This is a genomic window from Pseudomonas rustica (assembly GCF_049959085.1).
Lineage (GTDB): Bacteria > Pseudomonadota > Gammaproteobacteria > Pseudomonadales > Pseudomonadaceae > Aquipseudomonas > Aquipseudomonas rustica.
Map to the genome: position 1 here is coordinate 3638424 of NZ_CP188200.1, position 56277 is coordinate 3694700.

Genomic DNA, 56277 nt, shown 5'->3' on the forward strand with positions numbered 1-56277 from the left:
TTCGACCCGAAAAGCGCAGTGGACGCCGGTTTCCTCGACAAGGTGGTTTCTGCCGAAGAGCTGCAAGGTGCCGCCCTTGCCGCCGCGCGTCAGTTGAAGAAGATCAACATGCTCGCGCACAAGAACACCAAGCTGAAGGTGCGCAAAGCGCTGCTGGAAACCCTGGACAACGCGATTGTTCAGGATCAGGAGCATCTGGGTTAACCCCCGTATCCTGCGTCGAAGAAAAGCCCGACCCGCGTGTCGGGCTTTTTCTTGCGCGCTCGGTTGAAAACGCCGTGGCTGCTCTAGGACGGGTCTGACAAGCAATTCGGAAACATGCGCTTAAACATCGCCTATCTCCCGACTCTATAGTGGCAATTGCCGAAAACAGTGCACATCCGTACACTGCGCCACCTTTTGCGCCGGTGGGGCCTGAAAATGCTGTTCGTGTTTCGTATGTTATTGATGAGCCTGCACTTTATTCTGGCTGGCGTGCTTGGGGTGATCCTCGGCATATGCCGTCCGTTCAATCCGGACAACAGCCGGCTGTGCGCGCGCCTCTATGCATTGCCGGCCATGTGCATTTTGCGTTTGCGGGTGAAAACCGACGTCAGCGGTTTGATGAACAAACCGGCCAGCTGCGTGATCATTGCCAACCATCAATCCAATTACGATTTGTTTGTGTTCGGTAACGTTGTGCCCTACCGCACGGTGTGCATTGGCAAGAAGAGCCTGAAGTGGGTGCCGTTGTTCGGGCAATTGTTCTGGCTCGCCGGCAACGTGTTGATCGACCGTGGCAATGCGCACAAGGCGCGCCAGTCGATGCTCACCACCACCAACACGCTGCAAAACGAAAACACCTCGATTTGGGTATTCCCGGAAGGCACGCGCAACCTCGGCGAAGAGTTGCTGCCGTTCAAGAAAGGCGCATTTCAGATGGCGATTGCCGCTGGTGTGCCGATCGTGCCGGTGTGTGTCAGCAGCTACATCAAGCACATGCGTCTGAACCGCTGGAACAGCGGGGAAATTCTCATACGCTCATTGCCGGCGATTCCTACAGCCGGATTGACCATGGACGACATGCCCATGCTCATCGAACAGTGCCGCGAGCAGATGCGCGAATGCATCGAATCAATGGATCGGCAGTTGCAAGTCGCCTGAAACCGAACCCGCCTTGTGCGGGTTTTCTTTTGCCGAATGAACGGTGCAGATTTCACTGACTCTCAAGTAGCGACACGGCTAAGCTGAAGCCTTGTATTCCTGCCACCTGCCAAGAAGAAGTGAATCACCACCATGGGTCGAGTTGTTGCTGCTGCGGTGTACAGCGCGGGTAAGAAAGTCACCAATATTTCCCTGGACGAAGGCGCCGCCTGGGCCGCGAAAACCGGCCACTTTGTCTGGATCGGTCTGGAAGAGCCGGACGCTCAGGAGCTGTCCAACCTGCAACGCCAGTTCAACCTGCACGAACTGGCGATTGAAGATGCGCTGGAAAAACACAGTCGGCCGAAGCTGGAAACCTTTGGCGACGCTTTGTTTATCGTCACCTACTCGCCGATCCGTGAAAACGGCGTGCTGCAATTCATCGAAACGCACATCTTCGCCGGCAAGGGCTACATCATCACCGCGCGTAACGGTCACTCGGCGTCCTACGCACATGTGCGCCAACGCTGTGAGGCGCGTCCGCTGTTGTTGGAGCATGGGGAAGATTTCGTACTCTATGCGCTCCTCGATTTCGTCATCGAGAACTACCAGCCGGTCGGTGAAGCGATCCATGCCGAGATCGATGAGCTGGAGCGCAACGTGCTGTGCAGCGCATTGAATGAGCGTGATATCCAGAAGCTGCATGGCTTGCGCCGCGATGTCGTGCGTCTGCGTCGCTATGCGGCGCCGATGGTGGAGATCGGCGAGGAACTGCAGAAGCTCAGCTTCCCGTTTATCGACAAGAACATGCGCCCGTACTTCCGTGATGTGCAGATTCACGTGACGCGGCAGATGGAAGACCTCAGCACGCTGGCCGATATTGCCAGCCAGACCATCGAGATCGGTGTGTTGCTGGAGGCGTCACGGCAGAGCGTGGTGCAGCGCAAGTTTGCTGCGTGGGCGGCGATTCTGGCGTTCCCGACGGCGGTGGCGGGGATTTACGGGATGAACTTCCAGAACATGCCGGAGCTGAGCTGGCATTACGGTTACTTCGGGGTGCTGGGGTTTATTGCGGTGGGGTGTGTGAGTTTGTGGGCGAGTTTCAAGAAGTCTGGGTGGTTGTAAAAAGCAAAAGATCGCAGCCTTCGGCAGCTCCTACAGGGTTTCAGTGTAGGAGCTGCCGAAGGCTGCGATCTTTTGATCTGCTGTTAAGCGACCTCAGGTTTGTGCGCCACAAACCGCATCATCCATTCCGCAACCGTAGCGCCATGGTGTTCTTGCTCCAGGCTCGCCACGCCTTTGCTGTAGATCTGCGAACCCAGTGCTTCCTGACGCAAATCCAGCAGCGCCCGCGAGTAATCGTGGATGAACTCTGGATGGCCCTGGAAGCACAGCACTTGATCGTTGATGTGGTACGCGGCAAACGGGCAGAAATCGCTGGAGGCGATGACGGTGGCGTTTTCCGGTAACGACGTCACTTGATCCTGGTGGCTGATCAGCAACGTCAGTTCTTCACGCACCGGGCTCATCCACGGCGCCTTGGCCGCGAGTTTGTAGTTGTGGGTGCCGACGCCCCAGCCCTGCGTAGCGCGCTCGCTCTTGCCGCCCAGCAGCAGCGCCAACAGTTGATGGCCGAAGCACACGCCGAGCAGTTTGTCGCCACGCTCGTAACGGCTCAGCAGGTATTCCCTCAGCGTTTCAATCCACGGGTCGGTACCGAAGGAATCGGCCTTGCTGCCGGTGACCAGGTACGCGTCAAAGGTCTGCTCGTCGCTGGGGTATTCGCCTTGCATCACGTTGTAGACGGTGAACTCGGCGGCAATCGGTTGCTGCGAGAACAGGCGCTGAAACATCTGCCCGTAACCCTGATATTGATCGACCAGTTCGGGACGCAGGATGTCGGTTTCCAGAATGCAGATGCGTAGCGACATAAAAAATACCTGACACGTGATGGGAATAATGAACACCCCAGAGCCTGCCTTGAAACACCCTGACAAGGCAAGCCCCGGAATGCTCGCCCCGTTAGAACATTTCACCTTTCGCCGCTTTATCCAGCAACAGCGCCGGCGGGGCGAAACGCTCGCCGTACTGCTCTGCCAGATACTGCGCGCGGGCGACGAAGTCCTTCACCCCATACTGATTGATGAACTGCAACGCACCGCCCGTCCACGCCGCAAAACCGATGCCGAAGATCGAGCCGACGTTGGCGTCCGCCGTCGAGGTCAGCACGCCCTCCTCCACGCAGCGCACGGTTTCGATGGCTTGCACGAACAACAAACGGTCACGCACGTCCTTGGGCGAAATCTGCCCGTCGGCCTTCTCAAAACGTGTTTTCAGTTCCGGCCACAAATGCTTCTGGCCACCGGCCGGGTATTCATAAAAACCGCCGCCAGCAGCCTTGCCCGGACGTTTGTATTCGTTGAGCAGCAAGTCAATCACGGCGAAGGCCGGGTGCTCAATCAGCGGTTTCCCTTCTGCCTGTAGGTCTTTGGCCGTTTGCTTGCGGATATGGCTCATCAGGCTGAGGGAAACTTCGTCGGAGATCGCCAGAGGCCCGACCGGCATCCCGGCCTTGCGTGCTTCGGTCTCGATCATCGGCGCACTGACGCCCTCGCCGAGCATGGCGATGCCTTCGTTGGTGAAGGTGCCGAAAACCCGCGAGGTGAAGAAACCGCGACTGTCGTTGACCACGATCGGGGTTTTCTTGATTTGCAGAACGAAATCGAAGCCGCGCGCGAGGGTTTCATCGCTGGTTTGCGCGCCTTTGATGATTTCCACCAAGGGCATTTTTTCCACCGGACTGAAGAAATGCAGGCCGATGAATTTGCTTTGATCCGGTACGGCACTGGCAAGGCCAGTAATCGGCAAGGTCGACGTGTTGGAGGCAATAACGGCGTCGGCGCCCACAACCTTTTGCGCAGCCACAGAAACCGTGGCCTTGAGCTCGCGATCCTCAAACACCGCTTCGATGATCAGGTCGCAACCGGCCAGATCGGCATCGCTTTCAGAGGGTTTGATCCGCGCCAGCACTTCATCGCGCTGGGCTGCATTCATCTGGCCACGGGCAACTTTTTTGTCGAGCAACGCGGCCGAGTGCGCTTTGCCTTTCTCGGCAGCTGCAAGGTTGATGTCCTTGAGCACCACCTCGATCCCCGCCGAAGCACTGACAAACGCGATCCCAGCGCCCATCATCCCGGCACCAAGCACGCCGACCTTCTGCGTCTTATAAGGTGCAAAACCCTGCGGCCGCGACCCGCCGGCATTGATCTCGTTGAGCTGAAACCAGAACGTGCCGATCAGGTTTTTCGAAATCTGCCCGGTGGTCAGCTCGGTGAAGTAGCGGGTTTCGATCAGGTGCGCGGTGTCGAAATCGACCTGAGCGCCTTCCACCGCCGCACACAGAATCTTCTCCGGCGCCGGCAGTGTGCCTTGAGTTTTCGTGCGCAGGATCGACGGTGCAATCGCCAGCATCTGCGCGACTTTCGGGTTCGATGGCGTACCGCCGGGAATCTGATAACCCTTCACATCCCAACGCTGCACTGCCGTTGGATTGGCAACAATCCAAGCGCGCGCCTTGGCCAACAGTTCATCGCGATCCGCCGCCAGCTCATCGATCAAACCGGCCTGCAACGCCTGTTGCGGACGCACTTTTTTGCCTTCGAGCAGATACGGCAGCGCCTTCTCGATCCCGAGCATGCGCACCATGCGCACCACCCCGCCGCCGCCCGGCAGCAGGCCCAGCGTCACTTCCGGCAGGCCGAGTTGCACCGAGGCATCGTCCAGCGCCACGCGGTGATGGCAGGCGAGACAGATTTCCCAGCCGCCGCCCAACGCCGCGCCGTTGATCGCTGCGACCACCGGTTTGCCGAGGGTTTCCAAGGTGCGCAATTGGCCTTTGAGGGTCAGCACCATGTCGTAGAAAGCTTTGGCTTCAGGCTTGCCGACTTTGATCAGCTCGTTGAGGTCGCCGCCGGCAAAGAAGGTTTTCTTCGCCGAGGTGATGATCACACCGGCAAGGCTGTCTTTTTCTGCCACCAGACGGGCCACGCAAGCGGCCATCGCCTCGCGGTACACGGCGTTCATGGTGTTGGCGCTCTGGCCCGGCATGTCGATGGTCAGCACGACGATGCCGTCCTGGCCTTTTTCGTAACGAATGGCTTCGCTCATAACAAGATTCCTTGAATTCGGGGGCTCAGAGACGTTCGATGATGGTGGCAATGCCCATGCCGCCGCCGACGCACAGCGTCGCCAGGCCATAGCGCAGGTGCCGCGCTTCCAGTTCATCGAGCAAGGTGCCGAGGATCGCGCAACCGGTGGCGCCCAGCGGATGGCCCATGGCGATGGAGCCACCGTTGACGTTGACCTTCTCCGGGTCGACGGCCATGTCCTTGATGAACTTCAGCACCACAGAGGCAAACGCTTCGTTGACCTCGAACAGGTCGATGTCTTCCACGCGCAGTCCGGCCTTGGCCAGAGCCTTGCGCGTGGCCGGCGCCGGGCCGGTGAGCATGATGGTCGGATCGGTGCTGGTGACCGCCGTGGCGACAATTCGCGCCCGAGGTTGCAGGCCCAACGCGCGGCCCTTGGCTTCGGAGCCGATCAGCATCAACGCCGCACCGTCGACGATCCCGGAACTGTTGCCGGGGGTGTGCACATGATTGATCCGCTCGACATGGCTATAGACCCGCAACGCCGTGGCGTCGAAACCCATCTGCCCCATCATTTCAAAACTCGGCTTGAGCTTGCCCAAGCCTTCCAGCGTCGATTCGGCACGGATGAATTCATCGTGATCGAGCAGGATGATGCCGTTCTGATCCTGCACCGGCACCAGCGACTTGTTGAGCGAACCATCGGCCCGGGCCCGCGCGGCTTTCTGTTGCGAGTGCAGCGCGTAGGCATCGACGTCGTGACGGCTGAAACCTTCGAGCGTGGCGATCAAATCGGCACCGACGCCTTGGGGGGTGAAGTGGCTGTGCAAGTTGGTCTGCGGATCCAGTGCCCACGCACCACCATCGCTGCCCATCGGCACGCGCGACATCGACTCGACGCCACCGACCACCACCAGGTCTTCAAAACCCGAGCGCACTTTCATCGCGCCGAGGTTCACCGCCTCAAGCCCGGACGCGCAGAAGCGGTTGATCTGCACCCCCGCCACGCTGACGTCCCAATCAGCCACTTGCACCGCGGTTTTGGCGATGTCCGAGCCTTGATCGCCAATCGGCGTGACACAACCGAGCACGACGTCATCGACCTGACTGGTGTCCAGCGCAGTGCGTTGTTGCAGCGCGGTCAGCAGCCCGGCGACCAGATTCACCGGTTTGACGCTGTGCAAAGCACCGTCGGCCTTGCCTTTGCCGCGTGGCGTGCGTAGCGCATCGAAAATCAAAGCTTGGGTCATGACGTCCTCGAACCTGTGCGGTGAGTGATTTCTTGTGCTTGCACTCTTGTCCCGCACGGCCACGGATTCAATGACCACAGCGCTCAATGCGGTTGACGGACACGCTCAGACGGACGGTCATTGGCCGTCGGGTGAACCGGTTCAGGTCACGGAGTTGTCTAGCAAGCGGGCGGCGCAGAAGCTGGCAATACGCCTCATGCCTTTTTAATCGCCGTTGGCAGCAACTCCATATGAAATGGATCTAAGCCAAGCGTGACGCGGGCCCTAAGGTAGTACATGTACGTCAGAGTCGTCGGGTTTTGCCGAGGTCGGCGTCCTTCAACAGGAAGTGCAGCGCTTGCCGTCATGGATATGCAGGCAGGCATCAGGAAATAACAATAAAGGCGGTCAAGCCATGTTCAAACAACCGAAAGTTCGTCAAGCAGGGCTCATTCTTTTCGCCACGACGCTGTTGTTGATTTTGCCGAATCTGACCAAGGTCATCGGCTGAATCGAGCGGCGGGTTTATCTATCGCCACTGAAAATGTGACTGGCCCGCTACCCGGGCCAGCGTGGCTGTGCCAACCTTTGCGCACTTCCACGACATGGACGGCGATCATTTGAAAACGCTCTTCGTACTCGGGGCCATGCTGCTGAGCATGCCTCTGTCAGCCGCACAGTTGGATTTGCAACTGGGCGAGCACAGCCGCACCTGGCAGACCGAGGAATTGCTCAAGCATCCTCAGGTGCAAAACATCACCATCAAAAACGATGTGTCCTATAAGAAGGACATGGTCTATCGCGCTGTGCCGGTGGCGGCGTTGTTGACGGGAATAAAGGCTGAAGATCATCTGCAAGCGGTGGCGCTGGACGGTTTTGCGGCAGAGCTGGCGGCGGCGCCGTTGCTCAACCGTGAAGGCGCGCGCGCGTGGCTGGCGATTGAAGACCCGGCCCATCCGTGGCCGCCGTTGTCGAAGGATAAACACAGCGCCGGGCCGTTCTATCTGGTGTGGACGAATCCGCAGGCGGGCAATATCAGCCCCGAGCAGTGGCCGTTTGAAGTGGCGAGCATCAAGCGCATGGCGCCGGTGGCCGAACGCTTCCCTGCCCTGCTACCGGATCCGGCGTTGAAGAAAGATGATCCGGTGAATCTGGGTTTTGCGTTGTTTCAGAAGAATTGCTTGGCGTGTCACCGATTGAACGGTGCCGGGGATGCGCAGTTCGGGCCGGATCTGAATATTCCGTACAGTCCGACGGAGTATTTCGGGGCAGATTTCTTGAAGCGCTACATTCGCGATCCGCAGAGTTTGCGCCAGTGGCCGCAGGCGAAGATGCCGGGGTTTTCGGCGGAGGTGTTGCCGGAGGGGGATCTGGAATTGCTGGTGGGGTATCTCAAACACATGGCGGGGCGCAAGGTTAAGCCCTGACGCTTGCGCCCCACTCTGTAGGAGCTGTCGAGTGCAACGAGGCTGCGATCTTTTGATCTGCGGAATCAAGATCAAAAGATCGCAGCGTGCCGCAGCTCCTACGAGGGATCGTGTTTATTGTTGTTGCACGGAGATGACCGGGGTCGGTGAGACGAACACTTTCGCGTGCATCTGCTCGCAGCCGCCGCCCCGGCGCATGCCGCGTACCGGGCAGGCGTCGAGGTAATCGAGGCCCACCGCCAGTTTCAGATGTCGCTCCGGCCGCGCCAGTTCGTTGGTCACGTCAAAGCTGTACCACGCGTCATCCAGCCACGCTTCTGCCCAGGCGTGGCTGGCCAGATGTTCGCAATCCTCGCTGTACAAATACCCCGACACATAACGCGACGGCACGCCCAGACTGCGCGCGCAGGCCAGAAAAGCGTGGGTGTGATCCTGACAAACCCCGGCGCGTCCGGCGAAGGCTTCGGCGGCGCTGGTGTCGACTTCGGTGGAGCCCGGCGTGTAGGTCATGTGCTGATTCAAACCGTGCATCAAATCGATCAGCGCGGTGCGATCGCGTCGCTGCTTGCAGGATCTTTCGGCGAACGCTCGCAGCGCTTCATCGGCCTCGGTCAACCGGGTAAAGCGCAGAAACGGCAGCGCCGACTGGCTCTCATGCTCAGCCTCGCGCAATTCATCAATATCGACCTGCCCGCGCGCGCCAATGATGATCGCCTCGTGCGGCTCGTCCATGGTCAGCACGTGCAGGATGTTGCCAAACGGATCGAGTTGCGCGCGCACCGGGCGCGGCAGATCAAGTTGCCAACTGAGCACGTGTTGGCGCTCGCTGTCGTGTGGGGTCAGCCGCAGGTACTGGATGCTCGCCCGCACCTTATCTTCGTAGTGATAGGTGGTCTCGTGGCTTATGGAAAGTCTCATGCAGCCTCCAGGTAGGAACTGTGAATGGCGTTGCCCAACTGGCGCACCAGCGGGATGAATTCGGTCAGCCAGGCATGTAGGCCTTCCTCGAGGATTTCGTTGATGCCGGTGTAGCGCAGGCGCGCGTCCATTTCGGCGGCCAAGCGTTGCGCCGGCCGACCGTTGGCGCCGGGCAGTTGCGCAAGAATCTGGTCGATCTCTTCGGTGCAGGCGCGCAGCGAACGCGGCACGTCGGCGCGCAACAGCAGCAACTCGGCGACATGCCGGGCGCCGGGCGCGTCGCGATAGATTTCGGTGTAGGCCTCGAACGACGACAGTGCACGCAGCAATGCACTCCACTGGTAGTAGGCGTGGGCCGTGCCGTCGCTGACCGCTTCGGCTTGATCGCCGGCCATTTCGTAGCGGGCATCAAGCAAGCGCAGGGTGTTGTCCGCGCGTTCGATAAAGGTGCCGAGACGAATAAAACGAAATGCATCGTTGCGCATGATCGTGCCGTAGGACGCGCCACGAAACAGGTGCGAACGCTCCTTGATCCACTCACAGAAACGGCTCATGCCGTAGCGGCTGAGGCCCTGTTCAGCGATCCCGCGAATCTCCAGCCACGTCGAGTTGATGTTCTCCCACATGTCCGCGGTGATGCGTCCGCGTACCGCATGGGCACTGGCCCGCGCCGCACCGAGGCAGCTGTAGATGCTCGCTGGGTTGGCCGCATCGAGGGCGAAAAAGTGCAGCAGACGTTCGGCATGCAATGCGCCGTGACGCTCCAGATAATCCTCAAGGGTGCCGGTGATCAACAGCGGCATCGCCAGTTCATGCAAACCATCACCGCGACCGTCCTGCGGCATCAGCGACAGCGAATAACTGATGTCGAGCATCCGCGCGAGGTTTTCCGCCCGCTCCAGGTAACGCGACATCCAATACAGATCCGAGGCAGTTCTACTTAACATGGCAAGCTTCCTTCAATCCTCGACCACCCAGGTGTCCTTGGTTCCGCCGCCCTGTGATGAATTCACCACCAGCGAGCCTTCGCGCAGCGCCACACGGGTCAAACCGCCGGGCACCACGCGGGTTTCACGACCGGACAAGACAAACGGGCGCAAATCGATATGGCGCGGCGCAATGCCGTTTTCGACAAAGGTCGGACAGGTCGACAGCGACAACGTCGGTTGCGCGATATAAGCGTGGGGTTTGGCCTTGATGCGTTCCCGGAAAGCATCGATTTCCGCTTTCGTTGACGCCGGCCCCACCAGCATTCCGTAACCGCCGGAGCCTTGGGTTTCCTTGACCACCAGATCTGGAAGATTGGCCAGCACGTGGGAAAGTTCAGACGGGTTGCGGCATTGCCAGGTCGGCACGTTTTTCAGGATCGGTTCTTCGTCGAGGTAGAAACGGATCATGTCGGTGACAAACGGGTACACCGATTTGTCGTCCGCCACGCCGGTGCCGATGGCGTTGGCCAACACGACGTTGCCGGAGCGATAGGACGACAGCAGCCCCGGCACGCCGAGCATTGAGTCCGGGTTGAACGCCAATGGATCGAGGAAGGCGTCGTCGAGGCGGCGGTAAATCACGTCCACTGCTTTCGGGCCGTCGGTGGTGCGCATGAAGACTTTGTCGTCACGCACGAACAGATCCGCGCCTTCGACCAGTTCCACGCCCATTTCCCGGGCAAGAAACGCGTGCTCAAAGAACGCACTGTTGAAGCGCCCCGGCGTCAGCACCACCACACTCGGGTCATCAATCGGACTGGAGCTTTTCAGCGTGTCGAGCAACAGGTTCGGGTAGTGATCGATCGGGGCGATGCGCTGCGCGGCGAACAACTCCGGGAACAATCGCATCATCATTTTGCGGTCTTCGAGCATGTAGCTGACGCCGCTCGGCGTGCGCAGGTTGTCTTCGAGCACGTAATACGTGCCGTCGCCATCGCGCACCAGATCGACGCCGGAAATGTGCGAATAGATATCGCGGTGCAGATCCAGACCTTGCATCGCCAACTGGTATTGCTCGTTGGCCAGCACCTGTTCGGCGGGAATGATCCCGGCCTTGATAATGCGTTGCTCGTGATAGAGGTCGGCGAGGAACATGTTCAACGCCTTGACCCGCTGGATGCAGCCGCGCTCGACGATCCGCCACTCGCTGGCGGGGATGCTGCGCGGAATGGTGTCGAAAGGAATCAGGCGCTCGGTGCCCTGCTCGTCGCCGTAGAGCGTGAAAGTAATGCCGGCACGATGGAACAGCAGATCGGCCTCACGTCGCCGTTGGGCCAGCAGCTCGTCAGGCGTGTCAGCCAGCCATCGGGCGAACTCCCGATAATGCGGGCGAACCTGGCCGCCGGCATCGTACATCTCATCAAAATAGGTGCGGATCATGCCGTACTCCTTGTCACCCGGACATACAGGCCTTCGCAAGGCCCGTGCCATCGGCATAAACGCTTTGATTTCAATCGGTTGGATATTCACGCCGCAAGCACCGCACCATTCCTGTGCGGCAAATGCTCCAACCTGATTGCCCCCGCTTCATTGCGACGCACTGCATCGCCTATTAGCAGCATAGTCAGAGTTGATTTCACTGCCCGGCATCGGCTGCGGATAATCCGCGCATTCGCTGCAAAACTTCCCCGCTCTCAGCGCCTCGAAGTCGCCAGCTCAACTGATTAGGACTGCCCCCGCAGCCCGTCCCGCCTTAACCCTGACCGGTTTCCTCTCCTTATCGGTCTTCCCTTTTAGCCACCCTCTCCGGTGGCTTTTTTTGCCCGTTTGAAATGTTTTGAAAGCAAAAGCAAAAGATCGCAGCCTCCGGCAGTTCCTACATGAATCTGTGTAGGAGCTGCCGAAGGCTGCGATCTTTTGATCTTCTATCTATAAATATTCAATTCAACCGGTGGCGGCTACGCACCTCCTGTTTCACGCCCCACCCTTCGATTATTCCGCCCAAAGGCTCGACCACCGCCGAAAAGCCCTGTTCAAAGTCGCCGATATCGTCATACGTCGCGTACATCACTTTGCTTAATTCCAGCGCCCACGCACCGTCATCACGCACGCTGACCTGGGCATTGATGGATTCACCGCGAAATTTGCCTGCTGCCCTGCGCGCCCGCTCCTCGTCCGGGAAAATCGCGTAGAACTCGATGGGATGGAATCGGGAAAAATCGAAACCGCCTTCTTTCATGCGGCGCAGAACATTGCTGCTGATGTCTTCTTGATAGGCTGTGCTCATGAATCGTCCCCCTCGCATAGATGGATAGACTTTCCGTATTCCCGCCCCGGGCCTTTGGCCAAAGTACTGCGACAACGTCGTTGAACGCGGGAAACAAGCATGTAGCTGACAAGACCAGACCTTAGCGATCCGTTCGCTGATCTCGCTTGCAGAGTAGCCCCAAGATAGAGCTGCTGCCAAGGCCTGGTGGTGAAGGTGACAAGAAGAATGTCAGATAGGGGTGATGCTGCGGATTTCGATGCTGTTCTGGGTTTTCAGACTTTTCACGCCAGCATCGGCGGTGCGCCCTTCCAGATCGTTGAGATCCAGCTCGGCGGCCACGGGCAGGAGCCGTGCCTTGATCAGTTGTGCGGCCTCATCGTCACTGGGGCATTCCGCACGTTCGAACACCTCATCGACAATTTCACCATGATCGTCCACGAAAGTGACTTTCCACTTTTGCATCGGTGCCTCCTCGATCAAACCCGCAAATGGGCTTACAACTATCTCGACTGTTTACGCAGAAAGTTGGTTCAAAAGGATTACAACGCACGAACATGAAAAAAACGACATGTATCACTGTAGGAGCTGCCGCAGGCTGCGATCTTTTGACCCTGATTTAAAAACAAGATCAAAAGATCGCAGCCTGCGGCAGCTCCTACAGGTTCAATATCAGTCGTTGCTTGGCTTGTTGATCGCCTGCAGCACGTACTGCGGCAAGGCGAATGCGCCGATGTGGATTTCCGGGTTGTAGTAGCGGGTGACGATGCCGCTGCCGATGAAGCGCTGTTGCAGGGTTTCACGGCTCAGTTTGCGGTAGGCCGGGTTGGTCGAGCCCCAAGCGAAGGTCATCGAACCGCCGATGTAGGTCGGTACGGCCGCTTGATAGAAGTGCCAGTCCGGGAACAGGCTCTTCAGGCGACCGGCGGTGGTTTTCACTTCGTCGATCTGCATGAACGGCGTGCCGTTCTGGGTCACGAGGATGCCGCCCTCGTTCAGGCAGCGGTGGCAGGCCTGGTAAAAGTTCTCCGAGAACAGCACTTCGCCCGGGCCGATCGGGTCGGTGGAGTCGGAAATGATCACGTCGAATTTTTCCGTGGTGGTGGCGACGAAACGCATGCCGTCGTCGATCACCAGGTTCAGACGTGGATCGTCGTAGGCGCCGCTGGAGTGGTTCGGCAGGAATTCTTTGCACATGTCGACCACGGTGCCGTCGATCTCGACCATGGTGATGTGTTCAACGCCAGCGTGTTTGGTCACTTCGCGCAACATGCCGCCGTCACCGCCGCCGATGATCAGCACGCGCTTGGCGCTGCCGTGGGCGAGGATCGGCACGTGGGTGAGCATTTCGTGGTAGATGAATTCGTCGGCTTCGGTGGTCTGGATCACGCCGTCCAGCGCCATCACGCGGCCCATGCGCGGGTTCTGGAAGATCACCAGGTGCTGGTGTTCGGTGCGCACTTCGTGCAGCAGTTTTTCCATGCGAAAACGCTGGCCGTAGCCTTCGTAGAGGGTTTCCAGGTACTCGCTGGTTTTGGTGACGGTCATGGTCAAGTGCTCCGATGAATGCGCGGGCGTCAATCGTGGGGACGATTGCCCGGGAAAGGCGCGCATTCTACGTTGCCGAAGATGACAGGTCGAACCTCACAACCACAATCCCTGTAGGAGCTGCCGCAGGCTGCGACCTTTTGATGTTGATTTTTAAAAGCAAGATCAAAAGATCGCAGCCTTCGGCAGCTCCTACAGGGGTATTGCGGTGTTAGCTGATTCAGATCCGGACGTTACCGCGTGGCCCGGCGATTGCCCAGATGATCAGGCCCAGTACCGGCAGGAGGATGATCAGCAGCACCCAGACGATTTTCATCCCGGTGGTCGCGCCGCTTTTCAGCACATTGATGATGGCCCAGATGTCGAGGGCGAGGATGATCAGGCCGATCAGACCGTTGAACGTGGAACCCATGGTGTCGCTCCAGAATAGTGGCATGCACTTTTAGGATAGACGGTCGCGCGCAGGGTTCCCTTTTATTGCACTCAGACGTGAACGGCGATCTTCAAGGCTTCCAGCGCGGGTGCAGCCGTGATGCCGACTTTGGCGCACAACTCCAGCACGCGCGGCACGTCGTTGCCGAAGACCAGCACCATTTGCAGCTCGTCGTCGAGCAACTGGCTAAAGTTCATCAGCGTGTAACCGCCGTTTTCCTTGTTCATGCTGCTCATCTGCACCTGAATGCGGTTGAGCGCGGTCAGGGCTTCGGTTTTCGCCAGTTGCTTGGGCTTGAGATTGAAATCCACGCCCGGGCCGAACGAGGCGACGATCTGCGCAAACAGGTCAACGTAGGTGTCGGCCTGGAACAACACGGTTTCCGGCAGACTGCCGACGACGACCCACTCGCCCAACGGGATCGGGAAGGTGTCGTCGTAGTTGATGTCTGGGTTGGCTGTCAGAAAAGTATCGGCATCGGCGTAGGCTTGCGCCGCTTCATCGGCCACTTTCAGGATCTCGTCCTCGGCCATGCAGCCGGAGCTGATTTTGCTGATGAGTTCGACGAGTGCGGCTTTCATGAGGGCGGATCCTGTGGAAGGTGAAATTTGAGGGCGCGGAGGATAGCGCACAACGCAAAAGATCGCAGCCTGCGGCAGTTCCTACAGAGGGATCAGTGTAGGAGCTGCCGCAGGCTGCGATCTTTTGACTTTATCAACCCAACAATTTTTCCAGCTGCGCCGTGGTATCGACTGCACCCATGGTGCGCGCCGCGTCCAGCGCCGTTGCACCGTTGGCGTCCTTGGCCTGCGCGTTGGCGCCTTTGCCGAGCAAGTAATCGACGATTTCAACGCGGTTAAACATCGCCGCCATCATCAACGCCGTGCGGCCATCAAACGACGAACCTTCGATCTCGGCACCCGCCTCGACCAACGCCTTGACCACCGCCAGATCACCTTTGAACGCCGCCCCGGCAATCGGGCTCTGGCCGTTGCCATTGCGCATTTCCGTATCGGCTTTGTGTTTAAGCAGCACATTCACCGCGTCGACATGGCCGTAGTAGCTGGCGAGCATCAGCAGCGTGTCGCCCTTGCTGTTCTTCAAGTTGACCGGCAAACCGGCGCTGACCAGGCGATCAAGCATCTCGGCATCACCGTCGCGCGCCTTGTTGAAAACCTGCTCGGTGAATTCGGCGGCTTCTTCAGGGGTCATCTGGCGGCTTTGTTCGGACATGGGCAACTCCACTTTCGGTCAATCGGAAAGCCGACAGTTTCCCGAGCGCGAGGAAAACTGTCACCCCCTTTTTCTCAAGTCGGCCTATAGCCAGATTCAATAACGATGCTTGCCCTGATAAATGCCCGCCAATATTTCATCGGTCACGCGAACGTAAGTCTGCGTACCGGGCAGCCATGCGTAAATCGGGTCATCGCCCGTCTGGCCGGGGTCGAAGCCTTCATTCTTCAGGCGGGTTTTCTGGTATTTGAACGTCCCCGTGGTTTCCATCTTCACCTTCACCCGCAGGAACAACGGCACCGCGTACGCCGGCATGCGCTCCCGAGCAAACGTCAGCAACTCGGCGAAATCCAGGGTCGCGAGGGATTCCGCCGGCGTAATCGCCGCCATGCCGGCACGGCCGTTGGTGTTGCGGATTTCCACGCCATAGGCCACTGCCTCGGAGATGTGCGGATGTTGCAGCAGCAGGTTTTCAACCTCGGTGGTCGAGACGTTTTCGCCCTTCCAGCGATAGGTGTCACCGAGTCGATCAACAAATTGCGCATGACCAAAACCAATGTTGCGCAGCAGATCGCCGGTATTGAAGAAACGGTCACCCTTGGCAAACACATCCTGCAGCACAACTTTTGCGGTTTTCTGTGGATCGGTGTAACCGTCCAGCGGCGCTTTCTCGTCGATGCGTGCCAGCAACAGGCCCTGCTCGCCTTTTTCGACCTTGCGCATAAAGCCGTCGTCGCTGCGCAGAGGCTCGCCGCTGTCGTGGTCGTAAGCCACCAACTCCCAGGCCATCAGCGAGAAACCGATGGTGTTGTCGAAGTTGAGAATATTGGTGAAGCCGATGTTGCCGTCGCTGGCCGCGTACAGCTCACAGATGTGATCCACCGCAAAGCGCGTTTTGAACTCGGCCCAGGCGCCGGGGCGCAAACCGTTGCCGATCATCTTGCGCACCTCGTGGCGGTTGTCGTCGGCGCTGGCCGGTTGATCGACCAGATAGCGGCACAACTCGCCGACGTAACCAATGGTGGTGGCGCGATAGCGGCGCACGTCGTTCCAGAACTGACTGGCGCTGAATTTACGCCGAATCGCGAAGCCTGAAGCGCCGTTGACCGCCGAGCCCCAGCACACGCAGAGGCCGGTGGCGTGGTACAGCGGCAAGGTGCAATAGACGACGTCGTCGGGGCCCATGTTGAGGGCGATCATGCCGAAGCTGGCGGAGCTGCGCATCCAGCGCCCGTGCTTGAACACCCCGGCCTTCGGCAGCCCGGTGGTGCCGGAGGTGTAGATGTAGAAACACGGGTCGTCGAAGAAGATCTGCTGGCTGCTCGGCGGATTTTCGCTGCAGGCGTCGGCACTGGCGCTGATCAGATTGACGAAGCCGTCGGGCGCAATGCCCGGATGGCTGTAAGTGTCCTGATCGGCGACAAACCAGGTGCGTGGCGAGGTGATTGCCACTTGCTCGCGCACCGCTGAATAAGCCGCAACCAGCTCTTCGCCAACGACAATCGCTACCGGCGCTACCAGATTAATGCTGTGGATCAGCGTGTCGCGGGTCTGCGACGTGTTCAGCAGCGCACTGACGGCGCCGACCTTGGCCAACGCCAAAATCGTCACCAGCAACTCCGGACGGTTTTCGATAAACACCGCGACCACGTCGCCCTTGCCGATGCCCTGCCCGCTCAGATAGTGAGCGATGCGGTTCGCCCACTGGTTGACCTGTGCATACGTCAGCGCCACGTCGCCGTGCAGTAACGCCGGGCCGTCGGGGTTGCGCAGGGTTGCTTGTTCGAACGTCCAGCCAAGGCCACAGCTTTGGGTCGGATCCGTGACATTGGCCACCTTCATGCCTTTGACCACCCGCGGGATGGCTTTGGCAATCATCGGCAGTTTGCGGAGCATCATGCTCCAGGTAATCGTGTCGCTTGGCGCGTGACGCATGGAAGCTCCCCGTTCGACCTTGGCGTGCAGGTCGATGTTTTTATTTTTCGGGCTGTGCCTTGAAGCAACCGGCGCATTCGAGCGCCGGTCGAGATCGAAAATACGTCAGCGCTTCTCAGGCTGTACACGCGGTTTTTGCAATGTTTTGTATCCGCTGACGTGGCGGGCGCGGAGCTGATCTCCGGGTCAGCGTTTGGTTCCGTAGAAATGATCATGATCCCGCAAAATGCAGGATGCACGATAGCCACTCATGCAGATTGCACGACGACCTGAAAAAATACAATTTTCAAGTCATTGATTTATAACGATATTTTTTTAATCAAATACTGGCACAAACTCTGCAACCTCCTCTGCATGCTTGCCATTCAAGTGCATACGGAGCTGAAAGACATGAGCCTGATCCAAGAGAAATTTACCTCCCTGTTCTCCAACTTCGACGTCACCACTGCGCCACGTCCTGATGGCGGGATCCTGCTGACCCTGCGCAGCAGCGACGGCAAAGTGTTCAAACGCGCACTGACTTATCAACAACTGCATGCCGGCGACCAACTGTCGTGGGCGATCAGCGCGATCCGTCGTGACCTGGCTGAACAAGCCAGTGAGCTGCCGCAAATCGGCATGCTGCAAAGCCAACAGCGTTTTGCCTTGCCGACGTATCACTCGCTGTAATTGGTAGAACGCTTTAAACAAAACAGGCCGTGGAGCTCTCGCTTCACGGCCTGTTTTTTTGTGCGCGATCCCTACTGCCATCGCGAACTCTTTGTAGGAGCTGCGGAACGCTGCGATCTTTTGATCCTGATTCTAAAAACAAGATCAAAAGATCGCAGCGTTCCGCAGCTCCTACAGGGGTTTTGTGTGGTTAGAAGGCTTCGGGTTCTATTCCGGTGAAGGTGTCGACGGTGATGTGGTTGCCCAGCTCGCCGCCTTCGCGGGCGAGGCCGCAGGTTTGCAGGCCGGCGGCTTGTGCGGCGTCGAGTTCTTCGACGATGTCCGAGAGGAATAAAATTTCCTCGGGCGCGACGCCGATGGCTTGCTGAATGTTGGTGTAAGACTGCGCCTCACGCTTGGGCCCCGACGTGGTGTCGAAATACCCGCTGAACAGCGGCGTCAAATCCCCCGCCTCGGAACAACCGAAAATCAGCTTCTGCGCCTGAATCGACCCCGACGAATACACAAACAGTTGATAACCCGCCGCGTGCCAGCGTTGCAGCGCTTCAACCGCGTCCGGGTAAACGTGCCCTTTCAACTGCCCGGCGTGATAACCCTGGGCCCAGACCATGCCTTGCAAAGCCTTGAGCGGCGTGGCCTTGCGGTCTTCCTCGATCCAGCTCAGCAGAATTTCAACAACCCGCTCAACATCGGCCTGCGGCGCATTGCTGTCACGGCGCACGGCGTCGAGTTGCTCGGCGACATCGGCACGTTCGGCGTTCTGCCGCACAAAGTCCGGCAGGTGTTTGGCCGCATACGGAAACAGTACGTCAAACACGAAACTCACCGCGCTGGTGGTGCCTTCGATGTCAGTGACAATGGCTTTGATCGACATCGAATCAGTCCTCCAGACGCGGGAAACGGCCGGCGATGTCTTCGCCGGTGAAGTTGGCAACCCAGCCTTCAGGGTTGTTGAACAGGCGGATCGCGACAAAGTGCGGATGCTCGCCCATGTCGAACCAGTGTTTGGTGCCGGCCGGTACCGAGATCAGATCATTCTTCTCGCAGAGTACGGCGTAGACGTAATCGTCGATGTGCAGGGTAAACAGCCCACGGCCGGCGACGAAAAATCGTACCTCGTCTTCGCCATGGCGATGTTCTTCGAGAAACTTGGCGCGCAGTTCGGCTTTTTGCGGATGATCACTGTTCAGGCTGATGACGTCGACGGTGATGTAACCGCGTTCGGTCATCAGCTTGTCGATCTGCTCTTTATAAGCGCTGATCACTTCTTCCTGGGTAGCGCCGGGCTGGATCTTGGCGGCGGCTTGCCAGCGGTCGAAGCGCACGCCCTGCTCGGCCAGGGTCGAGGCGATGTCTTCAAAGTGGGTCAGCACTTTGTTGGGAATGTCGGGGCTGGAGACGTGATAGACGGACAGGCTGCTCATTGGGGCAATTCCTCGGTATCGGCCTTGCCGTCCGGTTCTTGCAGACCGGTCGGGCACAGCATTTCATCAGGCAAATGGGCTACTTCTGGTGAAGTCAGCCTTGGCGGTTCATGACGCTGCGGGTTTTCAACTCGCATTCAAACAGAAATTCAAAGGCCTCGATCTGCCGCAGCGCGTCGTTCATCTGTGCGCCCCAGGTGTAGAGGCCGTGACCGCGAATCAGATAGCCGACGCAATCAGGGTGGGCGTCGAGCCAAGGCTGCACCTTGGCGGCGAGGCGCGCAATGTCCTGATCGTTGTCGAAAATCGGCACACGCACCCGCGATTCATGGGTCGAAACACCGCTGAAGGCTTTTTGCAGTTCGTAATCTTCGAACTCGATAAAGTCTTCCGGCGTCAGGCGCGACAACACCGTGGCGTTGACCGAATGGGTGTGCAACACCGCGCCGATCTCCGGCCGCCAGCTATACAGCTGAGTGTGCAGCAGGGTTTCGGCGGACGGTTTTTTGCCCGGCTCCAGGCTATTGCCGGAAAGGTCGGTGGCGAGCACATCGTCCAGACCCAATTGGCCCTTGTGCTTGCCGGACACAGTCAGCAACGCTTCGCTCGGCGACAGACGCGTCGAGTAATTGCTGCTGGTGGCCGGCGACCAGCCGCGACCATAAAGAAAACGCCCGGCGTCGACGATTTGCTGGGCGAGCTGTTCACGCGTAAGGCTCATGGCCTGTCCTCTTGCATACGTGTGGCAATGATAACGGCAGCAGCGAGCGCCGCGAGACTGGCAATACTAAAGGTCAATGTTGCGCCGAGGGCATTCCAGCTGTAACCGGAATACAACGCGCCCATCGCGCCGCCGGTGCCGGCCAGCGCGGCGTACAGCGCTTGGCCCTGCCCTTGCTGGCGCGCGCCGAAGCTACGTTGCACGAAGGCGATGGCAGCGGCGTGAAAACTGCCGAAGGTCGCCGCGTGCAGAACCTGCGCGAACAACAGCACCCAGAGAAACTCGGCGAACGAACCTAGCAGCAACCAGCGCAGCGCCGCCAGCAGAAAACTCGCCAGCAATACGCGGCGCAGGGAAAACCGCGCAAGAATCCGGCTCATCGCCATAAACATCAGCACTTCGGCGACCACGCCCACGGCCCAGAGCATGCCGATGGTGCCGCGCGTGTAACCAAGTCGTTCGAGGTGCAAGGTCAGAAAGGTGTAATACGGGCCGTGGCTCATCTGCATCAGCGCGACGCAGCCATAAAACGCCAGCACGCCGGGATTGCGCAGTTGTTTGAGGAACCCTTCGCCGCTCGGCCGATTGCCTTGCGGCGGTTGCGCGTTCGGCACCCACAGACTGCTGAGGACGATGCCGGCCATGATCAGCACCAGCGCCGCCGGGTAGATGTCGAGGCTCAGCCATTCGAACAGACGACCGAGCACCACCACGGTGATGATGAAACCGATCGAGCCCCACAAACGAATCTGGCTGTAACGCGAGGTTTGCCCCTGCAAATGCGCGAGGGTGATGACTTCGAATTGCGGCAGCACCGCGTGCCAGAAGAATGCGTGCAGCGCCATGACCATCGCCAGCCAGGCGTAGGTCTTGCTGACGAAAATCAACGAGAAGGTCAGCAGCGTACACACGGCGCCGAAGCGCACGATCGCCAGACGTTTGCCGGTGTAGTCGCCGAGCCAGCCCCAGATGTTCGGCGCCACGCAGCGCATCAGCATCGGGATGGCCACCAGTTCACCGATCCGCGCCGGACTGAAGCCGAGGTGATCGAAGTACAGCGCCAGAAACGGCGCTGTCGAACCAAGCAAGGCGAAATAGAACAGATAGAAACTGGACAGCCGCCAGTAAGGGAGCGCCGCCACGGTTATGCCGCGACGGCTTCAGGGCCTGCCATCAAAGCTGACCCAGCACCGGCGTGCTCACGCGCACATCGGCGTTCTGGCCACGGTGACGCAGCAGATGATCCATCAACACGATGGCCATCATCGCTTCGGCAATCGGCGTGGCGCGGATGCCGACGCACGGGTCGTGACGGCCCTTGGTGATGACGTCGACCGGGTTGCCGTGGATATCGATCGAACGGCCCGGGGTGGTGATGCTCGACGTCGGTTTCAAGGCCAGATGGGCAACGATCGGCTGACCGGAAGAAATACCACCGAGAATGCCGCCGGCATTGTTGCTGAGGAAACCTTGCGGGGTCATTTCATCGCGATGCTCAGTGCCGCGTTGGGCGACCGAGGCGAAACCGGCGCCAATTTCCACGCCTTTGACGGCGTTGATGCTCATCAGCGCGTGGGCCAGTTCAGCGTCGAGACGGTCGAAAATCGGCTCGCCGAGACCTGGCATCACGCCTTCGGCGACGACGGTGATCTTCGCCCCGACCGAGTCCTGATCGCGGCGCAACTGATCCATGTAGGCTTCCAGCTCCGGGACTTTGTCCGGATCGGGGCTGAAGAAGGCGTTCTCTTCCACCGAATCCCAGGTCTTGAACGGGATTTCGATCGGGCCGAGCTGGCTCATGTAGCCACGGATGACGATGCCTTGGCTGGCCAGGTATTTCTTCGCGATTGCACCCGCTGCCACGCGCATCGCGGTTTCGCGCGCCGAGCTGCGGCCACCGCCACGGTAATCACGTTCACCGTATTTGTGGTGGTAGGTGTAGTCGGCGTGGGCCGGGCGGAACAGATCCTTGATCGCCGAGTAGTCCTTGGACTTCTGGTCGGTGTTGCGGATCAGCAGGCCGATCGAGCAACCGGTGGTGCGCCCTTCGAACACGCCGGAAAGGATTTCGACTTCGTCGGCTTCCTGGCGCTGGGTGGTGTGGCGGCTGGTGCCGGGCTTGCGGCGATCGAGGTCGCGCTGCAGGTCTTCGAGGGAGATCTCCAGGCCCGGCGGGCAGCCGTCGACAATGGCGACCAACGCCGGACCATGGCTTTCGCCAGCGGTGGTGACAGTGAACAACTTGCCGTAGGTATTGCCGGACATGCAGGACGCTCCGTGAAATCAAACCCAAATTCGTGATGCGCGCCAGTATACGCAGGCTAACCGAGTAGTTCATCCTCGAACCTTAGCGGTGTTGGCGAGTCCAACCGGCACCTTGACCAATGATGGCGTGATGATGCTGCGAGTTTTGCTCTTGAGTCTTACCTTGTTTACGGGCTTTGCCCAAGCGACGGTCTTACAACGCCCGGTCACTCTGGATACCGGCAGCGGCGAACTTTTCGGCTCGCTGTTGCTGCCAAAGTCCGACAAGCCTGTGCCGGTTGTCCTGATCATTTCCGGCTCCGGCCCTACAGACCGCGACGGAAACAACCCCGACGGCGGGCGCAACGACAGCCTTAAACGGCTGGCGTGGGTGCTGGCCAAACACAACATCGCCAGCGTGCGTTACGACAAACGTGGAGTGGCCGCGAGCCTGCCGGCGACGCCCGACGAGCGCAATTTGTCGATCGAATCTTATGCCGCCGATGCCGTGGCGTGGGGACAGAAGCTCAAGGCTGATCCGCGCTTCGGCTCGTTGATTCTGCTCGGTCACAGTGAAGGCGCGTTGATCGCCAGTCTCGCCGCGCCGAAAGTCGATGCGGCGGCGGTGATATCTCTGTCGGGGAGTGCCCGACCGGTCGATCAAGTGATTCGTGAACAACTGGCACGCAGCCTGCCGCCGGCGTTGATGCTGCGCAGTAACGAACTGCTCGACAGCCTCAAGGCCGGTCGCACCGATGACAACGTGCCGCAGCCGTTGCAGGTGATCTTCCGCCCGAGCGTGCAGCCGTATCTGATTTCGCTTTTCCGTCAAGATCCAGCGCAAGACTTCGCGCAATTGAAAATGCCGGCGCTGATCATTCAGGGCACGAACGATATTCAGGTCAGCGTTGACGATGCCAAGCGGCTCAAGGCTGCCAAACCGGATGCCGAACTGGTGGTGATCGAGGGCATGAACCACGTGTTGCGCATTGTGCATAACGACATGAAGCGGCAATTGGCCTCCTACAAGGATCCAAACTTGCCACTCGCGGCCGAGTTAGGCGCGACAATCCTCAGTTTTATTGACGGACTTCGCACCCGTTAAACGCTTTTGCCCTCCAGTACCGCAAAAAACGGCCGATAAGCCTTTGTCGCCAGCGCAACGGCTGGCGACAAGCAGGGCTTGGACAGGATCTCGCCGTTATGACTGATACCCAGACTTCACCCGACACCGCCGCTGAAAAAGACGCACCGCCAGCGGCCGAGCTGCCGTGGGCGGACGTCCACGTCGAGCACCACAAGATGCTCCGCCTGGCCCCGCTGCAGACCGACCGCAACACCGGCGGGCGGCCACTGCGCTTTGTCGAATTCGGTTACGCCGAGCGCAACAGCAAAGAAATCAGCCTGATGCGCATGGCGATCAAACTGCCGGGCCAGCGGGTGCGCAAAGAGCAGAACCAACTGGATGTGTGGGTTGATCACGCGACCAAGCGTGTGCATTTCGGCCCGGACAGCGGTTTGCAGATCGAACCGTTGAACCGTGGCATCGGCCGTTACATGGCCGCGCAAGGCATCAATTGGGCGAAGAAGCGCTGGCCGACCTACACCGTCGACGGCATGGATTTGAACAACAAGGACGCGTTGAACGAAGACACGCGCCTGCGTCGCGATCATTTCCTGCGCGTGCACGGCTTTGATGTGGTCTACGCCGATGCCCAGCATTTGAAGGGCAGCGTCAAGGAAGTGCAGGTCGGTGACTTGCTTGGCGACTGGAACAGCGAAAAGCTGCAAATCGTCGAGATTCTTGAAGCGGCGCAGATGCTCCAGCAGGCTGAGCAGAATCTGGCTGAGCAGGAAGTGAAGCTGAAGAAGCAGGAAGAGAAAGTCGGCAAGTTCAAGCGTGAAGACGCCGGGTTGCGCTTTACGATTACTTGTCTGGTGGCGTTTGCGGTGTTTCAGGCGGGGTTGTTGATCTGGATTGCGACGCACCGGTAGATCAAAAGATCGCAGCCTGCGGCAGCTCCTACACTGGGATCGGTGTACACCCTGTTTGATCGTTCCCACGCTCCGCGTGGGAATGCAGCCCGGGACGCTCCGCGTTCCAAAAGCGGACGCAGAGCGTCCATTGAGACGTTCCCACGCAGAGCGTGGGAACGATCGGTCTCGATTAGACGCGGGAAGCGAACAGGGCCTGGTGGTTGCGGCATTGTTCTGCGGTCAGCATGAACACGCCATGCCCGCCGCGCTGGAAGTCCAGCCAGGCGAAATCGACTTCCGGGTACAACGCGTCCACGTGCACCTGGCTGTTGCCTACTTCAACGATCAGCAAGCCCTTCTCGGTCAGGTGATCCGCCGCTTCAGCCAGCATCCGCCGAACCAGATTCAAACCATCATCGCCGCACGCCAGACCCAGTTCAGGCTCATGCTGATATTCATCCGGCATGTCGGCGAAATCTTCCGCATCGACATAAGGCGGGTTCGACACGATCAGGTCGAAACGCTGACCCGGCAAACCATCAAAACCATCGCCCTGCACCGTGTACACGCGCTCGTCCACGCCGTGGCGCTCGATGTTCTGATTGGCCACTTCCAGCGCTTCGAACGACAGATCCGCCAACACCACTTCGGCGTTCTGGAACTCGTAGGCGCAGGCAATGCCGATGCAACCGGAGCCAGTGCACAGGTCGAGAATGCGCGCAGGCTCGGTGCCGATCCACGGCGCGAAGCGGTTTTCGATCAGCTCGCCAATCGGCGAACGCGGAATCAACACACGCTCGTCGACAATGAACGACATGCCGCAGAACCACGCTTCGCCCAACAGGTACGCGGTCGGAATGCGTTCTTCGATGCGGCGCTTGAGCAGGCGTTGCAGGTTGACCAGTTCGTCGTCTTCCAGCGCGCAATCAAGGTAGCTGTCGGCGATTTCCCACGGCAGGTGCAAGGCACCGAGCACTAACTGGCGGGCTTCGTCCCACGCATTGTCGGTGCCATGGCCGAAAAACAGATCCTCCCCATGGAAGCGGCTGACGGCCCAACGGATGTGGTCGCGCAGGGTACGAAGTCGGGAAGTGATCACGGGGCAGAACTCCAGAAAAAACGACTGGCGATTCTACCAGCCAAAACGCGTAACGACGACGCAGGAAAAACTTCGAGCGACGGTAGGAGTTTTCTTTTTTTTGCATCAGCCATTGAACAGAACGTGTAACGTGACGGGGCTGCAGGCCACAATCGACGGTGCCTACGATGGTAGCGATTCACAGAATCGCTCAGCCAGAGGACAATGCCGCAAAAGCCCCACCCCAAGGAGCCCCAGAATGTCCGTTCCAAAAACGATGTTTCAACTCAGCGGCCGCGGTTACGCAGCGGCCACTCTGAGCCATGCCACCGTGGTCATCATCGATGCCCAGAAGGAATACCTCAGTGGCCCGCTGGCCCTGAGCGGCATGGACGCGGCCGTCGCGAACATCAAACAAGTGGTTGCCGCAGCCCGTGCAGCCGGTCGGCCGATCGTGCACGTGCGTCACCTCGGCACCGTTGGTGGTCTGTTCGACCCGCAAGGCGAGCGCGGTGAGTTCATCCCGGGCCTCGAACCGCAGGGCGACGAAACCATCATCGGCAAACTGCTGCCGAGCGCGTTCCACGGCACCGAGTTGCTCGATCGTCTGCAAAACCTTGGTTCGCTGGATCTGATCGTTTGCGGTTTCATGAGCCACTCCAGCGTAAGCACCACGGTGCGCGCCGCGAAGAACCTGGGTTTCCGCTGCACTTTGGTTGAAGATGCCTGCGCCACCCGTGACCTGCCGTTCAAGGGCCGTGTGCTCAGCGCTGAACTTGTACAAGAAGCCGAAATGGCGATCATGGCCGACAACTTCGCCACCCTCGCCTTGACTCAGGATCTGATCTGATTCGAGCTCAGATGAGCGGCGCGCATGGCCGCTCATCCGCAAAACCCTCTCATTTGCCGCAATTGCCTTAGCCTCAGGAACAACATCGTCAACTCCCGGTCGAAGGGCCGATACCATTGAGGAAGGTCGGAATGAAGTTATCCGATGGATTTGACGCTCGCCGCTTGCGGCCCAAAGGCCAAAGTAACTGGCGTTTTCGATTCGGCGCTGCGATCGCTGCCATTCTGGCGACGTTCGGGGTGCTGCTGGCGATGGCCGGTGCCGCCAGCCTGCTGGGGCGCCCGCCGGCGCTCGGTGATTTGAATGCCACGCCGATGGGTTCGGCAATCATTCTGGCGGTCGGTTTGCTGTTTCTGTATTTCGGTGTCGCCCTGTGGCGCCGCTGCCGCCGTCGCGCACGGCAATCGCGGGAACTGAACATGTCCCCGCACCTGATGAAAAAACACGATTGAACAATGGCCTGGCTTTTTGCCGGGCCGTTTTGTTTCGACTTGGGTAAACTGGCCGCCCTTCGCGGAGGCTGACATGCAAGACGACGATTTTTCCCTGTTCAAAAACGAGCTGCGCGGCGTCAAGCCGATCAAGCACGACCGCGCCGACACCGGCAAGCCCAAGACTGATCGCGCGCAAATCGCCAAGCTGCGCCAGTCCGCCACCGTGCGCACCGACGCCACCACCGTTGATGGTCTGTCCGACCAGTTCGTGATCGATGTCGGCCCGGAAGACGAGCTGATGTGGTCGCGCGACGGCGTGCAGGAAAGCCAGATGCGCAAGCTCAAGGTCGGTCAGATTCCGTTCGAAGGCAGCCTCGATCTGCATGGCATGAGCGTCGAAAAGGCTCGCGAAACCCTTTGGGCTTTTCTTGCCGAAGCGACCAAATTTGAAATCCGCTGCGTGCGTGTCACCCATGGCAAAGCCGTGCGACTGGACGGCAAGCGACCGATGATCAAAAGCCACGTCAACACCTGGCTGCGTCAGCATGCACAGGTGCTCGGGTTCTGCTCGTGTCAGGCCAAGCATGGCGGCGCCGGTGCGGTGTACGTGATGCTCAAACGCACGATGATGGAAGGTCGCGACGAGTAACGCGAACCGCGCATCACGCCGTTCATTGATAGGCAATGTTGACCAGCACCGAAGCCTCGACCGTTCCCGAGGTGATCGGCGCAGCGCTTTGTACATACTCGACGGCCAAAGGCAGGTTAATGACCTGGCTCGCGCCGGGCTCGGAATCGAGGGTCAAATGCGTTCCGCCGACCGAGAACAATTCATTCGGCGTCATTTCGATGGGTACGCCATCGGATAGTAACTGCACGCCAATGCCCTTCGCTGTTGAACCGGTGTTCAGCGTAACGACAGACCCGGTGGTACCCGGTGTGGAACCATCCGTGAGTGCCACAACCGCATGGGCATTTGGATCGCATTGGAAGCCCAGGTTGAAGGCCGTACGTCGCGCAACACTGCCTACACCATTGAAACTGGTGCGCGAAACGGCAGGCAATATGACGGATGTATTAGAAACCACTGGAACGCAGGTACTGGTCACTCGCGTGATATTGGCACCGTAGGAAATATAACTACTGGTCTCATTGTTGTTTGCCCACTCCGCATGCTGACAACCCACGGAGAAGTTTGGCGTCATTGTAGTGCCTTCAGCTACTACAGGCTTTATTTTGATCAAACGGTAACGAAGCGTTACTGCTTGTAAGCCGTCGACAGGTGTATCCGGACTGATGATAAATACTGCAGTGGCGCCTTGATAGAGTATGGGCACTGGTGTGCCATCGCTTCCTAAAAATTGGAAGCCGATTCCATCGTTCAAACCGGCATAGGTATAGGTATTGGCGAACTGAGTAGCGGTTAGCGAAAAGCCTCTGCCCGCCAACGACCAGCCACCACCACCTTCACAGCCAGTGTCGGCATCTGATTTACTGCTGCATTGAATATGCAACGAAGTAGAGTTATCAGACCCGGGAATGACTGATCCGATGGGCAGAGCGCTCCAGCTTTTTGCCTGAAACCCCAGTCTTGTTGGAAGCTCCGCCGTAGAACAGTTGTCATGTGGCTGATCCCATGCATTGGCAGAAACCGAAAATAGCGACATCAAACAAGAAAAAATCCATGCGATTAAATGTTGATTATTTTTTCTATCCAGCATGATTAAGGGCTCTCTGATAATTCGAATGGAAGAGCAACTTCAGCCAACGACTCAGCCATGAACACACGTGGCGTCGACCTGCTGATACAACTGATCCTCTGCCCCGGTTGCCGGGTCAAAACGCAACAGGCATGACTGCCCTGAATCCTCTCCCCAGACCGCTTTCAAACCTTGGTGCTCACCGCGCACGAAGATCAAACCGCCCTGCCCGACCAACGCAATCTGTTTACCGTCCGCGTCCACTACCTGCGCCCCGAAAGGCACGTCCGCGTTATTGTCCAGTTGCAGCAACAGCGGTTTGCCGATGATCGTCGGGTAATCCAGCCGCACGATCGCACCCCGGCGCGGCGCGACTTGTTGCTGGGTGTTCTCCAGTTCAACGTCAACGGGCAAGCCTTTCGGGTTGATTCCGACATTGTTGTTGCGATACGGCACCAGCCCTGCTGTCAGTGCCTGGCCATCGTCATCGAGCGCGTTGCCCTGACCGTTGGCCACACTCGCCCCGCCGGCGCCTCTGGCTTCAATCAATGCCATGGTCTCGCCCTGTTCGGGACTGAAAACGATGCCGCCGGAGTGGGCAACAACGGTACCGCTGGCCGAACCGGTGTATTGGGTAAAGTCTTCGCCGCGACTGACGCTCGCCCCGACCTGCGCTATCGAGGAGCGGTACTGCACGTTGCCGCCGTAACTGTGCGTGGCATCGTCATCGCTGCTGGAGCGACTGGCGTACACGCCATAGTTGGCTTGATTGCGCTCGCCGGCCGTGCCAGTGACGTTGGTACGCACCGTGCTGTTGTTGTCGCCGTCATAAGAGGCGGTTGTGCTCAAGGTCGGACGTCGTGAGCCGGAACCCAGCGGAACACTCAAGCTGAGCAGATAGGTGTCGTTGCTTTCGTCGTCCTGGAACTCGCGACCGGCCGACACACTCAGGCTGCCCCAGTTGAAACTCTTGCTGTAGCCCACCTGATACGTGGTGGAGTCGGCGCGGCCATCCCAATAACTGCTCGACACACCGTTCACATAGAAGTCACCCACTTCGCCCATCGGCTGGCTGACGCTGACCTGGAAACGGTTGCGCTCGAGATAGGCCTGGGTTGGATCGCCTTCGTGCAAGTGAGCAAACGTGCTGAGCCCCAGATACCCCTCACTGGAAAATCGGTAGGCAGCCAAGGCGAAATTGGTGCGGGTTTCATCGATCAGTTTGCTGTAACTGATGCGGTAACTGCGCCCGCTCGAATCACCGGAGCCTTCATCGGTGGTAATTTGCGGCAAACCTGAGGCCCTCGAGAACGAGGCATCAAACGCGATCGCACCAATCGGCGTACCGACTGCGGCACCGGTGATCAGCGAGCCGTAGTCTTCGGCCAGAATTCCGCCGCCGTACAAGGTCAGCAGGTTGGATATGCCTCGGCGGTAGGTGCCTTGGGTGAAACGCAACTGGTCGTCGAGGTTGTCATCGCGATAACGCCCGACGGTCAGGCTGAAACGCGATGCGCCGGGACGCAGCATTTGCACCACAGAGGCAAACGCAACCGTGAAGGATTTCTGCCGGCCATCGGCCTCGGTGACGGTTACGTCGAGATCACCGGCATACCCGGTGGCGTACAAATCGTCAATGACGAAGGCGCCGGGAGCCACGGTGACTTCGTGGATGATCCGCCCGGCCTGGCGAATGGTGACTTTGGCGTTGGTGTCGGCGATACCACGGACAATGGGTGCGAACCCGCGTTCGCTTTCCGGCAGCATGCTGTCGTCGCTGGCCAGTTGCACACCGGTGAAAGGCACACTGTCGAAGCTGTCGCCGGGGGTGAAATATTCGCCCAAAGTGAACTGCGCTTTCATCGACGAGACATCGTGCTGTGCATAGCTGTTGGTGGCGCTGTACGTGCTGCCGGCATCGTCGTCGTAGTTGAAATTGCCGTTATGGCGCAATCGCCAGTCGGCAATGTTGAAACCGCTGTTCACACCGAGACTGAAACTGCTGCTGTCGTCGCCGACGCTGTTCTGGTTTTCGAAGGCGTTGGCGTTGTAAGTGACAAAACCGGCGGTGACGCCCGAATCCCATTCCGAAGGATCGACGTAACCGCGCCTCACTCGCCCGGCGTAGGCCTGCGGGATACTCAGATCGCCTTGCAGACTGGCCATGTCCATACGAAAGGAAGCACCGGGAATCAGCGCCTGTACTTCTACGCAATCGCTGGCGAGGGTCTTGGCGACCTGCTCCTGATCCGGCAGTTTGTTCACTCTCACGCCCCAACGCTCGACGTCAGCAGCGCGAAAGCAAAAGCGTGATGCATTCTTCCCGGCGGCGACCACGCGCACGGTCTGACTCATTTGATCTTTGCCATTGACCGTCACCTGCAGTCGATATTCACCGGCGGGCACCATGCCGGCCCGGGCGTAGCGCGACAGATCGAGGTTCTGGCCAAAGCCTTGCAAAAACGTACTGTCAAAGGTGACGTCAGCCGGCTCGGTGCCTGCGAAAACCGCGCCACTTGCGCCGCCTATCAACAACGTCAACGCTTGTAGAACAGCCGTCTGCAAACGCTTCTTGCGCACAGCAAAATGCTTCCCGACTGCCGAATGCAGTCGATACAAATCAGTCATGGCGAACTCAATGCTTTTCGATCAAGTCAGCGTTCAGGCAGATCCGTTTTGCCGGCGCTCACGTGATGTAGAAAATTTTCCTCGATAACCGCGCACAGCGGTCACTGGCCGAGGCTGTACCGTTGGGCGTTGGCATTGCCGTAGTCACTGATCCATCGACTGTCGACTTCGCCACTCGCCACGTTTGAGCTCAGGCCCTTCAAGGGGAAATCAAAGGTGCCACTCGGTCCGACCATGCCGCCGTCGGTATTGGCGTAACGCTGGCCGCCGGCGTTGAGCGCCACTTCACTGAAGCTGATGTTGTAACGAGCCTTGTTGTGCGCGCGCAGCACGTAACCTTGCGCCGCGTGCACCACTTCCCAAGTCACTTGCTCGGCGGCTTTTTCCGGACTGCCCGGTAAGTCCGAAGGTCGCAGGAATAATTTCAGGCGTGAGCGAAAGGCGATCTGCATGACGTTTTGCCCTGGCGCACTCGCCGATTTTGGCGGCACTTCGAGCACATTGAGCCAATACACCGACTCACGATCCGTGGGTACATCACCGCCGATGTAAGCAATGCGCAATGTCTGGCCCTTGCCCGGCTCAATACGCATGAGCGGCGGCACGATCACAAAGGGCAGCTTTTGCGCGCCCGGAGTCGACGCGGGATCGCCCTTATCCAGCCAGGTTTGCACCAGCGCTGGCTGGCTGCCGCTGTTGGTCAGGCCAACAGTGATTTCACGCTCTGCCGTCGGGTAGACAAAACGGGTGCCGGCGACCTGTACACTTGCCAGCGCGACATTCGATCCCAGTAGCGCACTGAGCAAAAGGCCTTTGAGCAGGTGTGTCAGAGTGGTCTTCATGGTTTTTTCCACAGGCACCGGGCAGGCAGTTGCGCGGATAACCGCGGCTGGCTGCCCACGTGTCTTTACTGGTAGTCCAGGGTGTAAACCAACTGGGTATCGACCTGGCCCGCTGTCGCAATGCCCGTTGCCACGTAACGCGCGGCATAGTTGAGATCAGCCACACCGGCACCGCCCTGATCCACGAACGGCACGTAGCTGTTGCCGGTGTTATCGCGCAGGTCGATGGGGGTTGCCGCGCCATCAAGCACTTGCACCTGGACGTTTGTGGCAGCACTCACCGAGGCGGTGTTTTGCAGATAGCCAGTGGCCGGATCCACGTTCAGTGGCGCAAATGCGGCGCGAACGCTGCCAGTGGTAGGGCAACCACTGAGTTGCATGGTGAAACCTTTGGCACCGGCGGTGTCGCCCGGAGTCGCGAGAGCGCTTTTGGAAACCGCCGGCAAGGTGATTCTGGAGTCGCCGGTGCCACCGTCCACGGCGATCAAGCAGGAAGCATCCGTTACCTGACCTTGAATGGTGATGGTGCCGTCCGCCGCAGAGGCGCCCGACGCGGCTAAAAGACCAGCACCAGCCAGCAAACCGACCATGTAGATTTTCGCGCTCATTGCAGTGTTTTTCATTGGGTTGAATTCCTGTCAGTCAGTCCCCTCTGCCGTCAAAACTTGCTAGCGGCAGACATCTCGATGTTTTCGAGGGGAGAAACTTTGCCGAGGAACGCCCAAGAACACTGTAGGAAATTTCCTATTCCCAGAAAGAAAATGTGGAATTGATAAAACTTCCAGCATGCGCATACGCGGCCAGAATTGGCCCTTCGCGCCCACCGGCCATACAACTGCCGACACACTTACGCTACCATGTGCGCCATGGCGGGTATGAACCCTGCGTTTATTGTCATTCAGCCTGAAACAGCTGCTTGGCACACAATTGGTACAGACACAAAACAGTACCCCTCTGAAACCCTTATGGAATCAGCCTCTGTGACACTGGAACAGAACTACACCGCGATTCTCGGCCAACTGGGCGAGGACGTCTCCCGCGAGGGCCTGCTCGACACGCCGAAGCGTGCCGCCAAAGCCATGCAGTACCTCTGCCGCGGTTATGAACAAACGCTTGAAGAGGTCACCAATGGTGCCCTGTTCAGCTCCGACAACAGCGAAATGGTGCTGGTCAAGGACATCGAGCTGTACTCGTTGTGCGAACACCACATGCTGCCGTTCATCGGCAAGGCGCACGTTGCGTACATCCCGAGCGGCAAAGTGCTGGGCCTGTCGAAGGTCGCGCGCATCGTCGACATGTACGCGCGTCGTCTGCAGATTCAGGAAAACCTCAGCCGCCAGATCGCCGACGCCATCATGCAAGTGACCGGCGCACTGGGCGTTGCCGTAGTGATCGAGGCCAAGCACATGTGCATGATGATGCGCGGTGTCGAGAAGCAGAATTCGTCGATGATCACTTCGGTGATGCTCGGTGAGTTCCGTGAGAACGCTGCCACCCGCAGCGAGTTTCTCAGCCTGATCAAGTAATTCGCAGCACGAAAAAAACCGGCATTCATCGCCGGTTTTTTTTCGCCCGTGAAAAATCGGGTAAGCTGCGCGCCTTTCTCAATCTGCACCGTGAGGCTTTCAACGTGTTCGTCAAAGCGCTTCGTGTCGGCCTCGGCCAACTGGTTATCTTCATCGACTTCCTCACCCGTCCGGGCAAGAAAAAGCGCCCCGCCGCTGCTCAGGCTCAAGTGGACGCTGCGGCGAAAGATCTGACCCTGTATCAGTTTCACGCCTGCCCGTTCTGCGTGAAAACCCGCCGTACGTTGCGTCGCCTGAATGTGCCGGTGGCGTTGAAGGATGCGAAGAACAATGAGCAGGATCGCCAGGCGCTGTTGGAACAGGGCGGCCGGATCAAGGTGCCTTGCCTGCGCATTGAAGAGAATGGGCAGACGACGTGGATGTATGAGTCGAAGGTGATTATTGATTATCTGGATAAGCGATTTGCTGCGGTCTGATATTTCTATGTTGGGCTGATGACCCTATCGCGAGCAGGCTCACTCCTACAGGGGAACGCATTCCAATTGTAGGAGTGAGCCTGCTCGCGAAGAGGCCCTCTCAGCCACCACAAACCCCAGACAAAAATAAACCGGCCCTTGAGCCGGTTTATTTGTTTTTATCACGCCGCTTTATTTATCTGGGCCTGCCGAACCACCGCAGCCAGCCGCTTCAACCCTTCATCCAGCCGCGCCGGATCAATATGGCTGAAATTCAAACGCAAGTGCCCATGATGATTATCCGGCTCCGGGAAGAACGGCTCGCCCGGCATAAACGCCACATCATTGGCCAACGCCTCATTCAATAGCGTTCGCGTATCCAGCGGTTGCTTCAACGTCAGCCAGAAAAACAGCCCGCCCTGTGGCATGTTCCAATCTGCCAAATCGGCAAAGTGCGTTTCCAGTGCCGATTGGAACGCATCGCGTCGCTGGCGATAGAACCCACGCAACTCACTCAAATGCTGCTGATATTTCTCTGTGCCGATCCATTGCAGCGCCTGCCATTGGCCGATGCGGTTGGTGTGCAGATCCGCCGATTGCTTGAGTTTAAGCAGGTGCGGAAACAGATCCGGGCTGGCGATCAAGTAGCCAACGCGCAAACCCGGCAGCAGGGTTTTCGACACGGTGCCGGTGTAGATCCAGCTGGATTTCTGCAAGCGTCCGGCAATCGGTTTGGCGCTGCCGCCGTCGAAGGTCAGTTCGCGGTAGGGCTCGTCTTCGATCAAGGTCACGCCGAATTCATCAAGCAATGCGGCGACTGCTGCGCGTTTGGCTTCGCTGTAGCGCACGGCTGATGGATTCTGAAAAGTCGGGATCAGGTAGATGAACGCCGGACGATGCTGCTCCAGTCGATTGCGCAATTGCACCAGGTTCGGGCCGTCGGACTCTTGCGGCACGGTCAGGCAATCGGCGCCGAACAACTGGAAGATTTGCAGTGCGGCCAGATAGGTCGGCGCTTCGAGCAGAATTTCCGTGCCTTTGTCGATGTACAGCTTGGCCGCCAGATCGAGGGTTTGCTGGGAGCCGCTGACCACCAATACCTGACTCGCCTCGCATTCTAGACCGAGCGCCCTCGCCTCGGCTGCCAGTGCTTCGCGTAATGCCGGTTCGCCTTCGCTCATGCCGTATTGGCCGAGCGCCAGCGGCATGTCCGCCCATTCGACTTTCGGCAGCATGGCTTCGGCGGGCAAACCTCCAGCAAACGACATCACTTCCGGGCGCTGGGCGGCGGCGAGAATTTCACGGATCAAAGAACTTTTAAGGCGCGAGACACGTTCGGAAAAAGCCATGGAGGTCACCGGTAGCGAGGGTGGTTTAAAATGAGTCAAACTGGTTGACTGAAATTACGACAGCTTGAGCGAGTACGTCAACATGCTTGACCTTAAAAACCCAACGAGCCAGCAGCAGGCGATGGAAGCGTTTTTCTTCGGCTATCAGGCGTTCACTGCCAAGGCTGACGAAATGCTCGAGCGCCGCGGGTTGTCGCGGGTGCATCAGCGCATCGTGTTTTTCATCGCGCGTTATCCGAATCTGAGCGTGAAGGAATTGCTTGGCTTGCTCGGCGTGAGCAAGCAGGCGCTGAACATGCCGTTGCGGCAGTTGCAGGAAATGCACCTGGTCGACAGCGTGGCGTCGGAGGCGGACAAGCGTAAACGGCTGCTGGAATTGACGACGGAAGGCGCGAAGTTTGAGCAGGCGTTGCGGCGTGAGCAGGTGAAGTTGCTGGAGCGGGTGTTTGCCGAGGCTGGGGAGGCGGCGGTGAATGGGTGGTTGGCGGTGAATCTGGCGCTGGGGAACAGTCAGACAGTTCTCGATTGAATGGGCCGGCCTCTTCGCGGGCAAGCTTTGCTCCTACGGTTTGAGTTGCCTTGTAGGAGCAAAGCTTGCTCGCGAAGGGGCCCTCAAAGGCGATATATCCCTATCAATGGAACTTTCGTAAACAAAACCAAAAACAATATTTGCTTTATTTGTACACAAAAGCATAATCCACAGCGTGCGAGTTCCTGACCGCATGGTCAACAAATTCGCAAGTGCCTCAAAGGGCCGCTGCCACCCCTCATGGGTCCGGCCCTGGAAATAACAATAAAACTCTTGAGGAGTACTCGCTGTGGAAAGCCGCAAATCCGAAGCATCGACGCTGGATCTCTCGCCGCCATTACGCACTGGCCTGCTGGAGCGCTTGTTCAAACTCAGCTTGCATGGCACCACGGTGAAGACCGAGCTGATTGCCGGTCTGACAACCTTCATCACCATGGCCTACATCATCTTCGTCAACCCGAACATCATGGCCGATGCCGGGATTGACCACGGTGCGGCGTTCGTCGCCACCTGTATCGCCGCCGCGCTGGGCTGCCTGTTGATGGGCCTGTACGCCAACTGGCCAGTCGGCCTGGCGCCGGGCATGGGCCTCAACGCGTTCTTCACGTACACCGTGGTCGGCACCATGGGCTACAACTGGGAAACCGCGCTGGGTGCGGTGTTTGTTTCCGGCGTGTTGTTCATGATCCTGACCTTCTCGCGGATCCGTGAGTGGCTGCTCAACAGTATTCCGGTCAGCCTGCGCTTTGCGATGGGTGCCGGTGTCGGTCTGTTCCTCGGTCTGATCGGCCTGAAAACCGCTGGCATTGTCGTCGACAGCCCGGCGACCCTGATCAAGCTCGGTTCCCTGCGTGAACCTGGCCCGCTGCTCGCCGCCATCTGCTTCCTGATGATTGCGATCCTCAGCTACCACAAAATCTTCGGCGCGATCCTCATCAGCATCATCACCGTGACCCTCGCCGGTTGGGGTCTGGGCATCGTGCATTACGAAGGGATCATGTCGACGCCGCCAAGCCTGGCGCCGACCTTTATGGCGATGAACGTGGCCGGCGTGTTTAACGTCAGCATGATCAGCGTGGTGTTGGCCTTCCTCTTTGTACACATGTTCGACACCGCCGGTACGCTGATGGGCGTTGCTCAGCGCGCCAATCTGGTCGGCGCTGACGGTCGCATCGAAAACCTCTCCCGCGCGATGAAAGCCGACAGTGCTTCCAGCGTATTCGGTGCGGTGGTCGGTGTTCCTCCAGTAACAAGCTACGTAGAAAGTGCTGCCGGTGTGGCCGCTGGTGGTCGGACTGGTCTTACCGCAGTGACCGTAGGTGTGCTATTTATAGCGGCAATGTTTTTCGCACCGCTGGCCGGCATGATTCCCGCTTACGCCACCGCCGGTGCATTGATCTACGTAGCAATGCTGATGATGGGCGGCATGGCCCACATCGAGTGGGACGAAGCCACCGATGCCATCCCGGCAATCGTCACCGCCATCATGATGCCGCTAACCTTCTCGGTCGCCGACGGTATCGCACTGGGCTTCATCACCTACGTGGCGCTGAAGGCCGGTACCGGCAAGTACAAGGAAATCTCCGTGAGCCTGTGGGTGCTCTGCGCGATCTTCATCGCCAAGTTCATCTTCCTGTAAGCGCTACGCGGTTCAGGCTTCAAAACGGCCTCACCCTCACGGGTGGGGCTTTTGTGCATTTTTCAGTACAACAAAAAAGGAGGAAAGTGATGAGTCTGGAAACCTGGCTGCTGTTCAGCGGCGCTGCGTTGGTGGTGATCCTGATTCCGGGGCCACTGTCATTGCTGATGATCAGCAACAGTCTGAATTACGGTTTGCGCCGTTCTTACCCGGCGTTTTTGGGTGGCGTGATTGCGTCGATCTGTTTGCTCAGTGCTTCGGCTTTGGGGTTGGGCGCCCTGCTGTTGGCGTCGGAGCAATTGTTCAGTGCGCTGAAAATCGTCGGTGCGCTGTATCTGTTCTACCTCGCCTGGCAGAGCTGGCAGCAATCGCGTCAGCCCTCGGTAGGCGCAGAAGTACCTCAGGCTGCACCGACTCCGCGCTTTCGCACCTTGTTCGGGCGCGCGTTTGTGCTGGGCGCGAGCAATCCGAAGGACATCCTGTTCTTCGCCGCGTTTCTGCCGCAGTTCCTCAGCGCGCAGCAACCGTTCCTGCCGCAGTTGCTGATCATGATTGCCACCTGGGTGGTGCTTGATCTGTGCTGCAAACTGGCTTACGGGCTGGGTGCGCATGGGGCGGCGCGGTATTTGCGTAGCGGTAAGGGGCAGAGCTGGTTTAACCGGATCAGTGCCGGGTTGTTCAGTGGTGCTGGCGCAGCATCCCTGTTGAGCCGCTAACAGCAAAAAAGCATCGCGAGCAAGCTTTGCTCCTACAGCTATTGTGTGCGTCAGATCGGTTTTGATGACGCACACGATTGCCAACGCGGACGCAAAACCTGTAGATACTCTGTTTACGGTCAAGCTTTTGCGAGGTCTTTTGCGCTAAAAAGCTTGGCCGTATCGAAATCTTCTCCGGCTTGCATGCAAGCCCACAGACCGGTCAGGTATTTGCGCATGACGGCGACGATCGCCTGCATCTTTCTCTTTCCTCGCCCGATCAGCGCTTCGTAAAAGGCTTTCACGTTGCTGTCGCAACGAATGGCGGTCAGCGCTGGCATATACATCGCTGAGCGTAGGTAGGCGTTTCCGCCCTTACTTATCCGCCCAGGTTTATCGATGCTGGTACCTGATTGCGTAAGCCGCACATCGAGTCCTGCATGTCGGCTGACCTGCGCGGATTTAAGCGTCACCGGCAAGGTCGTCAATTCAGCCAGTGCCGCAAATACTGAAATTTCGCCCATCCCCGGCGCTGCGATCATGTGCCCGAACTGGGCGCTTAACGTCGGGCAATTGTCGATCAGTGCCCGGCCTGCGAGCCTGAAACGCTCGATTCGCTTGTCGAAGGCCTCAATGGCTTCTTCTTCGTCTTCAATCAACATCGTCAGGGTTGTTTGAGTAGCCTTCAGCGCATGCAGCTCGTTCTTGGCTCGGGTGCGATGACATGTCAGACGATTGATATGCCTTCCGATAGCCCGCAACTCCAGCTGTATGGCTGTAGGTGGAGTCCACAATCTTGGGCTCATGCGCTCGCCGTATTCAGCTAGCAATTGGGCATCGATTGCATCGGTTTTGCTGTTTTTCAGCATCAGCTTGGCGAAGTTATGAAAGCTCTTCGGATTGATAACCGAAACGGGCAAACCCGCCGCAGCGAGCTCCATGGCCAAATCCAGGTAATAGATGCCGGTGGCTTCCATCACCACGGATAAAGGCTTGAGTTCGAGCAACTTGTTGATCGCCGCCTTACGCCCTGCGGGTGTTTGGTCGATGTTGCAGGCGCCTGCAAAACGACCGTCGTTACGCCAACCCATGGCGGTCGTGCGAGACCCCACATCCAAACCGACATGCATGCTCATGCTTTCAACTCCGAGTGAACTGGGTTAAAAATGCTTCCTGGTTCCCCTGACCTCGAACTTCATGCCACTGCAACCTTGTAATGCGAAGTCCGACTCGTCGGCTTCTCGATACTCTTCGTGGTGGGCAATGAGGCGGGGGGACCTCTCTACAGACAAGGTCAGGAGCAAGTCCTGCCTTTAGGAGCGATCGGTCTCCCCCAGAAAAACATCTTCGTATGTCCGCACCAGTGAGCCTAGATCTCAATTGACTGGTGTGAGGGCAACATACAAGGAGCAAAGCTTGCTCGCGAAGGCGTCAGACCAGACACCACTTTCTCAAGGACGAAAAAAAGCCCGCAGTGTGGGCGGGCGAAAGACCAAAGAAGCTATATGCGCAGTCGCTTCCCGGTGGGGGCAGCTGCTTGGGGGTCAGCTGCCCCGGTACGTGGAATAGCTGTACGGCGAAATCAGCAACGGAACATGGTAGTGATCCTGTTCGGCAGAGATGCCGAAGCGCAGCACAACCACGTCCAGAAAGGCCGGTTCCGGCAACTGAACACCACGGGCGCGGTAGTAATCGCCCGCGTGGAACTGAACCTGATAAACGCCGGTACGATAATCATCGCCTTGCAGCAGCGGTGCATCGACCCGGCCATCGCTGTTGGTAATCGCACTGGCGACCAATTCCAGTTGCGAACCTTCAACGCGGTACAGCTCGACCTTGATCGAACTGCCCGGGCAACCGTGTGCAGCGTCCAAAACGTGTGTAGTCAAACGTCCCATTGATTCTGCGCGCCTGCCTGCGTGGAAGCAGTCAGACTTCGCGCCTCCCGAAGTCAGTTAAAAAGGAGACCGCACCGATTCGGAGCACGAAAAGCTGCGGCGAGCGATTGATTAAGACACTTTTCAAAAAAATTGTACACAATAAAAACGACATTTTTCACATCACCCCCGCCATTCGGGCGTTTCCCCTTGATCTGCCAGCAACGCGCCTATTCATTGAACCTCCTATCCATAAGCTGACGGGTCAGGCAGGTTTCTTGCAGGCTCACGCCAATAGCAGTAAAAGATGACAGTCGGTGAAAAATGCGAAAATTCAGGCTTACAAATTGCGATTAAAGTTGTATACAATCAGCCCATCGCTGTGACGCCAGCCTGTTCACTCACCGCCAGGCCGCCACAAAATCCCGACTTTGAACAAGTCATGAATAAGAAGGAAGACTGCAGTGAGCGCTGACTACCCACGCGACCTGATCGGTTACGGCAGTAACCCTCCTCACCCACACTGGCCGGGCAATGCCCGCATCGCCCTGTCCTTCGTGCTCAATTACGAAGAAGGCGGCGAGCGCAACATTCTGCACGGCGACAAAGAATCCGAAGCCTTCCTGTCCGAAATGGTTGCTGCTCAGCCGCTGCAAGGCGCGCGCAACATGAGCATGGAATCGCTTTACGAGTATGGCAGCCGTGCCGGCGTCTGGCGGATCCTGAAACTGTTCAAGGAATTCGACATTCCGTTGACCATCTTCGCCGTGGCCATGGCCGCTCAGCGCCACCCGGATGTGATCCGCGCGATGGTCGATGCCGGCCACGAGATCTGCAGCCACGGCTATCGCTGGATCGACTATCAGTACATGGACGAAGCGCAGGAACGCGAGCACATGCTCGAAGCGATCCGCATCCTCACCGAAATCACCGGCGAGCGCCCACTGGGCTGGTACACCGGCCGCACTGGCCCGAACACCCGTCGTCTGGTGATGGAAGAAGGCGGTTTCCTCTACGACTGCGACACCTACGACGATGACCTGCCCTACTGGGAACCGAACAACCCGACCGGCAAGCCGCATCTGGTGATCCCGTACACCCTCGACACCAACGACATGCGCTTCACGCAAGTGCAGGGTTTCAACAAGGGTGACGACTTCTTCGAATACCTTAAAGACGCGTTCGACGTGCTCTACGCCGAAGGCGCTGAAGCACCGAAAATGCTCTCGATCGGTCTGCACTGCCGCCTCATCGGCCGTCCGGGTCGCATCGCTTCGCTCAAACGCTTTATCGAATACGCCAAAAGTCATGAACAGGTGTGGTTCAGCCGTCGCGTCGACATCGCGCGTCACTGGCACGAAACCCAGCCGTACCAAGGGGCCGCCAAATGAGCCGCTTTCAAACCCTGCAACCGTCGACCCTGAGCCGCGACGCTTTCGTCAAAGCTTTCGCCGACATCTACGAACATTCGCCATGGGTGGCCGAGAAGGCCTACGACCTGGGCGCGGACGCTTCGATCGACGAGATCGAAACCCTGCACCAGCGCATGAGCGACATCCTGTTGAGCGCCGATCACGCCAGTCAGCTGGCACTGATCAACGCTCACCCGGACCTGGCCGGCAAAGCGGCCGTCCAGGGCCAACTGACCGAAGCCAGCACCAATGAACAAGCTGGCGCCGGTATTCACCAATGCACGGCCGAAGAGTTCCAGCGCTTCACCGAGCTGAACGACGCCTACAAAGCCAAGTTCAAGTTTCCCTTCATCATGGCGGTAAAAGGCAGCAACCGGCATCAGATCCTCGCGGCGTTCGAAACGCGCATTCACAACTCGCAAGACACCGAGTTCAAATGTGCGCTGGCGGAGATCAACAAGATTGCCCTGTTCCGTTTACTGACCCTATAGCGAGCCTGGCCCGAGAAACCTCTAGAACGCTTGTGTTTCCCAGGGCCCTGCAAGCATCCCCAGCCACTTATTTAAAGGCAGACAAGAAGAATGAAAGCTTACGCCGTACCTTTCGAGAAGTTCGTCAACCTGGCCGATGCCCGTCTGGGCACCAAAATCATCTCGGTCACCGATGACTGGTTCGCAGACGCCAATCGTCTGTTCCAACCGACCCCGGCCGTATGGAAGGAGGGCGTGTTCGATGACAACGGCAAGTGGATGGACGGCTGGGAATCGCGCCGCAAGCGCTTCGAAGGCTTCGACAGCGCAGTGATCCGTCTGGGCGTACCGGGCTCGATCAAAGGCGTGGACATCGACACTTCATTCTTCACCGGCAACTTCCCGCCATCGGCCTCGCTGGAAGCGTGCTTCCTGGCCTCGGGCGAGCCTGATGACAACACTCAGTGGACTGAAGTGCTGTCGGCTGTCGAGCTGCAGGGCAACAGCCACCACTACCACGAAATCAGCAACGACCAAGCGTTCAGCCACCTGCGCTTCAACATCTACCCGGACGGCGGTGTTGCCCGTCTGCGCGTGTACGGTGTGCCGCATCGCGACTGGTCGGCCGTTGGCGACAACGAGCAAGTCGATCTGGCAGCAGCCCTCAACGGTGGCCGCGCCCTCGCCTGCTCCGACGAACACTTCGGCCGCATGAGCAACATCCTCAACCCGGGCCGTGGCATCAACATGGGCGACGGCTGGGAAACTGCACGTCGTCGTACGCCGGGCAATGACTGGGTCATCGTCGCGCTGGGTCACCCGGGCGAGATCGAGAAAATCGTCGTCGACACCCTGCACTTCAAAGGCAACTACCCGGACACTTGCTCGATCCAGGGCGCGTTCGTGAAAGGTGGTACTGACAGCCAGATCGAAACCCAGTCGCTGTTCTGGCGCGATCTGCTGCCAAGCCAGAAGCTGGAAATGCACGCCGAGCACACCTTCGTCGAGCAGATCAAAGCACTGGGCCCGATCACCCACATCCGCCTGAACGTGTTCCCGGACGGTGGTGTGAGCCGCCTGCGCGTTCTCGGCAAGGTCGCGAAGTAATGCTGAGCCTGTAGGAGCAAAGCTTGCTCGCGAAGGCGTTCGTAAGATCGCCTTCGCTGGCAAGCCAAGCTCCTACAAAAGCAAAAGCAACACCTGTAGGAGCTGCCGCAGGCTGCGATCTTTTGATCTTAAAAACAAAGTCAAAAGATCGCAGGCTTCGCCAGCTCCTACAGGGAAATGCAGTGAATCGATAACGAATTCGGATAAGAAGAACAGCATGCGCACACTAACGATTGAACCGCTGACCAAAGAAGCCTTCGCCCCTTTCGGTGACGTGATCGAAACCGACGGCAGCGATCACTTCATGATCAACAACGGTTCGACCATGCGCTTCCATAAACTGGCGACGGTCGAAACCGCTCAGCCTGAGGACAACGCGATCATCAGCATCTTCCGCGCCGACGCGCAGGACATGCCGCTGACCGTTTGCATGCTGGAACGCCATCCGCTGGGCAGCCAGGCTTTCATACCGCTGCTCGGCAACCCCTTTCTGATCGTGGTCGCGCCAGTTGGCGATGAACCTGTATCAGGCTTGGTCCGCGCCTTCGTCACCAACGGCAGGCAGGGCATTAATTACCATCGCGGCGTTTGGCACCATCCGGTGCTGACGATCGAAAAGCGGGATGACTTCCTGGTGGTTGATCGCAGTGGCACAGGCAATAACTGCGATGAGCATTTTTTCAAAGAGGAAGAGCGTCTGTTCCTCGCCCCCCACCAATAAGAGAAGGTCTGATCACTCGACAACAAGAGTGACAGGCGAGAGGTAAAGACTGTGGAAGCACATCTGTTGGAATGGCTGAACCTGAGCGTGCGCTGGGTTCACATGATTACTGGCGTGGCCTGGATCGGCGCGTCGTTCTACTTCGTCTGGCTGGAGAACAACCTCAACCGCGTCAACCCGAAAACCGGTCTGGCCGGTGACCTGTGGGCGATCCACGGTGGTGGTATCTATCACCTCGAAAAATACAAACTGGCCCCGCCGTCGATGCCGGAGAACCTGCACTGGTTCAAATGGGAAGCCTACTTCACCTGGATGTCGGGTATCGCGCTGCTGTGCGTGGTGTTCTACTCCAATCCGACGCTCTACCTGCTGGCTCCGGGCAGCACACTGAGCGGCCCTGAAGGCGTGGCCATCGGTATCGGCTCGCTGTTCCTCGGCTGGTTCATCTACTCCTTCCTGTGCGACTCGGCCTTGGGCAAACGCCCTGCTCTGCTCGGCTTCATTCTGTTCGTGCTGATCATCGGCGCGGCGTATGGCTTCAGCAAAGTGTTCAGCGGTCGTGGTGCGTACCTGCACGTTGGCGCGATCATCGGCACCATCATGGTCGGTAACGTGTTCCGCATCATCATGCCGGCGCAACGCGCACTGGTGGCGGCGATTGCCGAGAACCGCACGCCGGATCCGGCACTGCCGGCCAAAGGCTTGCTGCGTTCGCGTCACAACAACTACTTCACCCTGCCGGTGCTGTTCATCATGATCAGCAACCACTTCCCGAGCACCTATGGCAGCCAGTACAACTGGTTGATCCTGGCCGGGATCGCGGTGTTGGCGGTGTTGGTGCGTCACTACTTCAACACCCGTCACGACAGCCACAAGTTTGCCTGGACTCTGCCGGTTGCAGCGGTAGGCATGATCACGCTGGCGTACGTCACCGGCCCAACGCCGATGTCGACCGCTCCGGAAGTGGCCAAGGCTCCAGCAAAAATCGAGTACCAACCGCTGCCGGAAACGGCTTTGGGTGGTGGCGCGAAACCGGCTGAAGCGGCACCGGCAGCTCCTGCCGAACCTGCTGCACCGGCACAAGCCTCCAACGCCGGCCCTGGCTTTGACAAAGTGCACAGCGTGATTCAAGAACGCTGCGCGGTTTGCCACTCGGCCAAGCCGACCAGTCCGTTGTTCAGCGCAGCGCCAGCGGGTGTGATGTTCGACACCCCTGAGCAGATCCGCCAGAACGCGGCGCGGATTCAGGCACAAGCGGTCACCAGTCAGATCATGCCACTGGGCAACATCACACAGATGACCCAGCAGGAACGTGACCTGATCGGCGCCTGGATTGTGCAGGGAGCCCAGACCAACTAAGCAAAAGCTTCGCGGGCAAGCCTTGCTCCTACCAGGATCACCTGAATCCTGTAGGAGCAAGGCTTGCCCGCGAATAGCCGCAACGCGGTTTTACCTGATGCAAAGAAACAGCTGCGAGCAACCCGGCAGCTGTTCAATCACAAGAATAAAAAGATCTGAGGTGTTGCATGTCCGAGCTGTCCAAAGCGCGCATCCCCGACGCACCCGCCATTCAGCGATTGCCCCTTTTGCAACTGATCCTGGTCGGTTTGCAACATGTTCTGCTGATGTACGGTGGTGCCATCGCGGTGCCGCTGATCATTGGACAGGCCGCTGGCCTGAGTCGTGAAGAAATTGCCTTCCTGATCAACGCCGACCTGCTGGTCGCCGGTGTCGCCACCATCGTGCAATCCATGGGCATCGGCCCGATGGGCATTCGCATGCCGGTGATGATGGGCGCCAGTTTTGCCGCTGTCGGCAGCATGGTCGCCATGGCCGGCATGCCCGGTATCGGCCTGCAAGGCATCTTCGGCGCAACGATCGCCGCCGGTTTCTTCGGCATGATCATCGCGCCATTCATGTCCAAGGTCGTACGCTTCTTCCCGCCTCTGGTGACCGGCACGGTCATCACCTCGATCGGTTTGTCGCTGTTCCCCGTCGCCGTAAATTGGGCTGGCGGCGGTGCAGGCGCTACGCAATTCGGTTCACCGATTTATCTGGCCATCGCCGCCCTGGTGTTGGGCACCATTCTGCTGGTGCACCGCTTCATGCGCGGTTTCTGGGTCAACATTTCCGTACTGATCGGTATGTGCTTCGGCTACATCCTGTGCGGCGTGATCGGTATGGTCGACCTCAGCGGCATGGCCAACGCGCCATGGATTCAGTTCGTCACCCCGCTGCATTTCGGCATGCCGAAATTCGAACTCGCGCCGATCCTGTCGATGTGTCTGGTGGTGGTGATCATCTTCGTGGAATCCACCGGGATGTTCCTCGCGCTGGGCAAGATCACCGGCCAGGAAGTCTGCCCACGGATGCTGCGTCGCGGCTTGCTGTGTGATGCCGGCGCCTCGTTTGTCGCCGGGTTCTTCAACACCTTCACCCACTCCTCGTTCGCGCAAAACATCGGCCTGGTGCAGATGACCGGCGTGCGCTGCCGCTCGGTGACCATCGTTGCCGGTGGCTTGCTGATCGTGCTGAGCCTGCTGCCGAAAGCGGCGTTCCTGGTGGCATCGATTCCACCGGCGGTATTGGGCGGCGCAGCGATTGCGATGTTCGGCATGGTCGCCGCGACCGGCATCAAGATTCTGCAAGAAGCCGACATCGGTGACCGTCGCAACCAGTTGCTGGTCGCGGTGAGCATCGGCATGGGCCTGATCCCGGTGGTGCGCCCTGAGTTCTTCGCGCACCTGCCGCTGTGGATGAGCCCGATTACCCACAGCGGCATCGCCATGGCAACGCTCAGCGCGCTGACGCTGAACCTGCTGTTCAACATTCTCGGCGGCAAAGAGCGCGCGGCCATCAACGACTGCCACGCACACCAGCACTAACAGCAACACCGATGTACCCCTGTAGGAGCAGAGCTTGCTCGCGAAGAGGCCAGGTCAGCCACCATCAATGTTGAATGACCCACCGCTTTCGCGAGCAAGCTCTGCTCCTACAAGGGCAAGCAACAGCTCTGCGCCTCAAACAATAAAAACAAGAGGGAGCAACAGATGATTCGTACACAGACAAACATGCTGTTGGGTGGTGGCCTGCTGGCCGCGAGTCAAGCCATGGCTGGCGATTTACTGCTGTGGCAAACCAACAGCCTCAGCTACCTGTACGGCAAGAATTTCGCGATCAACCCGTCGATCCAGCAGACGGTCACGTTCGAGCACGCCGACAAGTGGAAATACGGCGACAACTTTCTCTTCGTCGACAAAATCTTCTACAACGGCGAAGAAGACCGCAACAAAGGCCCGCACACCTTTTACGGCGAATTCACCCCACGCTTCTCGTTCGGCAAGATCTTCGACCAGAAGATCGAATTCGGCCCGATCAAAGACGTGCTGCTGGCGATGACCTACGAGTACGGCGAAGGTGAAAGCGAGGCCTACCTGATCGGCCCGGGCTTCGACCTCAAGGTGCCCGGCTTCAACTACGTCACCCTCAACATCTTCCGCCGCCAGACCGAAGGCCCGCGCCCCGGCGACGGTGTCTGGCAGATCACCCCCGGCTGGTCTTACAGCATTCCCGTGGGCAATTCCGACGTGCTGATCGATGGCTATCTGGATTGGGTGGTCGACAACGACGAGAACTCGCGCGGCACTTACCACGCCAACCTGCACATCAATCCGCAGATCAAATATGACCTCGGCAAAGCCCTGGGCTGGAGTCAGAAGCAGCTGTACGTCGGCACCGAATACAGCTACTGGAAGAACAAATACGGCGTCGAAAGCAGCCACAACCTCGACACCAATCAGAACACCGCCAGCCTGCTGGTGAAGGTGCATTTTTAAGATGACCCGCAACCGTGCCCCATACCTGTCGTCGGTGCTCTGTTGCGGGGCACTTGAGAGCTGGCCGAGGAGTCAGTATTCTCCGCGGCCTCATGAATTCGGTCTAAAAAAAAGCCCGGATTTAATTCCTGACCGACGGGCCAACTTATCCCGGCCCCGGCCAGTACCGAGGCATCCCGAAAACACGCTCAATCGACTGTTTTGCAGCAGCCGACGGGCGTTTTTTTGCTTTTCGAAAAGCCTTGGCCCAGCTCTTGCTAACACCAGCAAAGCTGACCGATTGGATGACTTTTGCAGTAACGAAAAAAGGCGCCACACCAGAGCGCCGATCTTAAAAAAAATAAACGTGGAACACCTACTTTGGGAGCAACCGAATGAAACGTACGTGCACCAGCCTGATGCTTGCGGGATCGATGTTGGCCGGCGGCCAGGCCATGGCCGATGGCCTGCTGCAGTGGCAGAACAACAGCCTGACCTACCTCTACGGTAAGGACTTCAAGGTCAACCCTGCGATCCAGCAGACCGTCACCTTCGAGCACGCCGATGCGTGGAAGTATGGGGACAACTTCCTGTTCGTCGACAAGATCTTCTACAACGGTGACAAGGACTTCAACAACGGCCCGAACACCTACTACGGCGAGTTCCAGCCACGCATCTCGCTGGGCAAGGTACTCGACCAGAAGATCGAATTCGGCCCGATCAAAGACGTCCTGCTGGCGATGACCTACGAGTTCGGCGAGGGTGACACCGAGTCCTACCTGATCGGTCCTGGCTTCGACCTGGCCATTCCGGGCTTCGACTACTTCCAGCTGAACTTCTATCAGCGCCACACCGAAGGCTCGCGCCCGGGTGACAACGTCTGGCAGATCACCCCGGTCTGGTCCTACACCATCCCGGTCGGCGACTCGAACGTGCTGATCGACGGTTACATGGACTGGGTCGTCGACAACGACGAAAACAACCGTGGCGAATACAAAGCCAACCTGCACTTCAACCCACAGGTCAAATACGACCTGGGCAAGGCGCTGAATTTCGGCGAGAAGCAGCTGTACGTTGGTGTTGAGTACGACTACTGGAAAGACAAGTACGGGATCGACGACACCCGTGCGTTCACCACCAATCAGAACGTGACCAGCTTCCTGGTGAAGTTCCACTTCTGATAAAAATCAAAAGATCGCAGGCTTCGCCAGCTCCTACAGGGATAGCGCATTCCAATGTAGGAGCTGCCGCAGGCTGCGATCTTTTGCTTTAAAAGCTTCCCCATATTCGACCGAGTTCCAATGTGGGAGCGAGCCTGCTCGCGAATGCCTCACCACAAATCTCAGACCGGATTCACCGCCTCAGATATCCCCAAAAACCGGCACAACTCCTCACGCTTGGCCAACGCATCCCTTCGCCCCAAATCAATCAACTCGCTGCAATACCCCGCCTCGAACAACAGATAACTCAGCACCCCCGCCCCGCTCGTCTTCGTCGCCCCCGGGCCACGCAAAAACAAGCGCAACGCCGCCGGCAATTCCTGACGATGCCGCGCCGCGATCTCATCGATCGGCTGACTCGGTGAAATCACCAGCACTTCCACCGGCGCCACGCCCAACTCGCGTGTCGGCGTGCCGGCGGGCATCAGATGACTGAACTGGTTGAGCCGCTGCAGCAACTCAATGTCGCTCTCCAGGCTGTCAATGAACGTGCTGTTGAGCATGTGCCCGCCGATCTGCGCAAGTGTCGGCTGTTGCCCGGTGTAGGTGCGTTCCAGCGGCTGCTGCGGATCAAAGCCACGCGGGTTGCCGCTGACCCCGACCACCAGCACGCGACTGGCGCCCAAGTGCAACGCCGGACTGATCGGCGCCGATTGCCGCACCGCGCCGTCGCCGAAATACTCATCACCGATTTTCACCGGCGCGAACAGCAACGGAATAGCCGAGCTGGCGAGCAAGTGATCGACCGACAATTGCGTCGGCACACCAATGCGCCGATGCCGTAGCCACGAATCAATCGTGCCGCCGCCCTGATAGAACGTCACCGCCTGCCCCGATTCGTAGCCGAACGCCGTCACCGCCACCGCATGCAATTGCTTGCGCGCGATGGATTCGGCGATGCCGGGCAGGTGCAGTTTTTCATTGAGCAGTTCACGCAGCGGCGAACTGTTGAGCAGCGCCACCGGCAAATGCCGACCGATGCCGAGCAGGCTGTGGCTGACAAAACGGCTGGCCTGACGGATGACGCCGGGCCAGTCACTGCGCAGCACGCGATGGCTGCGAAAGCCTTGCCAGAACAGTGTCAGCCGTTCGATCGCCGCGCGGAAATCGCTGGCGCCGCTGGCGAGGCTGACCGCGTTGATCGCGCCGGCCGAGGTGCCGACGATCACCGGGAACGGATTGTCCGCGCCCACCGGCAATAATTCGGCAATCGCCGCCAGCACGCCCACTTGATACGCCGCCCGAGCCCCGCCGCCGGAAAGAATCAAACCTGTGACCGGTTCCGCTGGGCTCATCGCAACACTCCGTGGTGCTTAGGGGATGGGGTGAATCAACCGCGCTTGGCGTACAACTTCGGCTCGCCCGGTGGCCGGCTCTTGAAGCGCCGATGCGCCCACAAGTATTGCTCCGGGCAATCGCGCAACACGCCTTCAACCCATTGGTTGATGCGCAGGCAATCGGCTTCTTCGGTCTCACCGGGGAAATCTTCCAACGGCGGATGCACCACCAGACGATACCCGCTGCCGTCCGCCAGACGCTCCTGAGTGAACGGCACCACCAGCGCCTTACCCAGCCGCGCGAATTTGGTCGTCGCCGTCACCGTCGCTGCCTGAATGCCGAACAGCGGCACGAAGATACTTTGCTTAGCGCCGTAGTCCTGATCCGGCGCGTACCAGATCGCCCGACCGGAACGCAGCAGCTTGAGCATGCCGCGCACGTCGTCGCGCTCCACCGCCAGCGAATCAAGATTGTGCCGCTCACGGCCCTGACGCTGGATGAAGTCGAACAACGGATTTTTGTGTTCGCGGTACATGCCGTCGATGGTGTGCTGTTGGCCGAGCAACGCCGCGCCGATTTCCAGCGTAGTGAAATGCACCGCCATCAGGATCACGCCTTTGCCTTCGCGCTGGGCTTTCTGCAAATGCTCCAGCCCTTCGATGTGGGCCAGTTTGGCCAGACGCTCACGCGACCACCACCAGCTCATCGCCATTTCAAAAAAAGCGATGCCGGTCGAGGCGAAATTTTCCTTGAGCAGGCGTTTGCGCTCCGCCGCGGATTTTTCCGGGAAGCACAGTTCAAGATTGCGCTTGGCGATGCGCCGCCGGTCGCCGGCGAAGCGATACATCAACGCACCCAAAAATCGACCGATGGTCAGCAACGCCGCATACGGCAGCTGCACGATCAGCCACAAAAGCCCCAAGCCGCACCAGAGCGGCCAGAAGCGTGGAGCAAGAAATGCTTTTCGAAAACGCGGGCGATCCATTAAAGCTTCCGTAAATACAGTGGCCGCGCATTCTACATCGTTCGACCCGGCTTGCGGCCTGCGGGCGTTCTCGTTATAAGTCTCGGCACTTTTAGTGACAAGCCGTTGTATGCCGACATGAGCAAAACCGAACCGTTAAACCAAGATCCCGTGTTCCAGCTAAAGGGCAGCATGCTGGCCATTACCGTGCTGGAACTGGCCCGTAACGACCTCGACAGCCTCGATCGGCAATTGGCCGCCAAAGTTGCGCAGGCGCCGAATTTCTTCAGCAACGCGCCGCTGGTTCTGGCCCTGGACAAACTGCCGCCGAGCGAAGGCGCGGTCGACCTGCCAGGTTTGATGCGCGTGTGCCGTCAACATGGCCTGCGCACCCTGGCGATTCGCGCCAGCCGCATCGAAGACATCGCCGCCGCCATCGCCATCGACATTCCGGTGCTGCCGCCGTCCGGTGCCCGTGAACGCCCGCTGGACATGCCAGAAGCCGAAGTCAAAAAGAAGCCGGAAAAGCCGCCAGAACCGACCGTCAAACAGACTCGCGTCATCACCACGCCAGTACGTGGTGGCCAACAGATATACGCGCAGGGTGGCGATTTGGTCGTGGTCTCCTCGGTCAGTCCGGGGGCGGAACTTCTTGCCGATGGCAACATCCATGTATACGGCCCAATGCGTGGCCGTGCGCTGGCCGGCGTGAAGGGTGACACCAAGGCACGGATTTTCTGTCAGCAATTGAGCGCTGAACTGATCTCCATCGCCGGTCATTACAAGGTTTCCGAAGATTTGCGCCGCGACCCAATGTGGGGCTCGGGCGTACAGGTCAGCCTGTCGGGCGACGTGTTGAACATCATTCGGCTTTAACGGATACTGCCGCATTTTCCAAGCATCTCTAAAACGTAGCGAAAACGGCTCAAACGAAGTAGGAAAAAGGCCTAAAGCCAAATTCCAGCCAAGGCTGTCCGACTGCAGTAGTTTTCAAGAGATGTTTTTCAGGGGCTAAAAAGTCCTTCTTCCTTAGGGGTGAAACACCTTGGCCAAGATTCTCGTGGTTACATCCGGCAAGGGTGGTGTGGGTAAGACCACCACCAGCGCCGCTATCGGTACCGGCCTCGCTCTGCGCGGCCACAAAACAGTGATCGTCGACTTCGACGTGGGCCTGCGTAACCTTGACTTGATCATGGGTTGCGAGCGCCGCGTGGTGTATGACTTCGTCAACGTGGTCAATGGCGAAGCCAACCTGCAACAGGCGCTGATCAAAGACAAGCGCCTGGAAAACCTCTACGTGCTGGCCGCCAGCCAGACCCGCGACAAAGACGCGCTGACCGTCGAAGGCGTGGAAAAAGTCCTGATGGAGCTCAAGGAACAATTTGAGTTCGTCGTCTGCGACTCCCCGGCGGGCATCGAAAAAGGCGCGCACCTGGCCATGTACTTCGCTGATGAAGCGATCGTCGTGACCAACCCGGAAGTGTCCTCGGTACGAGATTCGGACCGCATGCTCGGCCTGCTGGCGAGCAAATCGCGTCGCGCCGAACGTGGCGAAGACCCGATCAAGGAACACCTGCTGATCACTCGCTACCATCCAGAGCGTGTGGAAAAGGGCGAGATGCTGGGCGTTGAAGACGTCAAGGAAATCCTCTCGGTCACCCTGCTCGGCGTGATCCCGGAATCCCAGGCGGTGCTCAAGGCATCCAACCAGGGCGTGCCGGTGATTCTCGACGACCAGAGCGATGCCGGTCAGGCTTACAGCGATACCGTCGACCGTTTGCTGGGCAAAGAAAAAGCCCACCGTTTCCTCGATGTCGAGAAGAAGGGATTCTTCGAGCGCCTGTTTGGAGGTAGGTAATGAACCTTTTTGACTTCTTTCGTGCCAACAAAAAGCCAAGTACCGCCTCGGTAGCGAAAGAGCGTCTACAGATCATCGTGGCGCATGAGCGCGGCCAGCGCAGCACGCCGGATTACTTGCCAGCCTTGCAGAAGGAACTGGTCGACGTGATCCGCAAGTACGTCAACATCGGCAACGACGACGTACATGTTGCACTGGAAAGCCAGGGCAGTTGCTCGATTCTGGAACTCAACATCACCCTGCCCGATCGCTGAGTCGATCAGGTAGTCGCTGCGGCGGCTCGGGGCCAACAATCCTTTGTAGGAGCTGCGGCACGCTGCGATCTTTTGCTCTTGTTGTTAAAAAGATCAAAAGATCGCAGCGTGCCGCAGCTCCTACAGGGAATGTGGTCCCCGAGCCGCCGTTGGCATTTGTTACGAGGCTGTTTTAATGCCGTTGTCCAACATCCACATCATCCATCAGGACGCCGCTGTACTGGTGGTGAACAAACCGACGTTGCTGCTCTCGGTGCCCGGTCGCGCCGACGACAACAAGGATTGCCTGATTACCCGTCTGCAGGAAAACGGCTACCCGGAAGCGCGCATCGTCCATCGTCTGGACTGGGAAACCTCCGGCATCATTCTGCTGGCCCGTGACGCCGACACGCATCGCGAACTGTCGCGCCAGTTTCATGACCGCGAAACCGAAAAGGCCTACACCGCGTTGGCCTGGGGTCAGCCGGAACTGGACAGCGGCAGCATCGATTTGCCCCTGCGCTACGACCCGCCGACCAAGCCGCGCCATGTGGTCGATCACGAGTTCGGCAAACATGCGCTGACCTTCTGGCGCGTGCTCGAGCGTTGCGGCGACTGGTGCCGCGTCGAGCTGACGCCGATCACCGGCCGCTCGCACCAGTTGCGCGTGCACATGCTGTCCATCGGTCATCCGCTGCTGGGTGACGGGCTCTACGCCCATGAACAAGCCTTGGCGGCCTGGCCGCGTTTGTGTTTGCACGCGAGCATGCTGAGCTTCACCCATCCCCAGACCGGCGAACGCTTGCGCTTCGAATGCCCGGCACCGTTTTAAGGACTGCTTGATCAGCAGTCCTGCTTTTAAGGATTTTTGTTTCGGATGAGTTGTATTGATTCCCTCGCCACACCCCTGAAAAAAACCCGCCAGCAGTTGCTGTACCTGATTTACGGCAATCAGGATGTCTACCGCCGCGAGGCCAAGTTCAGCATCCTCACCGTGTTGTCCCAGGCGAAAAACGGCCAGCTCCCGGCGATCAGGATTCTCACTGATCGCCCGCAAGATTACGCCGGCTGGCCGGTCGACACGGTGTTCCTCGATGAAGCCACGCTGACGCGCTGGCAAGGCGAAAACGGCTACCACCATCGCCGTAAGGCCTGCGCCATCGCCGCCGGCATGCAGTGGGCGGAGAAGACGCTGTTCGTCGACACCGACACGCTGTTCACTGATCATCCCAGCCGTCTGCTCGATGCCATCGGGCAGGATTGCTCGGTCATGGATCGCTTCGAGTACGACTGGAAAGACGTGCACCAGCGCAGCGACTATCTGAAACTTGCGCGCGACCTCAGTGCGTATGGCGTGACCCCGGACAACGGCTTCAAGCTCTACAACAGCGGCCTGTGCGGTGTCACCGAAAACGATCTGGATCTGTTCGAAGAGTCGATCCGCATGATCGATCAATGCACGGTTGGCGGTTTCGAGATTCACACCATCGAGCAGATCGCGTTGTCGTATGCCATGTGTGAACGCCGGGTCGTGGAAGCGCGAAAATACGTCTACCACTACTTCGCCGAAAAGCGTTTTTTCCATGCGATGCAGACGTACTTCTTCTCCCAGCATGGTGAAGCGTTCAGTCAGCGACTGGTGGATCTGTGCCGCGACGTGCCGCGAGTCAAACCGTTCCCGTCGGCCTGGCAGCGCCTGAAAATCAAATGGAAACTGCGCAACCAGAGCGGCGCCTTGCGCAAGGTCGGTCGAGACTTGTTGTATGGCAGCGCCGCACCGGATGATCCGTACTACAGCGCCTGTCGCCATGAGTGGTGGGAATGTGCGTCGCGGGAGATTCTGCGCTGGGACGAGAGCCGGCAGAAAAAGCTCCTGAGCCAGAGCCGCTGGCCGAAGCAGCTGCCGCGCCCGGACAAGCCAGAAGACGAGAAAGTCATCATGCGCTACCTGAAAAAACGCGTGTTCAGCCCGAGCTAACCAACCCCACCCTCTGTAGGAGCTGCGGCACGCTGCGATCTTTTGATTCCGCTTTTGGAAATCAAAATCAAAAGATCGCAGCGTGCCGCAGCTCCTACAGGGATCGAATTCCCCTCCCGATGCGTTAAACTCCCGGCCATTGCTGTCTGGAGCTTGTTATGCGCGAAGAGTTGAACCAAGGCCTGATCGACTTTCTCAAGGCCTCCCCTACCCCGTTCCACGCCACCGCCAGTCTTGTGCAACGTCTGGAGGCCGCCGGTTTTGTGCGCCTCGACGAACGCGAGCCGTGGACCACCGAGCCTAACGGCCGCTATTACGTTACTCGTAATGACTCCTCGATCGTCGCGATCAAGATGGGCCGCACTTCACCCCTGCACGGTGGCATCCGTCTGGTTGGCGCGCACACCGACAGCCCGTGCCTGCGCGTCAAACCGCAGCCGGAACTGCAGCGTCAGGGTTTCTGGCAACTGGGCGTTGAAGTGTATGGCGGCGCACTGCTGGCGCCGTGGTTCGACCGCGATCTGTCGCTGGCCGGCCGCGTCACCTTCCGCCGCGATGGCAAGGTCGAAAGCCAACTGATCGACTTCAAGGCGCCGATCGCGATCATTCCCAACCTGGCCATTCACCTCAACCGTGAAGCCAATCAGGGCTGGGCGATCAACGCGCAGACCGAGCTGCCGCCGATCCTTGCGCAATTCGCTGGGGACGAACGCGTCGATTTCCGCGCCGTGCTCACCGATCAACTGGCCCGCGAACACGGCCTCAACGCCGACGTCGTGCTCGATTACGAGCTGAGTTTCTACGACACACAAAGTGCTGCAGTGATTGGCCTGAACGGCGACTTCATTGCCGGCGCGCGTCTCGACAACCTGTTGTCGTGCTATGCCGGTCTGCAAGCGCTGCTGACTGCCGAAACCGACGAAACTTGCGTGCTGGTCTGCAACGATCACGAAGAAGTCGGCTCCTGCTCGGCCTGCGGCGCTGACGGCCCGATGCTCGAACAAACCCTGCGCCGTCTGCTGCCGGAAGGTGACGAGTTCGTTCGCACCATCCAGAAATCCCTGCTGGTCTCGGCCGACAACGCCCACGGCGTGCACCCGAACTACGCCGACAAGCACGACGCCAACCACGGCCCGAAACTCAACGCCGGCCCGGTGATCAAGGTCAACAGCAACCAGCGCTACGCCACCAACAGCGAAACCGCCGGCTTCTTCCGCCATCTGTGCATGGCCGAAGAAGTGCCGGTGCAAAGCTTCGTGGTGCGCAGCGACATGGGCTGCGGCTCGACCATCGGCCCGATCACCGCCAGCCACCTCGGTGTGCGTACTGTCGATATCGGCCTGCCGACCTTCGCCATGCACTCGATCCGCGAACTGTGCGGCAGCCACGACCTGGC

The 56277-nt window shown here is 58.8% G+C and carries 57 protein-coding genes (2 of these 57 running past the window's edge); 29 read left to right on the plus strand and 28 right to left on the minus strand.

What is annotated here, in order from left to right; translation table 11 throughout:
• The 3 genes from ACP3TY_RS16405 to ACP3TY_RS16415 form a co-directional block, all read left to right on the plus strand.
• Positions 1-204, plus strand: the 3' end of a protein-coding gene (locus tag ACP3TY_RS16405) for a crotonase/enoyl-CoA hydratase family protein (RefSeq protein ID WP_053116849.1). It extends 486 nt beyond the left edge of the window; 204 of the gene's 690 nt are visible here — the last part of the coding sequence; the start codon falls outside the window, past its left edge; the stop codon is at positions 202-204.
• Between the two features lie 216 nt (positions 205-420).
• Entirely contained in the window at positions 421-1143 is a 723-nt protein-coding gene (locus ACP3TY_RS16410) for a 1-acylglycerol-3-phosphate O-acyltransferase (RefSeq protein WP_426618001.1), read from the plus strand.
• Positions 1144-1275: 132 nt separating this feature from the next.
• Positions 1276-2247, plus strand: coding sequence for a magnesium and cobalt transport protein CorA (locus tag ACP3TY_RS16415; RefSeq protein ID WP_053116847.1), 972 nt, complete (start codon positions 1276-1278; stop codon positions 2245-2247).
• 83 nt (positions 2248-2330) lie between these two features.
• On the opposite strand, the gene ACP3TY_RS16420 is transcribed toward ACP3TY_RS16415, so the two are convergent.
• The 3 genes from ACP3TY_RS16420 to ACP3TY_RS16430 form a co-directional block, all read right to left on the minus strand.
• The gene (locus ACP3TY_RS16420; protein ID WP_053116846.1) at positions 2331-3053 is read right to left on the minus strand and encodes an amidotransferase; all 723 of its coding nucleotides are present in this window, start codon (positions 3051-3053) and stop codon (positions 2331-2333) included.
• 91 nt (positions 3054-3144) lie between these two features.
• Entirely contained in the window at positions 3145-5289 is a 2145-nt protein-coding gene (locus tag ACP3TY_RS16425) for a 3-hydroxyacyl-CoA dehydrogenase NAD-binding domain-containing protein (RefSeq protein WP_426618002.1), read from the minus strand.
• Positions 5290-5314: 25 nt separating this feature from the next.
• Entirely contained in the window at positions 5315-6520 is a 1206-nt protein-coding gene (locus tag ACP3TY_RS16430; protein WP_426618003.1) for an acetyl-CoA C-acetyltransferase, read from the minus strand.
• A gap of 584 nt (positions 6521-7104) precedes the next feature.
• Here ACP3TY_RS16430 and ACP3TY_RS16435 point away from each other — a divergent pair.
• Positions 7105-7926: a c-type cytochrome gene (locus tag ACP3TY_RS16435; protein ID WP_426620492.1), complete on the plus strand. Its 822-nt coding sequence runs from the start codon at positions 7105-7107 to the stop codon at positions 7924-7926.
• 114 nt (positions 7927-8040) lie between these two features.
• On the opposite strand, the gene ACP3TY_RS16440 is transcribed toward ACP3TY_RS16435, so the two are convergent.
• The 10 genes from ACP3TY_RS16440 to ACP3TY_RS16485 form a co-directional block, all read right to left on the minus strand.
• A complete protein-coding gene (locus ACP3TY_RS16440) occupies positions 8041-8844 on the minus strand; it encodes a transglutaminase family protein (protein ID WP_053116842.1) in 804 nt (267 codons plus the stop codon).
• Complete coding sequence (locus tag ACP3TY_RS16445; RefSeq protein ID WP_053116841.1) at positions 8841-9791, minus strand: alpha-E domain-containing protein; 951 nt, start codon at positions 9789-9791, stop codon at positions 8841-8843. Before ACP3TY_RS16445 ends, ACP3TY_RS16440 begins: the two co-directional genes overlap by 4 nt.
• Positions 9792-9803: 12 nt before the next feature.
• Entirely contained in the window at positions 9804-11213 is a 1410-nt protein-coding gene (locus ACP3TY_RS16450; protein WP_007914061.1) for a circularly permuted type 2 ATP-grasp protein, read from the minus strand.
• A 499-nt stretch (positions 11214-11712) separates the two neighbouring features.
• Positions 11713-12060 (minus strand): ribonuclease E inhibitor RraB, encoded by a 348-nt coding sequence (locus tag ACP3TY_RS16455; protein WP_008080948.1) that lies wholly within the window; start codon positions 12058-12060, stop codon positions 11713-11715.
• A 210-nt stretch (positions 12061-12270) separates the two neighbouring features.
• Positions 12271-12504 (minus strand): hypothetical protein, encoded by a 234-nt coding sequence (locus tag ACP3TY_RS16460; RefSeq protein ID WP_053118693.1) that lies wholly within the window; start codon positions 12502-12504, stop codon positions 12271-12273.
• 207 nt (positions 12505-12711) lie between these two features.
• Positions 12712-13587, minus strand: a complete 876-nt coding sequence (gene speE, locus ACP3TY_RS16465; RefSeq protein WP_008080944.1) for a polyamine aminopropyltransferase — start codon at positions 13585-13587, stop codon at positions 12712-12714.
• Between the two features lie 220 nt (positions 13588-13807).
• Positions 13808-13999: a PLDc N-terminal domain-containing protein gene (locus tag ACP3TY_RS16470; RefSeq protein ID WP_007914053.1), complete on the minus strand. Its 192-nt coding sequence runs from the start codon at positions 13997-13999 to the stop codon at positions 13808-13810.
• A gap of 71 nt (positions 14000-14070) precedes the next feature.
• Positions 14071-14601: a hypothetical protein gene (locus tag ACP3TY_RS16475; protein ID WP_426618004.1), complete on the minus strand. Its 531-nt coding sequence runs from the start codon at positions 14599-14601 to the stop codon at positions 14071-14073.
• Between the two features lie 133 nt (positions 14602-14734).
• Complete coding sequence (locus tag ACP3TY_RS16480; protein ID WP_426618005.1) at positions 14735-15253, minus strand: ankyrin repeat domain-containing protein; 519 nt, start codon at positions 15251-15253, stop codon at positions 14735-14737.
• Positions 15254-15349: 96 nt separating this feature from the next.
• A complete protein-coding gene (locus ACP3TY_RS16485) occupies positions 15350-17188 on the minus strand; it encodes a long-chain-acyl-CoA synthetase (RefSeq protein WP_426618006.1) in 1839 nt (612 codons plus the stop codon).
• A gap of 390 nt (positions 17189-17578) precedes the next feature.
• On the opposite strand from ACP3TY_RS16485, the gene ACP3TY_RS16490 reads away from it, so the two are divergent.
• Positions 17579-17857 (plus strand): DUF3509 domain-containing protein, encoded by a 279-nt coding sequence (locus ACP3TY_RS16490; RefSeq protein WP_053118700.1) that lies wholly within the window; start codon positions 17579-17581, stop codon positions 17855-17857.
• A 190-nt stretch (positions 17858-18047) separates the two neighbouring features.
• Here the strand turns inward: ACP3TY_RS16490 and mtnC are convergent, their stop codons facing one another.
• From mtnC to aroC, 5 genes are all read right to left on the minus strand, one after another.
• Positions 18048-18731, minus strand: coding sequence for an acireductone synthase (mtnC, locus tag ACP3TY_RS16495; protein ID WP_212544313.1), 684 nt, complete (start codon positions 18729-18731; stop codon positions 18048-18050).
• Between the two features lie 4 nt (positions 18732-18735).
• A complete protein-coding gene (locus ACP3TY_RS16500) occupies positions 18736-19281 on the minus strand; it encodes a 1,2-dihydroxy-3-keto-5-methylthiopentene dioxygenase (RefSeq protein ID WP_007914042.1) in 546 nt (181 codons plus the stop codon).
• Positions 19282-19375: 94 nt separating this feature from the next.
• Positions 19376-20002 (minus strand): methylthioribulose 1-phosphate dehydratase, encoded by a 627-nt coding sequence (locus tag ACP3TY_RS16505; RefSeq protein WP_008080933.1) that lies wholly within the window; start codon positions 20000-20002, stop codon positions 19376-19378.
• A complete protein-coding gene (locus ACP3TY_RS16510; protein ID WP_401240426.1) occupies positions 19999-21144 on the minus strand; it encodes an MFS transporter in 1146 nt (381 codons plus the stop codon). The genes ACP3TY_RS16505 and ACP3TY_RS16510 overlap by 4 nt, the downstream gene beginning before the upstream one ends.
• Positions 21145-21175: 31 nt before the next feature.
• Positions 21176-22267 carry a chorismate synthase gene (gene aroC, locus ACP3TY_RS16515; RefSeq protein WP_008080929.1) on the minus strand — a complete coding sequence of 364 codons (1092 nt, stop codon included), beginning with the start codon at positions 22265-22267 and terminating at the stop codon, positions 21176-21178.
• Between the two features lie 130 nt (positions 22268-22397).
• Here aroC and ACP3TY_RS16520 point away from each other — a divergent pair, with 130 nt between their 5' ends.
• Both ACP3TY_RS16520 and ACP3TY_RS16525 read left to right on the plus strand, forming a co-directional pair.
• Positions 22398-23351: an alpha/beta hydrolase gene (locus ACP3TY_RS16520; protein WP_426618007.1), complete on the plus strand. Its 954-nt coding sequence runs from the start codon at positions 22398-22400 to the stop codon at positions 23349-23351.
• A 98-nt stretch (positions 23352-23449) separates the two neighbouring features.
• Entirely contained in the window at positions 23450-24241 is a 792-nt protein-coding gene (locus tag ACP3TY_RS16525) for a hypothetical protein (protein WP_212544309.1), read from the plus strand.
• Between the two features lie 172 nt (positions 24242-24413).
• On the opposite strand, the gene prmB is transcribed toward ACP3TY_RS16525, so the two are convergent.
• A complete protein-coding gene (gene prmB / locus ACP3TY_RS16530; protein ID WP_053118677.1) occupies positions 24414-25322 on the minus strand; it encodes a 50S ribosomal protein L3 N(5)-glutamine methyltransferase in 909 nt (302 codons plus the stop codon).
• A gap of 238 nt (positions 25323-25560) precedes the next feature.
• Here prmB and ACP3TY_RS16535 point away from each other — a divergent pair, with 238 nt between their 5' ends.
• From ACP3TY_RS16535 to ACP3TY_RS16545, 3 genes are all read left to right on the plus strand, one after another.
• Positions 25561-26151, plus strand: a complete 591-nt coding sequence (locus tag ACP3TY_RS16535) for a cysteine hydrolase family protein (RefSeq protein WP_053118675.1) — start codon at positions 25561-25563, stop codon at positions 26149-26151.
• A gap of 131 nt (positions 26152-26282) precedes the next feature.
• Positions 26283-26603: a hypothetical protein gene (locus tag ACP3TY_RS16540; protein ID WP_007914024.1), complete on the plus strand. Its 321-nt coding sequence runs from the start codon at positions 26283-26285 to the stop codon at positions 26601-26603.
• Between the two features lie 73 nt (positions 26604-26676).
• Positions 26677-27234, plus strand: coding sequence for a Smr/MutS family protein (locus tag ACP3TY_RS16545; protein ID WP_159815712.1), 558 nt, complete (start codon positions 26677-26679; stop codon positions 27232-27234).
• Positions 27235-27256: 22 nt separating this feature from the next.
• Here the strand turns inward: ACP3TY_RS16545 and ACP3TY_RS16550 are convergent, their stop codons facing one another.
• From ACP3TY_RS16550 to ACP3TY_RS16565, 4 genes are all read right to left on the minus strand, one after another.
• Positions 27257-28306, minus strand: coding sequence for a fimbrial protein (locus tag ACP3TY_RS16550; protein ID WP_426618008.1), 1050 nt, complete (start codon positions 28304-28306; stop codon positions 27257-27259).
• Between the two features lie 51 nt (positions 28307-28357).
• Positions 28358-30913 carry a fimbria/pilus outer membrane usher protein gene (locus tag ACP3TY_RS16555; RefSeq protein ID WP_426618009.1) on the minus strand — a complete coding sequence of 852 codons (2556 nt, stop codon included), beginning with the start codon at positions 30911-30913 and terminating at the stop codon, positions 28358-28360.
• A gap of 101 nt (positions 30914-31014) precedes the next feature.
• A complete protein-coding gene (locus ACP3TY_RS16560) occupies positions 31015-31755 on the minus strand; it encodes a fimbria/pilus periplasmic chaperone (RefSeq protein WP_426618010.1) in 741 nt (246 codons plus the stop codon).
• A 65-nt stretch (positions 31756-31820) separates the two neighbouring features.
• Positions 31821-32378, minus strand: coding sequence for a fimbrial protein (locus tag ACP3TY_RS16565; protein ID WP_426618011.1), 558 nt, complete (start codon positions 32376-32378; stop codon positions 31821-31823).
• A gap of 357 nt (positions 32379-32735) precedes the next feature.
• Here ACP3TY_RS16565 and folE point away from each other — a divergent pair, with 357 nt between their 5' ends.
• On the plus strand, positions 32736-33281 hold the full coding sequence (gene folE, locus ACP3TY_RS16570) for a GTP cyclohydrolase I FolE (RefSeq protein ID WP_053118666.1): 546 nt from the start codon (positions 32736-32738) through the stop codon (positions 33279-33281).
• A 104-nt stretch (positions 33282-33385) separates the two neighbouring features.
• On the plus strand, positions 33386-33757 hold the full coding sequence (locus ACP3TY_RS16575) for a glutaredoxin family protein (RefSeq protein WP_159815716.1): 372 nt from the start codon (positions 33386-33388) through the stop codon (positions 33755-33757).
• 161 nt (positions 33758-33918) lie between these two features.
• Here the strand turns inward: ACP3TY_RS16575 and ACP3TY_RS16580 are convergent, their stop codons facing one another.
• Positions 33919-35085, minus strand: coding sequence for a PLP-dependent aminotransferase family protein (locus tag ACP3TY_RS16580; protein ID WP_426618012.1), 1167 nt, complete (start codon positions 35083-35085; stop codon positions 33919-33921).
• A gap of 82 nt (positions 35086-35167) precedes the next feature.
• Here ACP3TY_RS16580 and ACP3TY_RS16585 point away from each other — a divergent pair, with 82 nt between their 5' ends.
• From ACP3TY_RS16585 to ACP3TY_RS16595, 3 genes are all read left to right on the plus strand, one after another.
• Complete coding sequence (locus ACP3TY_RS16585; protein WP_159815646.1) at positions 35168-35614, plus strand: MarR family winged helix-turn-helix transcriptional regulator; 447 nt, start codon at positions 35168-35170, stop codon at positions 35612-35614.
• Positions 35615-35903: 289 nt separating this feature from the next.
• Positions 35904-37253 carry an NCS2 family permease gene (locus tag ACP3TY_RS16590; RefSeq protein WP_159815647.1) on the plus strand — a complete coding sequence of 450 codons (1350 nt, stop codon included), beginning with the start codon at positions 35904-35906 and terminating at the stop codon, positions 37251-37253.
• A gap of 89 nt (positions 37254-37342) precedes the next feature.
• Complete coding sequence (locus tag ACP3TY_RS16595; RefSeq protein ID WP_008080903.1) at positions 37343-37969, plus strand: LysE family translocator; 627 nt, start codon at positions 37343-37345, stop codon at positions 37967-37969.
• A gap of 119 nt (positions 37970-38088) precedes the next feature.
• Here the strand turns inward: ACP3TY_RS16595 and ACP3TY_RS16600 are convergent, their stop codons facing one another.
• Positions 38089-39084, minus strand: a complete 996-nt coding sequence (locus ACP3TY_RS16600; protein ID WP_426617800.1) for an IS110 family transposase — start codon at positions 39082-39084, stop codon at positions 38089-38091.
• Between the two features lie 408 nt (positions 39085-39492).
• Positions 39493-39846: a hydroxyisourate hydrolase gene (gene uraH, locus ACP3TY_RS16605; protein ID WP_008031462.1), complete on the minus strand. Its 354-nt coding sequence runs from the start codon at positions 39844-39846 to the stop codon at positions 39493-39495.
• A gap of 443 nt (positions 39847-40289) precedes the next feature.
• Between uraH and puuE the strand changes: the two genes are divergently transcribed.
• From puuE to ACP3TY_RS16645, 8 genes are all read left to right on the plus strand, one after another.
• Positions 40290-41216 carry an allantoinase PuuE gene (gene puuE / locus ACP3TY_RS16610; protein WP_034151757.1) on the plus strand — a complete coding sequence of 309 codons (927 nt, stop codon included), beginning with the start codon at positions 40290-40292 and terminating at the stop codon, positions 41214-41216.
• On the plus strand, positions 41213-41728 hold the full coding sequence (uraD, locus tag ACP3TY_RS16615) for a 2-oxo-4-hydroxy-4-carboxy-5-ureidoimidazoline decarboxylase (protein ID WP_122594936.1): 516 nt from the start codon (positions 41213-41215) through the stop codon (positions 41726-41728). Before puuE ends, uraD begins: the two co-directional genes overlap by 4 nt.
• A gap of 90 nt (positions 41729-41818) precedes the next feature.
• Positions 41819-42814, plus strand: a complete 996-nt coding sequence (gene alc, locus ACP3TY_RS16620; protein ID WP_053118656.1) for an allantoicase — start codon at positions 41819-41821, stop codon at positions 42812-42814.
• Positions 42815-43031: 217 nt separating this feature from the next.
• On the plus strand, positions 43032-43535 hold the full coding sequence (locus ACP3TY_RS16625) for an ureidoglycolate lyase (protein WP_053118654.1): 504 nt from the start codon (positions 43032-43034) through the stop codon (positions 43533-43535).
• Positions 43536-43586: 51 nt separating this feature from the next.
• Positions 43587-44894 (plus strand): urate hydroxylase PuuD, encoded by a 1308-nt coding sequence (locus tag ACP3TY_RS16630; RefSeq protein WP_053118652.1) that lies wholly within the window; start codon positions 43587-43589, stop codon positions 44892-44894.
• Between the two features lie 167 nt (positions 44895-45061).
• Entirely contained in the window at positions 45062-46420 is a 1359-nt protein-coding gene (locus ACP3TY_RS16635; protein WP_053118650.1) for a nucleobase:cation symporter-2 family protein, read from the plus strand.
• Between the two features lie 165 nt (positions 46421-46585).
• On the plus strand, positions 46586-47371 hold the full coding sequence (locus ACP3TY_RS16640) for an outer membrane protein OmpK (protein ID WP_053118648.1): 786 nt from the start codon (positions 46586-46588) through the stop codon (positions 47369-47371).
• 374 nt (positions 47372-47745) lie between these two features.
• Positions 47746-48531: an outer membrane protein OmpK gene (locus ACP3TY_RS16645; RefSeq protein ID WP_053118646.1), complete on the plus strand. Its 786-nt coding sequence runs from the start codon at positions 47746-47748 to the stop codon at positions 48529-48531.
• A 161-nt stretch (positions 48532-48692) separates the two neighbouring features.
• Here ACP3TY_RS16645 and ACP3TY_RS16650 read toward each other — a convergent pair whose 3' ends face one another.
• Positions 48693-49865, minus strand: coding sequence for a patatin-like phospholipase family protein (locus ACP3TY_RS16650; RefSeq protein WP_426618013.1), 1173 nt, complete (start codon positions 49863-49865; stop codon positions 48693-48695).
• A gap of 35 nt (positions 49866-49900) precedes the next feature.
• Positions 49901-50833, minus strand: coding sequence for a lipid A biosynthesis lauroyl acyltransferase (locus ACP3TY_RS16655; protein ID WP_426618014.1), 933 nt, complete (start codon positions 50831-50833; stop codon positions 49901-49903).
• Positions 50834-50950: 117 nt separating this feature from the next.
• Here ACP3TY_RS16655 and minC point away from each other — a divergent pair, with 117 nt between their 5' ends.
• The 6 genes from minC to ACP3TY_RS16685 form a co-directional block, all read left to right on the plus strand.
• Positions 50951-51688: a septum site-determining protein MinC gene (minC, locus tag ACP3TY_RS16660; protein ID WP_159814898.1), complete on the plus strand. Its 738-nt coding sequence runs from the start codon at positions 50951-50953 to the stop codon at positions 51686-51688.
• A gap of 169 nt (positions 51689-51857) precedes the next feature.
• Positions 51858-52670, plus strand: coding sequence for a septum site-determining protein MinD (gene minD, locus ACP3TY_RS16665; protein WP_007913953.1), 813 nt, complete (start codon positions 51858-51860; stop codon positions 52668-52670).
• Complete coding sequence (minE, locus tag ACP3TY_RS16670) at positions 52670-52924, plus strand: cell division topological specificity factor MinE (RefSeq protein ID WP_003223146.1); 255 nt, start codon at positions 52670-52672, stop codon at positions 52922-52924. Before minD ends, minE begins: the two co-directional genes overlap by 1 nt.
• A gap of 175 nt (positions 52925-53099) precedes the next feature.
• Complete coding sequence (locus ACP3TY_RS16675) at positions 53100-53735, plus strand: RluA family pseudouridine synthase (RefSeq protein WP_034151766.1); 636 nt, start codon at positions 53100-53102, stop codon at positions 53733-53735.
• 45 nt (positions 53736-53780) lie between these two features.
• Positions 53781-54881, plus strand: a complete 1101-nt coding sequence (locus ACP3TY_RS16680; protein WP_426618015.1) for a hypothetical protein — start codon at positions 53781-53783, stop codon at positions 54879-54881.
• 158 nt (positions 54882-55039) lie between these two features.
• Positions 55040-56277 carry the 5' portion of a M18 family aminopeptidase gene (locus tag ACP3TY_RS16685; protein ID WP_282357441.1) on the plus strand. It continues 52 nt past the right edge of the window, so only the first 1238 of its 1290 coding nucleotides appear in the window; it begins with the start codon at positions 55040-55042; its stop codon lies beyond the right edge, outside the window.

Bases quoted from the DNA above. Each gene is read 5' to 3' on its own strand.
- speE (WP_008080944.1), bottom strand. From the start codon at position 13,587: ATGACCGTCACCAAAACCAGCGAGTACCTGGAAACCCTCTACGAAGGC.
- ACP3TY_RS16580 (WP_426618012.1), bottom strand. From the start codon at position 35,085: ATGGCTTTTTCCGAACGTGTCTCGCGCCTTAAAAGTTCTTTGATCCGT.
- ACP3TY_RS16440 (WP_053116842.1), bottom strand. From the start codon at position 8,844: ATGAGACTTTCCATAAGCCACGAGACCACCTATCACTACGAAGATAAG.
- mtnC (WP_212544313.1), bottom strand. From the start codon at position 18,731: ATGTCGATCAAAGCCATTGTCACTGACATCGAAGGCACCACCAGCGCG.
- ACP3TY_RS16635 (WP_053118650.1), top strand. From the start codon at position 45,062: ATGTCCGAGCTGTCCAAAGCGCGCATCCCCGACGCACCCGCCATTCAG.
- ACP3TY_RS16455 (WP_008080948.1), bottom strand. From the start codon at position 12,060: ATGAGCACAGCCTATCAAGAAGACATCAGCAGCAATGTTCTGCGCCGC.
- ACP3TY_RS16475 (WP_426618004.1), bottom strand. From the start codon at position 14,601: ATGAAAGCCGCACTCGTCGAACTCATCAGCAAAATCAGCTCCGGCTGC.
- uraD (WP_122594936.1), top strand. From the start codon at position 41,213: ATGAGCCGCTTTCAAACCCTGCAACCGTCGACCCTGAGCCGCGACGCT.
- ACP3TY_RS16520 (WP_426618007.1), top strand. From the start codon at position 22,398: ATGATGCTGCGAGTTTTGCTCTTGAGTCTTACCTTGTTTACGGGCTTT.
- ACP3TY_RS16500 (WP_007914042.1), bottom strand. From the start codon at position 19,281: ATGAGCAGCCTGTCCGTCTATCACGTCTCCAGCCCCGACATTCCCAAC.
- ACP3TY_RS16565 (WP_426618011.1), bottom strand. From the start codon at position 32,378: ATGAAAAACACTGCAATGAGCGCGAAAATCTACATGGTCGGTTTGCTG.
- ACP3TY_RS16480 (WP_426618005.1), bottom strand. From the start codon at position 15,253: ATGTCCGAACAAAGCCGCCAGATGACCCCTGAAGAAGCCGCCGAATTC.
- ACP3TY_RS16505 (WP_008080933.1), bottom strand. From the start codon at position 20,002: ATGAGCCTTACGCGTGAACAGCTCGCCCAGCAAATCGTCGACGCCGGG.
- ACP3TY_RS16430 (WP_426618003.1), bottom strand. From the start codon at position 6,520: ATGACCCAAGCTTTGATTTTCGATGCGCTACGCACGCCACGCGGCAAA.
- ACP3TY_RS16450 (WP_007914061.1), bottom strand. From the start codon at position 11,213: ATGATCCGCACCTATTTTGATGAGATGTACGATGCCGGCGGCCAGGTT.
- ACP3TY_RS16645 (WP_053118646.1), top strand. From the start codon at position 47,746: ATGAAACGTACGTGCACCAGCCTGATGCTTGCGGGATCGATGTTGGCC.
- ACP3TY_RS16490 (WP_053118700.1), top strand. From the start codon at position 17,579: ATGAGCCTGATCCAAGAGAAATTTACCTCCCTGTTCTCCAACTTCGAC.
- ACP3TY_RS16525 (WP_212544309.1), top strand. From the start codon at position 23,450: ATGACTGATACCCAGACTTCACCCGACACCGCCGCTGAAAAAGACGCA.
- ACP3TY_RS16595 (WP_008080903.1), top strand. From the start codon at position 37,343: ATGAGTCTGGAAACCTGGCTGCTGTTCAGCGGCGCTGCGTTGGTGGTG.
- ACP3TY_RS16560 (WP_426618010.1), bottom strand. From the start codon at position 31,755: ATGAAGACCACTCTGACACACCTGCTCAAAGGCCTTTTGCTCAGTGCG.
- ACP3TY_RS16410 (WP_426618001.1), top strand. From the start codon at position 421: ATGCTGTTCGTGTTTCGTATGTTATTGATGAGCCTGCACTTTATTCTG.
- ACP3TY_RS16485 (WP_426618006.1), bottom strand. From the start codon at position 17,188: ATGCGTCACGCGCCAAGCGACACGATTACCTGGAGCATGATGCTCCGC.
- ACP3TY_RS16675 (WP_034151766.1), top strand. From the start codon at position 53,100: ATGCCGTTGTCCAACATCCACATCATCCATCAGGACGCCGCTGTACTG.
- aroC (WP_008080929.1), bottom strand. From the start codon at position 22,267: ATGTCCGGCAATACCTACGGCAAGTTGTTCACTGTCACCACCGCTGGC.
- alc (WP_053118656.1), top strand. From the start codon at position 41,819: ATGAAAGCTTACGCCGTACCTTTCGAGAAGTTCGTCAACCTGGCCGAT.
- ACP3TY_RS16540 (WP_007914024.1), top strand. From the start codon at position 26,283: ATGAAGTTATCCGATGGATTTGACGCTCGCCGCTTGCGGCCCAAAGGC.
- ACP3TY_RS16650 (WP_426618013.1), bottom strand. From the start codon at position 49,865: ATGAGCCCAGCGGAACCGGTCACAGGTTTGATTCTTTCCGGCGGCGGG.
- ACP3TY_RS16425 (WP_426618002.1), bottom strand. From the start codon at position 5,289: ATGAGCGAAGCCATTCGTTACGAAAAAGGCCAGGACGGCATCGTCGTG.
- ACP3TY_RS16680 (WP_426618015.1), top strand. From the start codon at position 53,781: ATGAGTTGTATTGATTCCCTCGCCACACCCCTGAAAAAAACCCGCCAG.
- ACP3TY_RS16655 (WP_426618014.1), bottom strand. From the start codon at position 50,833: ATGGATCGCCCGCGTTTTCGAAAAGCATTTCTTGCTCCACGCTTCTGG.
- ACP3TY_RS16460 (WP_053118693.1), bottom strand. From the start codon at position 12,504: ATGCAAAAGTGGAAAGTCACTTTCGTGGACGATCATGGTGAAATTGTC.
- ACP3TY_RS16600 (WP_426617800.1), bottom strand. From the start codon at position 39,084: ATGAGCATGCATGTCGGTTTGGATGTGGGGTCTCGCACGACCGCCATG.
- ACP3TY_RS16625 (WP_053118654.1), top strand. From the start codon at position 43,032: ATGCGCACACTAACGATTGAACCGCTGACCAAAGAAGCCTTCGCCCCT.
- ACP3TY_RS16420 (WP_053116846.1), bottom strand. From the start codon at position 3,053: ATGTCGCTACGCATCTGCATTCTGGAAACCGACATCCTGCGTCCCGAA.
- ACP3TY_RS16555 (WP_426618009.1), bottom strand. From the start codon at position 30,913: ATGACTGATTTGTATCGACTGCATTCGGCAGTCGGGAAGCATTTTGCT.
- ACP3TY_RS16470 (WP_007914053.1), bottom strand. From the start codon at position 13,999: ATGGGTTCCACGTTCAACGGTCTGATCGGCCTGATCATCCTCGCCCTC.
- ACP3TY_RS16545 (WP_159815712.1), top strand. From the start codon at position 26,677: ATGCAAGACGACGATTTTTCCCTGTTCAAAAACGAGCTGCGCGGCGTC.
- uraH (WP_008031462.1), bottom strand. From the start codon at position 39,846: ATGGGACGTTTGACTACACACGTTTTGGACGCTGCACACGGTTGCCCG.
- ACP3TY_RS16435 (WP_426620492.1), top strand. From the start codon at position 7,105: ATGGACGGCGATCATTTGAAAACGCTCTTCGTACTCGGGGCCATGCTG.
- ACP3TY_RS16550 (WP_426618008.1), bottom strand. From the start codon at position 28,306: ATGCTGGATAGAAAAAATAATCAACATTTAATCGCATGGATTTTTTCT.
- ACP3TY_RS16640 (WP_053118648.1), top strand. From the start codon at position 46,586: ATGATTCGTACACAGACAAACATGCTGTTGGGTGGTGGCCTGCTGGCC.
- ACP3TY_RS16585 (WP_159815646.1), top strand. From the start codon at position 35,168: ATGCTTGACCTTAAAAACCCAACGAGCCAGCAGCAGGCGATGGAAGCG.
- ACP3TY_RS16415 (WP_053116847.1), top strand. From the start codon at position 1,276: ATGGGTCGAGTTGTTGCTGCTGCGGTGTACAGCGCGGGTAAGAAAGTC.
- ACP3TY_RS16445 (WP_053116841.1), bottom strand. From the start codon at position 9,791: ATGTTAAGTAGAACTGCCTCGGATCTGTATTGGATGTCGCGTTACCTG.
- minE (WP_003223146.1), top strand. From the start codon at position 52,670: ATGAACCTTTTTGACTTCTTTCGTGCCAACAAAAAGCCAAGTACCGCC.
- ACP3TY_RS16535 (WP_053118675.1), top strand. From the start codon at position 25,561: ATGTCCGTTCCAAAAACGATGTTTCAACTCAGCGGCCGCGGTTACGCA.
- minC (WP_159814898.1), top strand. From the start codon at position 50,951: ATGAGCAAAACCGAACCGTTAAACCAAGATCCCGTGTTCCAGCTAAAG.